The organism is Pseudomonas tolaasii NCPPB 2192, from assembly GCF_002813445.1.
GTDB classification, from domain to species: Bacteria; Pseudomonadota; Gammaproteobacteria; order Pseudomonadales; family Pseudomonadaceae; genus Aquipseudomonas; species Aquipseudomonas tolaasii.
In genome coordinates this window covers 1,890,014-1,947,684 of the sequence record NZ_PHHD01000001.1, presented here as the reverse complement: position 1 = coordinate 1,947,684, position 57,671 = coordinate 1,890,014, and the positions used below count along the sequence as shown (strand labels likewise).

General features: G+C 61.0%; 49 protein-coding genes and 2 pseudogenes (2 of these 51 running past the window's edge). 18 read left to right on the top strand and 33 right to left on the bottom strand.

The annotated features are described in order from the left end of the window. The 3 genes from ATI14_RS09105 to ATI14_RS09095 form a co-directional block, all read right to left on the bottom strand. Nucleotides 1-820 carry the 5' portion of a phasin family protein gene (locus tag ATI14_RS09105; RefSeq protein WP_016972729.1) on the bottom strand. Its footprint begins 191 nt before the window's first position, so the window shows 820 of its 1,011 coding nt (coding positions 1-820); its start codon is at nucleotides 818-820; its stop codon lies off the left edge, out of view. Between the two features lie 12 nt (nucleotides 821-832). After that, nucleotides 833-1,255 carry a phasin family protein gene (locus ATI14_RS09100; RefSeq protein WP_016972730.1) on the bottom strand — a complete coding sequence of 141 codons (423 nt, stop codon included), beginning with the start codon at nucleotides 1,253-1,255 and terminating at the stop codon, nucleotides 833-835. 105 nt (nucleotides 1,256-1,360) lie between these two features. Then, a complete protein-coding gene (locus tag ATI14_RS09095; RefSeq protein WP_016972731.1) occupies nucleotides 1,361-1,636 on the bottom strand; it encodes a polyhydroxyalkanoic acid system family protein in 276 nt (91 codons plus the stop codon). A 145-nt stretch (nucleotides 1,637-1,781) separates the two neighbouring features. Here ATI14_RS09095 and ubiE point away from each other — a divergent pair, with 145 nt between their 5' ends. The 12 genes and pseudogenes from ubiE (at nucleotide 1,782) to ATI14_RS09035 (ending at nucleotide 11,942) form a co-directional block, all read left to right on the top strand. After that, nucleotides 1,782-2,552 carry a bifunctional demethylmenaquinone methyltransferase/2-methoxy-6-polyprenyl-1,4-benzoquinol methylase UbiE gene (gene ubiE / locus ATI14_RS09090; RefSeq protein ID WP_016972732.1) on the top strand — a complete coding sequence of 257 codons (771 nt, stop codon included), beginning with the start codon at nucleotides 1,782-1,784 and terminating at the stop codon, nucleotides 2,550-2,552. After that, nucleotides 2,552-3,175, top strand: a complete 624-nt coding sequence (locus tag ATI14_RS09085) for a ubiquinone biosynthesis accessory factor UbiJ (RefSeq protein ID WP_016972733.1) — start codon at nucleotides 2,552-2,554, stop codon at nucleotides 3,173-3,175. The genes ubiE and ATI14_RS09085 overlap by 1 nt, the downstream gene beginning before the upstream one ends. After that, the gene (ubiB, locus tag ATI14_RS09080; RefSeq protein ID WP_016972734.1) at nucleotides 3,172-4,776 is read left to right on the top strand and encodes a ubiquinone biosynthesis regulatory protein kinase UbiB; all 1,605 of its coding nucleotides are present in this window, start codon (nucleotides 3,172-3,174) and stop codon (nucleotides 4,774-4,776) included. The genes ATI14_RS09085 and ubiB overlap by 4 nt, the downstream gene beginning before the upstream one ends. 41 nt (nucleotides 4,777-4,817) lie before the next feature. Next, nucleotides 4,818-5,210: a phosphoribosyl-AMP cyclohydrolase gene (gene hisI / locus ATI14_RS09075; RefSeq protein WP_016972735.1), complete on the top strand. Its 393-nt coding sequence runs from the start codon at nucleotides 4,818-4,820 to the stop codon at nucleotides 5,208-5,210. A 2-nt stretch (nucleotides 5,211-5,212) separates the two neighbouring features. Next, nucleotides 5,213-5,545 carry a phosphoribosyl-ATP diphosphatase gene (locus tag ATI14_RS09070; RefSeq protein WP_003209299.1) on the top strand — a complete coding sequence of 111 codons (333 nt, stop codon included), beginning with the start codon at nucleotides 5,213-5,215 and terminating at the stop codon, nucleotides 5,543-5,545. Nucleotides 5,546-5,570: 25 nt separating this feature from the next. Next, nucleotides 5,571-5,849 carry a twin-arginine translocase TatA/TatE family subunit gene (locus tag ATI14_RS09065; protein ID WP_080520644.1) on the top strand — a complete coding sequence of 93 codons (279 nt, stop codon included), beginning with the start codon at nucleotides 5,571-5,573 and terminating at the stop codon, nucleotides 5,847-5,849. Nucleotides 5,850-5,859: 10 nt separating this feature from the next. Continuing rightward, nucleotides 5,860-6,276, top strand: a complete 417-nt coding sequence (gene tatB / locus ATI14_RS09060) for a Sec-independent protein translocase protein TatB (protein ID WP_016972737.1) — start codon at nucleotides 5,860-5,862, stop codon at nucleotides 6,274-6,276. Next, nucleotides 6,273-7,064 (top strand): twin-arginine translocase subunit TatC, encoded by a 792-nt coding sequence (gene tatC, locus ATI14_RS09055; protein WP_016972738.1) that lies wholly within the window; start codon nucleotides 6,273-6,275, stop codon nucleotides 7,062-7,064. The genes tatB and tatC overlap by 4 nt, the downstream gene beginning before the upstream one ends. Beyond that, the gene (locus tag ATI14_RS09050; protein ID WP_016972739.1) at nucleotides 7,061-7,768 is read left to right on the top strand and encodes a 16S rRNA (uracil(1498)-N(3))-methyltransferase; all 708 of its coding nucleotides are present in this window, start codon (nucleotides 7,061-7,063) and stop codon (nucleotides 7,766-7,768) included. The genes tatC and ATI14_RS09050 overlap by 4 nt, the downstream gene beginning before the upstream one ends. 213 nt (nucleotides 7,769-7,981) lie before the next feature. Continuing rightward, nucleotides 7,982-8,992, top strand: a pseudogene (locus ATI14_RS31960) (methyl-accepting chemotaxis protein); the annotation flags it as partial. Between the two features lie 33 nt (nucleotides 8,993-9,025). Then, nucleotides 9,026-9,898, top strand: coding sequence for a methyl-accepting chemotaxis protein (locus tag ATI14_RS31955; protein WP_370589141.1), 873 nt, complete (start codon nucleotides 9,026-9,028; stop codon nucleotides 9,896-9,898). A gap of 136 nt (nucleotides 9,899-10,034) precedes the next feature. After that, entirely contained in the window at nucleotides 10,035-11,942 is a 1,908-nt protein-coding gene (locus ATI14_RS09035; RefSeq protein WP_016972741.1) for a methyl-accepting chemotaxis protein, read from the top strand. Between the two features lie 257 nt (nucleotides 11,943-12,199). On the opposite strand, the gene ATI14_RS09025 is transcribed toward ATI14_RS09035, so the two are convergent. From ATI14_RS09025 to hutC, 22 genes and pseudogenes are all read right to left on the bottom strand, one after another. Then, nucleotides 12,200-12,934, bottom strand: a complete 735-nt coding sequence (locus ATI14_RS09025) for an amino acid ABC transporter ATP-binding protein (protein WP_016973143.1) — start codon at nucleotides 12,932-12,934, stop codon at nucleotides 12,200-12,202. After that, a complete protein-coding gene (locus ATI14_RS09020) occupies nucleotides 12,927-13,886 on the bottom strand; it encodes an amino acid ABC transporter permease (protein ID WP_016973144.1) in 960 nt (319 codons plus the stop codon). Before ATI14_RS09020 ends, ATI14_RS09025 begins: the two co-directional genes overlap by 8 nt. Nucleotides 13,887-14,020: 134 nt before the next feature. After that, a complete protein-coding gene (locus ATI14_RS09015) occupies nucleotides 14,021-14,818 on the bottom strand; it encodes a transporter substrate-binding domain-containing protein (RefSeq protein WP_016973145.1) in 798 nt (265 codons plus the stop codon). Nucleotides 14,819-15,029: 211 nt separating this feature from the next. Further along, on the bottom strand, nucleotides 15,030-15,839 hold the full coding sequence (locus tag ATI14_RS09010) for a transporter substrate-binding domain-containing protein (protein WP_016973146.1): 810 nt from the start codon (nucleotides 15,837-15,839) through the stop codon (nucleotides 15,030-15,032). Between the two features lie 183 nt (nucleotides 15,840-16,022). After that, nucleotides 16,023-18,595: pseudogene (gene mdoH, locus ATI14_RS09005) on the bottom strand (glucans biosynthesis glucosyltransferase MdoH); the annotation flags it as partial. Then, nucleotides 18,588-20,315, bottom strand: a complete 1,728-nt coding sequence (locus ATI14_RS09000; RefSeq protein WP_177006766.1) for a glucan biosynthesis protein G — start codon at nucleotides 20,313-20,315, stop codon at nucleotides 18,588-18,590. The gene ATI14_RS09000 and the pseudogene mdoH, both read right to left, overlap by 8 nt. 323 nt (nucleotides 20,316-20,638) lie before the next feature. Beyond that, a complete protein-coding gene (dtd, locus tag ATI14_RS08995; protein ID WP_016973149.1) occupies nucleotides 20,639-21,076 on the bottom strand; it encodes a D-aminoacyl-tRNA deacylase in 438 nt (145 codons plus the stop codon). After that, entirely contained in the window at nucleotides 21,073-22,044 is a 972-nt protein-coding gene (pip, locus tag ATI14_RS08990) for a prolyl aminopeptidase (RefSeq protein ID WP_016973150.1), read from the bottom strand. Before pip ends, dtd begins: the two co-directional genes overlap by 4 nt. Before the next feature lie 103 nt (nucleotides 22,045-22,147). Further along, nucleotides 22,148-23,077 carry an alpha/beta hydrolase gene (locus ATI14_RS08985; protein ID WP_016973151.1) on the bottom strand — a complete coding sequence of 310 codons (930 nt, stop codon included), beginning with the start codon at nucleotides 23,075-23,077 and terminating at the stop codon, nucleotides 22,148-22,150. 137 nt (nucleotides 23,078-23,214) lie between these two features. Next, nucleotides 23,215-24,150, bottom strand: a complete 936-nt coding sequence (locus ATI14_RS08980; protein ID WP_016973152.1) for a choline ABC transporter substrate-binding protein — start codon at nucleotides 24,148-24,150, stop codon at nucleotides 23,215-23,217. A 217-nt stretch (nucleotides 24,151-24,367) separates the two neighbouring features. After that, nucleotides 24,368-25,168, bottom strand: coding sequence for an N-formylglutamate deformylase (gene hutG / locus ATI14_RS08975; protein ID WP_017254355.1), 801 nt, complete (start codon nucleotides 25,166-25,168; stop codon nucleotides 24,368-24,370). A gap of 11 nt (nucleotides 25,169-25,179) precedes the next feature. After that, entirely contained in the window at nucleotides 25,180-26,385 is a 1,206-nt protein-coding gene (hutI, locus tag ATI14_RS08970; protein ID WP_016972284.1) for an imidazolonepropionase, read from the bottom strand. A 15-nt stretch (nucleotides 26,386-26,400) separates the two neighbouring features. Then, nucleotides 26,401-27,810 carry an amino acid permease gene (locus ATI14_RS08965; protein WP_016972283.1) on the bottom strand — a complete coding sequence of 470 codons (1,410 nt, stop codon included), beginning with the start codon at nucleotides 27,808-27,810 and terminating at the stop codon, nucleotides 26,401-26,403. Between the two features lie 146 nt (nucleotides 27,811-27,956). Further along, a complete protein-coding gene (hutH, locus tag ATI14_RS08960) occupies nucleotides 27,957-29,495 on the bottom strand; it encodes a histidine ammonia-lyase (protein WP_016972282.1) in 1,539 nt (512 codons plus the stop codon). Nucleotides 29,496-29,526: 31 nt separating this feature from the next. Next, nucleotides 29,527-31,050 carry an HAL/PAL/TAL family ammonia-lyase gene (locus tag ATI14_RS08955; RefSeq protein ID WP_031320060.1) on the bottom strand — a complete coding sequence of 508 codons (1,524 nt, stop codon included), beginning with the start codon at nucleotides 31,048-31,050 and terminating at the stop codon, nucleotides 29,527-29,529. Nucleotides 31,051-31,193: 143 nt separating this feature from the next. Next, entirely contained in the window at nucleotides 31,194-32,018 is an 825-nt protein-coding gene (locus tag ATI14_RS08950; protein WP_016972280.1) for a quaternary amine ABC transporter ATP-binding protein, read from the bottom strand. Continuing rightward, nucleotides 32,015-32,866, bottom strand: coding sequence for an ABC transporter permease (locus ATI14_RS08945; RefSeq protein ID WP_012721776.1), 852 nt, complete (start codon nucleotides 32,864-32,866; stop codon nucleotides 32,015-32,017). Before ATI14_RS08945 ends, ATI14_RS08950 begins: the two co-directional genes overlap by 4 nt. Before the next feature lie 72 nt (nucleotides 32,867-32,938). Next, nucleotides 32,939-33,904 (bottom strand): ABC transporter substrate-binding protein, encoded by a 966-nt coding sequence (locus ATI14_RS08940; RefSeq protein WP_017254359.1) that lies wholly within the window; start codon nucleotides 33,902-33,904, stop codon nucleotides 32,939-32,941. Between the two features lie 69 nt (nucleotides 33,905-33,973). Next, nucleotides 33,974-35,422: a purine-cytosine permease family protein gene (locus tag ATI14_RS08935; RefSeq protein ID WP_016972278.1), complete on the bottom strand. Its 1,449-nt coding sequence runs from the start codon at nucleotides 35,420-35,422 to the stop codon at nucleotides 33,974-33,976. Between the two features lie 69 nt (nucleotides 35,423-35,491). After that, complete coding sequence (gene hutU, locus ATI14_RS08930) at nucleotides 35,492-37,162, bottom strand: urocanate hydratase (protein WP_016972277.1); 1,671 nt, start codon at nucleotides 37,160-37,162, stop codon at nucleotides 35,492-35,494. 405 nt (nucleotides 37,163-37,567) lie between these two features. Continuing rightward, complete coding sequence (locus tag ATI14_RS08925; RefSeq protein ID WP_016972276.1) at nucleotides 37,568-38,128, bottom strand: HutD/Ves family protein; 561 nt, start codon at nucleotides 38,126-38,128, stop codon at nucleotides 37,568-37,570. Beyond that, entirely contained in the window at nucleotides 38,125-38,904 is a 780-nt protein-coding gene (gene hutC / locus ATI14_RS08920) for a histidine utilization repressor (protein WP_177006741.1), read from the bottom strand. The genes ATI14_RS08925 and hutC overlap by 4 nt, the downstream gene beginning before the upstream one ends. A 78-nt stretch (nucleotides 38,905-38,982) precedes the next feature. Here hutC and ATI14_RS08915 point away from each other — a divergent pair, with 78 nt between their 5' ends. After that, nucleotides 38,983-40,347: a formimidoylglutamate deiminase gene (locus tag ATI14_RS08915; protein ID WP_080520340.1), complete on the top strand. Its 1,365-nt coding sequence runs from the start codon at nucleotides 38,983-38,985 to the stop codon at nucleotides 40,345-40,347. 113 nt (nucleotides 40,348-40,460) lie between these two features. On the opposite strand, the gene ATI14_RS08910 is transcribed toward ATI14_RS08915, so the two are convergent. The 6 genes from ATI14_RS08910 to ATI14_RS08885 all read right to left on the bottom strand — a co-directional run bounded on the left by ATI14_RS08910 (nucleotide 40,461) and on the right by ATI14_RS08885 (nucleotide 49,546). After that, nucleotides 40,461-41,030, bottom strand: a complete 570-nt coding sequence (locus ATI14_RS08910) for a lipocalin family protein (RefSeq protein ID WP_016972273.1) — start codon at nucleotides 41,028-41,030, stop codon at nucleotides 40,461-40,463. A 30-nt stretch (nucleotides 41,031-41,060) separates the two neighbouring features. Next, nucleotides 41,061-41,315: a hypothetical protein gene (locus ATI14_RS08905; protein WP_016972272.1), complete on the bottom strand. Its 255-nt coding sequence runs from the start codon at nucleotides 41,313-41,315 to the stop codon at nucleotides 41,061-41,063. A 145-nt stretch (nucleotides 41,316-41,460) separates the two neighbouring features. Beyond that, the gene (locus ATI14_RS08900) at nucleotides 41,461-42,471 is read right to left on the bottom strand and encodes a class 1 fructose-bisphosphatase (protein ID WP_003187818.1); all 1,011 of its coding nucleotides are present in this window, start codon (nucleotides 42,469-42,471) and stop codon (nucleotides 41,461-41,463) included. Nucleotides 42,472-42,567: 96 nt separating this feature from the next. Then, entirely contained in the window at nucleotides 42,568-43,914 is a 1,347-nt protein-coding gene (locus ATI14_RS08895; RefSeq protein WP_080520341.1) for a DUF3999 domain-containing protein, read from the bottom strand. Continuing rightward, nucleotides 43,914-46,997, bottom strand: coding sequence for a DUF2339 domain-containing protein (locus tag ATI14_RS08890; protein ID WP_080520342.1), 3,084 nt, complete (start codon nucleotides 46,995-46,997; stop codon nucleotides 43,914-43,916). The genes ATI14_RS08895 and ATI14_RS08890 overlap by 1 nt, the downstream gene beginning before the upstream one ends. Before the next feature lie 98 nt (nucleotides 46,998-47,095). Next, entirely contained in the window at nucleotides 47,096-49,546 is a 2,451-nt protein-coding gene (locus tag ATI14_RS08885; RefSeq protein ID WP_016972269.1) for a glycogen/starch/alpha-glucan phosphorylase, read from the bottom strand. Between the two features lie 239 nt (nucleotides 49,547-49,785). Between ATI14_RS08885 and ATI14_RS08880 the strand changes: the two genes are divergently transcribed. Continuing rightward, nucleotides 49,786-50,220 carry a YkgJ family cysteine cluster protein gene (locus ATI14_RS08880; RefSeq protein ID WP_016972268.1) on the top strand — a complete coding sequence of 145 codons (435 nt, stop codon included), beginning with the start codon at nucleotides 49,786-49,788 and terminating at the stop codon, nucleotides 50,218-50,220. A 186-nt stretch (nucleotides 50,221-50,406) separates the two neighbouring features. On the opposite strand, the gene typA is transcribed toward ATI14_RS08880, so the two are convergent. Both typA and thiI read right to left on the bottom strand, forming a co-directional pair. Continuing rightward, nucleotides 50,407-52,227 (bottom strand): translational GTPase TypA, encoded by a 1,821-nt coding sequence (gene typA / locus ATI14_RS08870; protein WP_016972267.1) that lies wholly within the window; start codon nucleotides 52,225-52,227, stop codon nucleotides 50,407-50,409. Between the two features lie 139 nt (nucleotides 52,228-52,366). Beyond that, nucleotides 52,367-53,821: a tRNA uracil 4-sulfurtransferase ThiI gene (gene thiI, locus ATI14_RS08865; protein WP_016972266.1), complete on the bottom strand. Its 1,455-nt coding sequence runs from the start codon at nucleotides 53,819-53,821 to the stop codon at nucleotides 52,367-52,369. A 334-nt stretch (nucleotides 53,822-54,155) separates the two neighbouring features. On the opposite strand from thiI, the gene glnA reads away from it, so the two are divergent. The 4 genes from glnA to glnL all read left to right on the top strand — a co-directional run. Continuing rightward, nucleotides 54,156-55,562, top strand: a complete 1,407-nt coding sequence (gene glnA / locus ATI14_RS08855; RefSeq protein WP_016972265.1) for a glutamate--ammonia ligase — start codon at nucleotides 54,156-54,158, stop codon at nucleotides 55,560-55,562. A 217-nt stretch (nucleotides 55,563-55,779) separates the two neighbouring features. Further along, nucleotides 55,780-56,316: a chorismate mutase gene (locus ATI14_RS08850; protein WP_016972264.1), complete on the top strand. Its 537-nt coding sequence runs from the start codon at nucleotides 55,780-55,782 to the stop codon at nucleotides 56,314-56,316. A 132-nt stretch (nucleotides 56,317-56,448) separates the two neighbouring features. Then, nucleotides 56,449-57,060 carry a hypothetical protein gene (locus tag ATI14_RS08845; protein WP_016972263.1) on the top strand — a complete coding sequence of 204 codons (612 nt, stop codon included), beginning with the start codon at nucleotides 56,449-56,451 and terminating at the stop codon, nucleotides 57,058-57,060. Nucleotides 57,061-57,333: 273 nt separating this feature from the next. Then, a protein-coding gene (gene glnL, locus ATI14_RS08840) for a nitrogen regulation protein NR(II) (protein ID WP_016972262.1) crosses the window boundary here: on the top strand, nucleotides 57,334-57,671 show its 5' end (the start). The gene runs 748 nt beyond the window's last position; 338 of the gene's 1,086 nt are visible here — the first part of the coding sequence; it begins with the start codon at nucleotides 57,334-57,336; the stop codon falls past the right edge of the window.

Below are 57,671 nucleotides of genomic sequence, written 5' to 3'. Positions count from 1 at the left end.
CTGGCTTGGCAGCTGCAGGTTTTGCAGCGGCAGGCTTGGCGGCAGGTTTCGCAGCAGCAGGCTTGGCAGCCGGTTTGGCGGCGGCCGTTTTAGCGGCGGGCTTGGCTGCCGGTTTTGCGGCTGGCTTGGCTGCAGCTTTTGCGGCGGGTTTTGCAGCTGGCTTGGCAGCGGCTTTAGCGGCCACGGGTTTCGCGGCTGGCTTGGCAGCTGGTTTCGCGGCGGCCGTTTTCGCAGCTGGCTTGGCGGCAGGTTTTGCCGCTGCTTTGGCCGGTGCCTTGGCAGCAGGTTTTGCGGCAGCTTTTGCAGCCGGTTTGGCGGCAGCTTTAACCAGAGGCTTGGCGGCGGTTTTGGTAGCCGGTTTGGCAGCCGCGGTTTTAGCGGCAGGCTTGGCAGCCGGTTTGGCCGCTGCAGGTTTGGCCGCAGCCACTTTGGCGCCAGTGAGTTTTTCAATTTGCCTGGTCAGGGTATCGACCTTGCTGTGCAGCGTCTTCAGCTCTGCCTTGCTCGGCACGCCCAGTCGCGAAATGGCACTGTTAAGGCGCTTGTCGAAAGTTTCTTCCAACTTGCCCCAGGTGTCAGAAATGCTCGACTTGGCGGAACCGGCAGTTGCCTTGGCCGCTTCAACTTTTTTTCCGACCGTGCTTTTAGTCAACTTCTCGGCCTTCTCGCCGTCTTTGACCAAAGTCTCGAAGTATTTGCCGCCGTCACTGCTAACCTTCGAGTACACGCCTAAACCAGCAAGCCAGATCTTACGGGAATATTTTTCAACTTCCCCGACCCACGAGCTGCCTTCTTTCTGAGTAGTCTTTTTAACAGCCATCCCGATGTCTCCTTAGTGTTTACGCGCGACACGTTCTAGCAATGTCGTCAGCTCTTCGAGCTTAGCAGAGAGTGTCTCAACGTCATGTTTAGACGCAATGCCGATCCGATTCAAGGCACTTGCAACACGCGTGTCAAAAGCTTTTTCAACTTTATCCAGTTGAACTTCTACCAAACCTTTGACGCTTGAGACATTACTCTTTACTTGGTCAATCTGACTGTTGGCGGCATCAAGTTGTTCAACCACAACTTTTTTGCCTTTACTTTCAACATGTTGACCACTCTTAACGAGCTCTTTGAAGTACTCGCTGCCTTCGCTGCCGACCTTGGCATAGGCGCCAAGTCCTGCCAGCCAGATCTTGCGGGCATAGCTTTTTACGTCACTCAGGGCAGTGGACTGAACGTCGGTTTTTTTCTTCAAAATAACTTTGGCCATGGTGCACCTCACGCAGATTAGGGTGGAGGAACGGCCCGCAGGAGTTGAGGGCTTGGGCACAAAGTAGGCAGAAAAATTAGAATCGGCACCCTAAGAACAGGCCAATCACGCCAGCGCCTTATCCAGGGCCTTCTCGATTTCGGACTTGATGGTGCCACTCATGGCCGACATCAACAGGCCCAGTTCCACATCAATGCGCAGCGAATCTTCAGCGACCAAAACGCTGCCCTTAACCCCCGACCGTTTGAGGTTCAGGGTATCGCCGGACCACGTCGGCTCCAGGCCATATTGCTCTTTGAGTTTGCTCGCCAACTTCTCGGCTTTCGCCCGTGCGCCTTCCTTGCCCAGGGTATGTGCACGTTCAACGGTAATACGCGCCATTGCAATGACTCCTCTTTATAACGACTGGGAACACCCGCCATGCGGCAAAAGGCCTCGGTGACCACCTATCTTACCGTCAGCCTTGCCAAGACAAAGCGGGTCGTGGGGATTATCATGTCCCGCATTCTCTTTTGGTGACAGCGATATGACTGATCAGCGCAAAGGCAGCGATGCCGAACCCACCACTCACTTCGGCTTCAAGAACGTTCCGGAAAGCCAGAAAGCGGAAAAAGTCGCTGAGGTGTTCCACTCGGTGGCGGCCAAGTACGACCTGATGAACGATGTGCTCTCCGGCGGCATGCACCGCCTGTGGAAGCGCTTCACCATCGAGTTGTCGGGCGTTCGCCCTGGCAACCGCGTGCTGGACATCGCCGGCGGCACGGGCGACCTCGCGGCCAAGTTCTCCAAGCTGGTGGGCCCTACCGGCCAAGTAGTACTGGCCGACATCAACAGCTCGATGCTCAAGGTCGGCCGCGACCGCCTGCTGGACAAAGGCGTGGCGGGCAATATCGAGTTCGTCCAGGCCGACGCTGAAAAGCTGCCGTTCCCGGACAACCATTTCGACTGCGTGACCATCGCCTTCGGCCTGCGCAACGTCACCCACAAGGAAGACGCGATCCGTTCGATGCTGCGCGTGCTCAAGCCGGGTGGCCGCCTGCTGGTGCTGGAGTTCTCCAAACCGACCAACGCGGTGATGTCCAAGGTCTACGACACCTACTCGTTCGCCTTCATGCCGCTGGTGGGCAAGCTGGTGCTCAACGACCCGGACAGCTACCGCTACCTGGCCGAATCGATCCGCATGCACCCTGATCAGGAAACCCTGAAGTCGATGATGGTGGAGGCCGGTTTCGACCGCGTGACCTACCACAACATGACCTCGGGCATCGTCGCCCTGCACCGCGGCATCAAGCCCTGATGCTGCTCAAGGGCCTTCTCGCCAGCGTGGAACACGGCCTCAACCGTGTGCTGCGCCTGGACAGCACCGCCTTGGCGCGGCTCGCGCACTTGAACGGCAAGGTGATTGCCGTCGACTGCCGCAGCCCCGCCTTGCAGCTGTTTATCCTGCCCGGCGATGAAGGCTTGCTGCTGGCCACCGATTGGGCGGCCGAAGCCGACTGCACCCTGCGTGCGCCGGCGTCGAGCCTGCTGCACCTGGCCGTGAGCCGCAGCAAAACCACGATCCTGCACAGCGCCGAAGTGGAACTGGAAGGCGACAGCGCGGTGCTGATGGACCTCGCCGCCGTGCTGCAAGACCTGGAGCTGGACTGGGAGTACGAGCTGTCACGCTGGATCGGCCCCGTCGCCACCCAGTTGATCAGCGGGCACCTGCGCAGTCGCACGCGCTGGTACCAGCAAGGGTTCGCCAGCCTCAACCAGAACCTCGCCGAATACCTGAGCGAAGAATCGCGCACCCTGGTCGGAGAACGTGAAGCGCAAGCGCGCTTTCGTGAACTCGACAAGGCCAAAATCGACCTGGAACGCCTTGAGGCGCGCTTCGAGCGCCTGAGCCGTTCCCTTGATCCAAGCGATAACGCATGAAGCTGCTCGCCGTCCGCCGTTTGTTTCGTATCCAGCGCGTCGTAATCCGCTACCGCCTCGATGACCTGCTGTTTGCCCTGCCCCTGCCGTGGTTTTTGCTCGCCGTGCGCTACGTGCTGCCGTGGCGCTGGTTCCCGCGCAAACCGCTCGAGCTGAGCCGTGGCGCGCGCCTGCGCCTGGCCCTGCAGGACCTGGGGCCGATCTTCATCAAGTTCGGGCAGATTCTTTCGACCCGTCGCGACCTGCTGCCCGAAGACATCGCCGACGAGCTGATGTTGCTGCAGGACCGGGTGCCGCCGTTCGACTCGCAACAGTCGATGAAGCTGATCGAAGAACAGCTGGGCAAGAAAATCAGCGACGTGTTCAGCCGCTTCGACGTCGACCCGCTGGCCTCGGCTTCGGTGGCGCAGGTTCATGCTGCACAATTGAAGACCGGCGAAGAAGTGGTGGTGAAGGTGATCCGCCCGGGCCTCAAGCCGATCATCGGCCAGGACCTGGCCTGGCTGTTCATCCTCGCCCGCGCCGCCGAGCGTTTCAGTGCCGATGCACGCCTGCTGCACCCGGTGGATGTGGTCGCCGATTACGAAAAAACCATCTACGACGAACTCGACCTGCTGCGCGAAGCCGCCAACGCCAGTCAGCTCAAGCGTAATTTCGAAGGTTCGCCCCTGCTCTACGTACCCCAGGTGTATTGGGATTGGTGCCGCCCGAAAGTGCTGGTGATGGAGCGCATCTACGGCGTGCAGGTCACCGACCTGGCCACCCTCGCCGACCAGCGCACCGACATGAAGATGCTGGCCGAACGCGGCGTGGAGATCTTCTTTACCCAGGTGTTCCGCGACAGCTTCTTCCACGCCGACATGCACCCCGGCAACATCTTCGTCAGCACCGTGAACCCGTGGAGCCCGCAGTACATCGCGATCGATTGCGGCATCGTCGGCAGCCTGACCCCGGAAGACCAGGACTACCTGGCCCGCAACCTGTTCGCCTTCTTCAAGCGCGACTACCGCCGCGTGGCGCAGTTGCACATCGATTCGGGCTGGGTGCCGGCCGAAACCAAGCTCAACGAATTCGAAGCGGCAATCCGCACCGTGTGTGAGCCGATCTTCGAAAAACCGTTAAAAGATATTTCCTTCGGCCAAGTGCTGATGCGCCTGTTCCAGACCGCGCGACGCTTCAATATGGAAGTGCAGCCGCAGCTGGTGTTGCTGCAAAAAACCTTGCTGAACATCGAGGGCCTGGGCCGCCAGCTGTACCCGGACCTGGACCTGTGGAACACCGCCCAGCCGTTCCTGGAACGCTGGATGCGCGAGCGCATGAGCCCGAAAACCGTACTGGGCAACCTGCACAGCCAAATGGAACAACTGCCGCATTTGGCCAACATGACCCGCGACCTGCTGGAGCGCATGTCCCAGCCCCACGCCAAGGACCCCGCCCCGCCGTGGAAAAAGCGCAAGGACGACTGGTTCCTGCGCCTGCTGGGCGCCGCGCACCTGGTAGGCGGCGTGATGCTCGCCATCGGCGGCCCGCTGAACGGGCTGGGCCACTGGCCGGCGGGCATTATGGTCGCCGTGGGTGTTTATCTGATCGTGCGTCGATAGCCAATCCGGTTATACACTGTCGCAAATTGCCGGAGCGGAACATGAAAGACTGGCTGGACGAGATCAAGTGGGACAGTGACGGCCTGGTGCCGGCCATTGCCCAGGACTACAAGACCGGGCGCGTGCTGATGATGGCCTGGATGAACCGTGAGGCCCTGAGCCTGACTGCCGCTGAGCAGCGCGCCATCTACTGGTCACGCTCGCGTGGCAAACTGTGGCGCAAGGGCGAAGAGTCCGGGCATGTGCAGACGTTGCACGAGATGCGCATTGACTGCGACGCCGACGTGGTGATCCTCAAGGTCGAGCAGATCGGCGACATCGCCTGCCACACAGGCCGTCACAGCTGCTTCTATCGCGTGTTCGAGGACGGCGCGTGGAAGACCGTCGAGCCGGTGCTCAAAGACCCGCACGCCATCTACTCGGCAGGACACTGAACATGAGCGATACCCTGAACCGCGTGGCCCAGGTGCTGGAAGACCGCAAGGGCGCGGACGCCGACAGCTCCTATGTCGCCAGCCTGTACCACAAGGGCTTGAACAAGATCCTGGAAAAACTCGGCGAAGAATCCGTCGAGACCATCATTGCAGCCAAGGACGCACAAATCAGCGGCGACTGCAGCGATGTCATCTACGAAACCGCTGATTTGTGGTTCCACAGTCTGGTCATGCTCGCCCAACTGGGGCAGCATCCGCAGGCAGTGCTGGATGAACTGGACCGCCGCTTCGGCCTGTCCGGGCATGCCGAAAAGGCCTCGCGCCCGTCCGCCTGAATAACTTTCACAGAGGAATTGCAGCATGGGCATTTTTGACTGGAAACACTGGATCGTCATTCTGGTAGTGGTGGTACTGGTGTTCGGCACCAAGAAACTCAAGAACCTGGGCACCGACGTGGGCGAGTCGATCAAGGGCTTTCGCAAAGCCATGAACGACGATGAGAAACCGGCTGATCCGGTTGTCACCCCAGTGCCGCCAGCCCAGCCTGTGCACCCGCAGGCCACCCAGCCGATCACCGAGCGTCGTACCTTCGACGTGCAGGCTGAAAAAATCGAAGAGCCGACCCGCAAAGACTCGTGAGCACTGACTAATGTTTGGTATCAGCTTCTCTGAACTGCTCCTCGTCGGCCTTGTTGCCTTGCTGGTACTCGGGCCGGAACGCCTGCCCGGTGCCGCACGCACGGCCGGCCTTTGGATCGGGCGCCTGAAACGCAGTTTCAACGCCATCAAACAGGAAGTTGAACGGGAAATCGGCGCCGACGAAATCCGCCGGCAACTGCACAACGAACATATTCTGTCGCTGGAGCAGGAAGCGCGGAAGATTCTGTCGCCCGTGCAGGAGCCGGCCAAACCGGCCGAGCCCGTGGCCGAAAACAGCATTGCGCCCGCGCCTGTCGTTGACGCCACCCCCGTTGCGCCGGCCCCAGCCGCGCCAACCCAGCCTGCGCCGACGCCCGTGGCGTCGCCCGCGCCCCATGACCCTACATTGCCGCCGCGAGCCCCATGAGCGCTGATAAACCGGAAAACGACCAGCACATGCCGCTGGTTTCGCACCTCACCGAGCTGCGTACCCGCCTGCTGCGTTGCGTAGCGGCCATCTTCATCATCTTTGCCGGGCTGTTTGCCTTTACCCAGCAGATTTACACCTTCGTCTCCACACCGCTGCGTCATTATTTGCCGGCGGGCGCGACGATGATCGCCACCGATGTGTCGTCGCCGTTTCTCACGCCGTTGAAGCTGACCATGATGGTCTCGCTGTTCCTGGCGATCCCGGTAATCCTGCATCAGATCTGGGGCTTTATCGCGCCAGGCCTGTACAAGCATGAGAAACGCATCGCTGTGCCGTTGCTGGTGTCGAGCATCCTGCTGTTCTACACCGGCATGGCGTTCGCTTACTTCCTGGTGTTCCCGCTGATCTTCAAGTTTTTCGCCGCCGCCACCCCGGCCGGCGTGGAAATGATGACTGACATCACCAGCTACCTCGACTTCGTGATGACGCTGTTCTTCGCCTTTGGCGTGGCCTTCGAAATCCCGGTGGCGGTGGTGTTGCTGGTGTGGATCGGTGTGGTCGACGTCAAATACCTGAAGAAAATCCGCCCGTACGTGATCATCGGCTGCTTTGTGGTCGGCATGATCCTCACACCGCCGGACATCTTCTCGCAGACGTTACTGGCCGTGCCGATGTGGATGCTGTTCGAGATCGGCATCCTCTTTGGCAGCCTGATCAGCAAGCGTGGCGAACACCCGGATGACCAACCCGCCGACGACGACCAGCCGCCAGCGACCCAGCCGTGAACCTGCTGCTGCTTGAAGAAGCCGACTTTATTGCGGCTGACCGGGTGGTGCTGCGTGACCGGCGCCTGGTGCATATGCAGGACGTCCACCGCGCTGCCGTCGGCGACAGCCTGCGTGTGGGCCGTATTGGCGGGCTGATGGGCAATGCGCAGTTGCTGCGCCTGGAGGCCCGCGAGGCCGAGTTACAGGTCAGTTTCGACCAGCCGCCCCCGGCCAAACTGCCCCTGACCCTGTTACTCGCGCTGCCTCGCCCGAAAATGCTGCGCCGCGTACTGCAAACCGTGGCCGCGATGGGCGTGCCCACAGTGGTGTTGGTCAAGAGTTACCGCGTGGAAAAGAGCTTCTGGCAAACGCCGTTCCTGGAGCCCGAGGCGGTCCGCGAGCAATTGATCCTCGGCCTGGAACAAGCCCGCGATACCGTGCTGCCGGAAATCATCATCGAAAAGCGCTTCAAGCCCTTCGTCGAAGACCGCCTGCCGGCCATGACTGCCGGCAGCCTCGGCCTGATCGGCCACCCCGGCGACTACCCGCCCTGCCCGCGCGGGCTGAATGAACCTGTCACTCTGGCCATTGGCCCGGAAGGTGGCTGGATTCCGTACGAGGTGGATTTGCTGACCAAAGCCGGTTTGCAACCGGTGCAGCTTGGCGCACGCATCCTGCGCGTCGAAACCGCCGTCACCGCCCTGCTCGCCCGCCTGTTCTGAAACAAACCTAAAGCCTGAGCTGGCTCGTGTGGGAGCTGGCTTGCCTGCGATGCAGACACCTCGGTATCTCAGACAGATCCGGTTGATGCCATCGCAGCGGTGCGGCGATCCGACAAGCCAGCTCCCACACTGGATTTGTGTTGTTACAGTTTTCTGCATGCCTGCCGATAACCTCTGAATAAGTCCAAGCCTTGTTCCAAAGGAGATCGCCGTATGTACCGTCTGCTAGCCGAAAAACTGGGGAATGTGAGCGTCAATCGCAAACTGGGCATTGGCTTTGGCCTCGTGCTGATCCTGACGTTGTTGATCACCTTCACCGGTTGGACGGGCCTGGGCGATGTGACCAGTCGCGGCGACAAGCTCGGTTTTATCTCCAGCCTCAACAGCCTGACCAAAGACCTGCGCCTGGCGCGACTGGACTTTGAAATGCGCCGCGGCGAACAAGGCACTGACGCGGTCAACAACCTGATCACCCAATTGGACGCAGGCCTGAAAACGGCCGAAAACCTGATCGAACAACCCGACGACAAGGCCTTGGTCGAGCAACAGCTGGACGCCTTGAACCAATACAAAAAAGCCTTTGGCGCCATGGTTTTTGCCGGCCTCAAGCGTGAGGGCGCCCGCAGCAAGCTCGGCGACACTGCCGACAACGCCGTGGCCAAGATCAACGAGATCGAAAAAACCCTGCTGCAAGGTGACAGCGTCACCCAGTTCAACAGCGTGGTCGACCTGAGCAAGCTGATTCAGCAAGCGCGCTTCCAGGTGCGCGGCTACACCTACAGCGGCAAGCCGGACGCCGAACAACCGGCGCTGGATGCCATCGACAATGCTCTGAAGAAAATCACCGAACTGCAGAGCCAGCTGCCGGAGCCCTTCCAGGCCAACCTGCAAGAGGCCGGCACTTCGCTGCAAGCCTATCGCGCCGCGGTCAGCCAATACCGGGATTCCCAAGTGGCAATGGCAGCGGCCCTGAAAACCACCGTCGAGCAAGGCGATATTCTGCTGGGCCACAGCGATAAACTCACCGTCTCGCAGACCGCGGTGCGCGATCACGACGCAGCGCAGGCCAAGCAACTTCTGTTGCTGGCGGCCGCGCTGGCGCTGGTCTTCGGCATCGTCGCCGCCTGGGCCATCACCCGCCAGATCGTCATCCCGCTGAACCAGACTCTCACCGTCGCCGAGCGGGTGGCCTCCGGCGATCTGAGCCACAACCTCAATTCCGGCCGCAAGGACGAACTGGGCCAGTTGCAACGTGCCATGCAAAGCATGACCGTGGGCCTGCGCGAGTTGATTGGCGGCATCAGCGACGGCGTCACCCAGATCGCCAGCGCCGCCGAGCAACTGTCGGCCGTCACCGAACAGACGAGTGCCGGGGTCAACAGCCAGAAAGTCGAAACCGACCAAGTGGCCACCGCCATGAACGAAATGGCCGCCACTGTGCAGGAAGTTGCGCGCAACGCCGAGGAGGCCTCTGAAGCCGCTGTAGCGGCGGACCAACAGGCGCGCGAGGGCGACAAGGTGGTGGGCGAGGCCATCGCCCAGATCGAGCGCCTGGCGACCGAGGTGGGCAACTCCACCGAGGCCATGGGCCACCTCCAGCGCGAGAGCGACAAGATCGGCAGCGTGCTCGACGTGATCAAGTCGGTGGCCCAGCAAACCAACCTGCTGGCACTGAACGCGGCGATTGAAGCGGCGCGCGCCGGTGAAGCCGGACGAGGCTTTGCGGTGGTCGCCGACGAGGTGCGCAGCCTGGCCCAGCGCACGCAAAAGTCCACCGAAGAGATCGAAGAACTGATCGTCGGCCTGCAAAGCGGCACCCAGCAAGTCGCAACCATCATGGACAACAGCCGTGGCCTCACCGACAGCAGCGTCGAACTGACCCGCCGCGCCGGCAACGCGCTGGGCAATATCACTCGCACGGTCTCGACCATCCAGGCGATGAACTCGCAGATCGCCACCGCCGCCGAGCAGCAAAGCGCCGTCGCCGAGGAGATCAACCGTAGCGTGCTGAACGTGCGCGACGTGTCGGAACAAACTTCATCAGCCAGCGAGGAAACCGCTGCGTCCAGCGCAGAGCTGGCGCGCCTGGGAATCTATCTGCAGACGCTGGTCGGACGGTTCCGCGTCTGATCGCTTCCCTTGCGGCGGCCGAATGAGGCCGCCGCACACAGCAACTTATGAAACGTCCTACGCTGTTATCAGCCCGCGACAACTCCAAATCGATTTAGCGTTTCAGCGCGCTTTTTTCTGATTTGGAGGTTTCACCATGTTTCCCCGGCTGACCCGCTTGCTGGTCAACACCAGCGTCCGTCTCAAGCTCGCCCTGGGCTTCGGCCAGGTGCTGATCCTCAGCTTCATCATCGCCGCCACCGGCTGGCAGGCCTTGAATGCGGCGCTGTTCCGCTCCAGCAACCTCACCACCCTCGGTCAACTCACGGCGGTGACCGAATCGATGCGCGCCGACCGTATCGTGTACCGCACACTCACTGACACGGCGAGCCTCGACAAAATGGCCGTGCAGATCGAGAAGATCGACCAGTACCTCGACTACCTGTCCACCCATGTGAAAGACCCGGTTGACCTGGAGCACCTGCTTGAGGCCAGGCAGTTGGTGAAGCGTTTCAAGGCCGCACTGGTGGAGCTGCCGCCGTTGATCGAACAACGCGAGACAATCCGCCCGGCACTGCGCAAAACCGCGCTGCAGGCCAGTGACACGCTCGCTCAACTTGCCAGCGAATTGCCCGACCAGCAGGACCGCCGAGCCCTCGACGCCATCGAAAACCTGCGCCAGACCATGGCACAGGCCGAGGTCCGCACCCAAAGCCCCGCCTGGGCGGCCGAGTCACTGCACGCCTACGCCGAGAGCGTCGCCAAATCGCTGGATGCCCTCGACCTGGCTCAAGCCGCCGTCACCCGCTTGCCGGCGGACTCCGCCTTGCTGAACACCGAACTCACACAGTATCGCAACCTGCTGATCACGCTGAAGGAGGCTCAGCTCACCACCGAAACGGCACAAAACCGTTTTGAGCAACAGATCAACCAATTGCTTGAACAAAGCGACCTGGTCAGCCAGGGCCAGACCTTCAAACGCGATCTCGAGGCCGAGAACACTCGCGCGCTGATCATCGCCGTGACAGTGGCAGCGTTGTTGCTCGGTGCGCTGTCCGCTTGGTGGATCGCGCGGCAGATCGCGCTGCCGTTACGCCACGCACTGGTTGCCGCCAACCGCATCGCCGAAGGCGATCTGAGTGAAAGCAACCCGGTGGAGCGTCGGGATGAACTTGGGCAATTGCAGCAAAGCATCGGAAAAATGACACGCAACCTGCGCGCCTTGATCAGCGGCATCGGCGACAGCGCCGGGCAAATCGCCCGTGCCGCGACGCAGTTGTCAGCCGTCACCGAGCGGACGCGCAAAGGGGTCAATAACCAGCGCGACGAAACCGACCAGGTCGCCACGGCCATGAATGAAATGCTCGCCACAGCACAGGAAGTGGCGCGCCATGCCGAGCAAGCCTCCGTCGCCGCCAACGAAGCGGACCGGCAGGCCGGCTCCGGTGAGCAGGTGGTGACACAGGCTGTTGAGCAGATTGGCCATCTGGCCCATGAGATGGCGCGATCCAGTCAGGCCATGCTGGCGCTACAGCATGAGAGCCACAAAATCGGCAGCGTGCTGGACGTGATCAAATCCGTGTCCCAGCAGACCAACCTGCTGGCACTCAACGCCGCCATCGAAGCGGCGCGGGCAGGCGATGCCGGCCGGGGCTTTGCCGTCGTCGCCGACGAGGTGCGCAGCCTGGCCCAGCGCACCCAGGAGTCCGCCGAGGAAATTGAAGGGCTGATCCTGAGTTTGAACACCGGCACTCAGCGCGTGGCGGACATCATGGACCACAGCCGCAGCCTCACCGACAACAGCGTTGGCTTGACCCGTGATGCCGGTAATGCGCTGGCGGCGATAGCCCGTACCGTGTCGGTCATCCAGGAAATGAACCCACAGATTGCTGCCGCCGCCGAGGAACAAAGCGCGGTGGCCGAAGAGATTAATCGCAGCGTATTGAACGTGCGGGATGTGTCGGAACAAACGTCGGCCGCCAGTGAAGAAACCGCGGCGGCCAGCGTTCAGTTGACGAAGCTGAGTCTGGATTTACAGGCCCTGGTCGGCAAATTCAGACTCTGAGGCTTACAGGACGTGTGGAAAACCAGGCTGTTGTGGCTGGAATTGTGGTTGTGGTTGTGGCGAGCGAGCTTGCTCGCGCTGGGCTGCGCAGCAGCCCCAACAGCCTCACTGCGATTTGCCTGAAACAACGCGTTGGCAGGTTTTAGGGCCGCTTCGCAGCCCAGCGCGAGCAAGCTCGCTCGCCACAACAAGCTCACAGGCCACAGGCCACAGGTCACAGGCCACAGGCCACAGGCCACAGTCGTACAGGGTGAGGCTTACAGAACCTGGCGCAGAAAGGCCTGGGCGCGCGGGTCTTTGGGAGCGTCGAAGAACTCGGCCGGCGAGGCATCTTCGAGCAGTTTGCCGTGATCGAAGAACAACACGCGGTCGGCCACTTCGCGGGCAAAACCCATTTCGTGGGTGACGCAGACCATGGTCATGCCTTCCAGGGCCAGGGTCTTCATCACGTCCAGCACTTCGCCGACCATTTCCGGGTCCAGGGCCGAGGTGGGCTCGTCAAACAGCATCACCTTGGGCTCCATGGCCAACGCGCGGGCAATCGCCACGCGCTGTTGCTGGCCGCCGGAAAGGCGCGACGGAAACTCGTTGGCCTTTTGCGCAATGCCGACCTTTTCCAACAGAGCCAGGGCCTTGGCCTCGCGCTCGTGTTTGCCGCGCTTGCGCACGACTTTTTGCGCCAGGCACAGGTTTTCCAACACGGTCATGTGCGGAAACAAGTTGAAGTGCTGGAACACCATGCCCACTTCGCGGCGGTAGGCATTCACATCGGTTTTCGGGTCGGCCAGTTGCAGGCCGTCGATGCTGACCGAACCCGAGTCGAACGCTTCCAGGCCATTAAGGCAGCGCAGGAAGGTGGACTTGCCGGAACCCGACGGGCCAATCACCACCAGCACTTCGCCCTTGGCGACTTGGGTGGTGACGTGGTCCACCGCGCGCACTACCTGGCCACGGGTATCGAAGACTTTTACCAGATCGCGGACTTCAATCACTTTGCGCGAGCCTCCGCTCAAGCCGGCTGGCCATTTTCGACAGCGGCAGGTTGATCAGCAGGTACAGGCCTGCCACACAGAACAGGATTTCAAACGGCGAAAACGAGGTGGTGATGACCTCGCGACCGCTTTTGAGCAACTCGGTGATGGCGATCACCGACACCAAAGAGGTGTCCTTGACCAGACTGATAAATTGCCCGGCCAACGGCGGCAGCACACGCTTGAAGGCCTGCGGCAGCACCACGTGGCGCATCGATTGGCTGGCACTCAACCCCAGGGATCGCGCGGCTTCGTTCTGGCCACGGGTGATGGACTGCACGCCGGCCCGGACGATTTCCGCCACATAGGCACCCGTGAACAGCGACAACGCGGCGACCCCGGCGAATTCCCGGGACAGATTCAACACCGTGCCGATAAAGAAATAGAAAATGAAGATCTGCACCAATAGCGGCGTACCGCGTACCAGCTCGACGTAGATCGTCGACAAATCGCGCAGGGTCGGGTTGCTCGACAGCCGGCACAGGCCGGTGGCCAAACCAATCGCCAGGCCCAAAATTCCAGACACCACCGACAGCCACAGCGTGGTCCACAAGCCCCACATCAACGGGCCCAGCGCCCAATGGCGGGTGACGCCGACCACATCGCCTTCGGCCACATCATCGCCGCGCGCCACTTGCAGGCTGTTGTCAGCAACGGTCAGCTTTTGCTCGGCACCGGCGTCGTTGCGCAGGGTGACTTCAGCTACATCGCCCTTGCGCACCAGTTCGACCACGGTGGAGATGTCAGCGGCGCGCTGGGACGTTTCGGCCTGATAGGCGAAGTACTGCGGCACACGGTTCCAGCGCCATTCGTAGGACATCAACGACGTGGCGTAGTACAGCGCACCGGCCAGGCCAACCAGCACGACCACGGTCAGCAGGTGCCAGGGCCATTGGGCTTTTTTCTGTTTCATTTCACTTTCCAGGATTTGTGTTGCTTGTCAGGCCGTCATCACAGGCAAGCCAGCTCCCACATTTGATTGTGTTCGCCGATCAAAAGGTGGGAGCTGGCTTGCCTGCGATGGGAGCGACTCGATTTCAGCCTGACTTATTCCATGTCCTTGAGCCACTCGGAGCTCTTGAACCACTTGTCATGGAGGCGATCGTAGGTGCCGTCGTTGCGGATCTGGTGCAGGAAGTTGTTGATGTAGTTGAGGCTGTCGTAATCGCCTTTTTTCAGGCCGAACGCCAAAGGCTCAAAGGTGAAGGGTTCTTCGAGGAACACCAGCTTGCCGTTGCCGACTTTTTTCTCGGCGACTACGTTGTACGGCGCGTCGTACACAAAGGCGTCGGCTTTGCCGTTGACCACGTCCAGCACGCCTTCCTGCTCGTTGTCATAGCCGTGGTACTTGGCTTTGGAGATCAGCTTCTTCGCGACCATTTCGCCGGTGGTGCCCAGCTTGGACGTCAGGCGGTATTTCTCGTCGTTCAGGTCTTTGTAAGACTTGATCGTGCCTTCCAGGTCCTTGCGGATCAGCAGGGTCTGGCCGACGACGATGAAAGGTTCGCTGAAGTTCAGGCGCAGGTTGCGTTCCTGGGTCAGGGTCATGCCGCTGCCGATCATGTCGAACTTGCCGGTCAGGAACGCCGGGATGATGCCGTCGTACCCGGTGGACACCAGCTCCAGCTTGACGCCCATGGACTTGGCCAGGGCCTTGAGGATGTCGACTTCGAAGCCGATGATTTCACCGCGCTTGTCTGTCATTTCGAACGGCATGTAGGTCGGGTCCATGCCGACTTTCAGCGAGCCGCGCTTGACCGCATCGTCGATTGCACCGGCCTGGGCCGCAGTGGCGGCGACCAGCGCCGTGACGCCGAGCAGCAGCATCGAAAGATACTTTTTCATCATCAAGTCCCCTGGACGATTCTTCTAAGGTCGGCGCGCAAAAGGGCTGCACCAATTCGGGGAGCGATCCTAACCCACTCGCCTCCTGTCACAAAGGTTTCACGGGTAAATGTTGTCGGCGTATGTCGGAAAAGCCCCACAACGGTGCAGCGAGCGCTGGCGGTAGACGCGTCAGCGTCTGTTCACTGGCAATCCGTTGATGTGTAAGCAGTTATGACTCAGCGTCAATCTCGGCCATCCAGTCGGTGTCCTTGAACCACTTGTCATGAAGGCGATCGTAGGTGCCATCCTGCGCCACCTGATTGAGGAAGTGGTTGATCCAGTTAAGGCTGTCGTAATCGCCCTTTTTCAGGCCGAAGGCCAGCGGTTCGAAGGTAAACGGTTGCTCAAGGGCCAACAGTGTCGCGTTTTCCGGACGGGTCATGGCGATCAGGTTGTAGGGCGCATCATGGATGAATGCATCGGCCTTGCCCGCCACCACTTGGCGCAAAGCTTCTTCCGAGGTGACGAAACTGCTGCGCCGGGCCGCTCCCAGAAAGCGCTGCGCTGCGGACTCCCCGGTGGTGCCTTCAGTGGTCACGATGCGGTACCCGGCTTCGTCGAGGTCTTCAATGCTGAACACCTTGCCGGCCAGGCTGGGATGCATCAGCACGGTCTGGCCCACCACGATGAAGGAGTCGCTGAAATTCAGCTTCAGGTTGCGCTCCTGAGTGACGGTCATGCCGCTGCCGATCAAGTCGAATTTCTTCGCCATCAACCCCGGCAGCAAGTCGGTATAAGGCACCGAGACCAGCTCCAGCTCAACGCCCAGGGCGCGGCTCATCGCCTGCAGCAGGTCGATTTCGAAGCCGACGATACGGCCGTGCTTGTCAGTCATTTCGAAAGGCACGTACGTGGGCGTGGTGCCGACTTTAAGCACGCCGCGGCGCACGGCATCGTCGAGCACGCCTGCACTCACCACGCCTGCGCCTAGAAACAAGACAACGCCGATCAGGCATATCGAACAGCACTTTTTGAACATGAACGCCCCCGTGGCAAACCGAATTGGGGGGCGATGCTACCCCAGCCACAGGCACGGCAAAACGCCTCGAACAAAGGTCTTTTGTTTCGAAATAACAAGGAGTTAGGAGAAATCGGAAGCGGCGCACAACGCTGTAGGACCAGCGCTTGAAGCACCCCCGAGGTGAGCCCTCGGGGGTGTCTGAATCAGGCCGGTTGGGCCTGGGACGACAGTGGTTTGAGTGGTAGTAATGGCGCGTGCGGATCAGCCTTGATCGAGGCACGCCAAGCGCCGAGCCAATCCGCATGGCCTTCGCTCCAGACCTGCTCGTGCAGGCGGGCCAGGGCAACCGGGTCGCTGAGCAAGGCCACGCGCTCGCCGTTGTTGAGGCCGGCCGGGCCGACTTTCAACGCATGACGAACACGCTCAAGGCGCAGGTACTCGATCGGTTCGGCTTCACGGTGACGCGAAGTCGCCAAGGCGCAGGCCAGGGCGTTCTGCTGCGGATCGACCACCGAACGCACAAACCCGTCATTCAGGGCGTGCCAACGGTTTTCGTGGGTGTACTTCTCGGTCGACAGCAGCGCTTGCGGCGGATTGTATTCCTCAGGGATCAGGAACAGGCTCTCGTCGCGGGACTTGAGGCCCAGTTTCACCCGGCTGGAAATCACCGATACCGGAATCGACAGCATCAACGAGCCGACAATCGGGGTCAGCCACCACAGGAAACTCGGGTTCAGCCACACCACCAACAACGCCCACAGGAAGCCGAGCACAGTCTGCGGACCATGGCGCTTGACCGCCTCGCTCCAGGGCGTGGAGTCGTCGTCACGTTGCGGCGAGTTCCAGGTTGCGGCCCAACCGAGGAACGCGGCGAGCACGAAACGGGTGTGGAAGATCATCCGCACCGGCGCCAGCAACATGGAGAACAACATCTCCAGCAGCATCGACAGGGTCACCTTGAACTTTCCGCCGAACTCTTTCGCGCCCTTGGCCCAGATCAAAATGATGCTCAGCAGTTTCGGCAGGAACAGCAGCACGATGGTGGTGGAGAACAGCGCCACCGCCTTGTCCGGGTGCCATTGCGGCCACAGCGGGTACAACTGGCGAGGCGCCATGAAGTACTGCGGCTCCATCAGTGTGTTCACCGCCAGCAAGGCTGTGGACAACACCAGGAAGAAGAACCACAACGGTGCCGACAGGTAAGACATCACGCCGGTCAGGAAGACCGCGCGGTGCACCGGGTGCATGCCTTTTACCAGGAACAGGCGGAAGTTCATCAGGTTACCGTGGCACCAGCGACGGTCACGCTTGAGTTCGTCCAGCAGGTTCGGCGGCAGTTCTTCATAGCTGCCCGGCAAGTCGTAGGCAATCCACACGCCCCAGCCAGCACGGCGCATCAGCGCTGCTTCAACGAAGTCGTGGGAGAGGATCGCACCGGCGAACGCACCTTTACCCGGCAACGGCGCCAGGGCGCAGTGCTCGATAAAAGGCTTCATTCGGATGATTGCGTTGTGGCCCCAGTAGTGGGATTCACCCAGTTGCCAGAAGTGAAGGCCAGCGGTAAACAGCGGGCCGTACACACGGGTGGCGAACTGCTGCATGCGCGCATACAGGGTGTCCATGCCCGACGCACGCGGCGCGGTCTGGATAATCCCGGCATCCGGCGTGGCTTCCATCAGGCGCACCAGGCTGGTGAGGCATTCGCCGCTCATCACGCTGTCGGCGTCGAGCACCACCATGTACTTGTAGTCACCGCCCCAACGACGGCAGAAGTCATCGAGGTTGCCGCTTTTACGTTTTACGCGACGGCGACGACGGCGATAGAAGATCTTGCCGAAACCACCGGCTTCGCGGCACACATCGAGCCAGGCTTGCTGTTCGGCGACGCAGATGTCGGCTTCGTTACTGTCGCTGAGCACGAAGAAATCGAAGCGATCCAGGTCACCGGTGGCAGCCACCGATTCGAACGTCGCACGCAAACCGGCGAAAACCCGGGGCACGTCTTCGTTGCAGATCGGCATCACCAGCGCAGTGCGGGCGTCCTTCGGAATCGGCTCGTCACCGGCACTTTTACCGGAGATCCGGTATTTATCGTGGCCGGTCAGCAGTTCCAGGAAGCCCATCAGCGCAGTCCAGAAACCGGCCGACACCCAGCAGAACAGAATCCCGAACATGATCAGGATGCTGGTTTGCAGGGCGTAAGGCAGTACCTGGGTGGCGGTTTGCAGCAGGGTCTGGTTGCGGATTTCGTCGAACGAAACCAGCGACCAGCCCTGGTACGGCATGATGCCTTTCATGTACCAGCCGGCAACGATGGTCTGGCCGAGCATCAGGATCAGCAGGATGTAGCGACGGATCGAACCGACGGTACGCCAGCGCGCCGCCGGCAGTACGCGCTCGTCTTTCGGCGGTTTCGGCGGGTTGGTACGGCCGGTCATGCGGCGCCAGCCACGCACCAGAATGTTGGTGCGCCAAGGCTCGGGCACCACTTTGGTACGGCGGATCGGCGGCGTGGCCTTCAGGCAAACCCGGCCACTGGCATCCAGTGCCAGCATTTCGGCGTCTTGCAGCTCTTCGGCCGTGCTGAGGGTCAGCCGGCGACCGACCGAGGCCTGGGCAGCGTCGGTCGGCGCGTCGAAGGCCTTGGACGACAGGCGCTCGTGCAGCTCGCTGAAGGATGAGCAGCCCGCCAGTTCGGCGCGCTGCTCAGCGGTCATCGGAAGGTGCGCCAGGTACTCGGAGAGCGTCTCTGGCTGGGCTTGGGAATTACTCATCGGCAGGCAACTGGTAGCTCCAGGTTTCGGTCAGGACTTGTTCGGTCTTGGCCGGTTCCGGGGTGGAAAGTGGCGTGGCCGGGGCGGCTTCAGGCTGCTTGGCGTCCTTGTCCTTGGCGTCTTTGGTGTCTTTAGCCTCTTTCGCTTCCTTGGCTTCTTTCTTCGCCTGTTTCTCGTGTTGCTTGGCCAGCAGTTTGTCGGCCTTGATCACTTGGGTCGACGCCTTCTCCGGCTCCGGCTGCGGAATGTCCTGGACCAGGGCAGCACGCATTTCGGTCGGTTTGCCTGCGTCCTTGATCTTCATGCGCAGGGTCAGACGCCAGCCTTTGGTGTGCTCGTTGTAGCGCACGCTGTTTTCAACCACTTCGGCGTTGTCGCCCACACTGACCTGGCTGCGAACCGGGGCGTCCGGCGGCAGTTTCTTCAGGGACGGGCCCTCGAAGTCCACCAGGTAAGCCACGCTGCCGTCCGGCTGACGGATCAGGTTGGACTGTTTCACGTCACCGGTGGAACGCAGGGTCTGCTTGACCCAGGCGCTGTCGGCCGGATGCAGATCCTTCTCGTCCATGGTCCAGTGCAGGCGGTAGGCGACGTCCAGCGGCTCGCCGACTTTCGGCAGCTCGGCCGGGCTCCAGAAGGCAACGATGTTGTCGTTGGTTTCGTCGGCGGTCGGGATTTCCACGAGATCGACAGAACCCTTGCCCCAGTCGCCCTCAGGTTCGATCCAGGCGCTTGGGCGCTTGTCGTAGTTGTCGTCCAGGTCTTCATAGTGGCTGAAGTCGCGGCCACGTTGCAGCAGGCCGAAACCACGCGGGTTTTCCACGCTGAAGTTGCTGACCGACAGGTGTTTGGGGTTGTTCAGCGGGCGCCAGATCCACTCGCCGTTACCGGCATGAATCGACAGGCCGCTGGAATCATGCAGTTCGCGACGGTAGTTGAGCACCTTGGACGGCTGGTTTGCGCCGAACAGGAACATGCTGGTCAACGGGGCAACCCCCAGTTTGCTGACCTTGTCGCGCAGGAACATCTGGGATTTGACGTCGACGATGGTGTCGGTGCCCGGGCGCAGCGTCAGGCGGTAAGCACCGGTGGCACGCGGGGAGTCCAGCAGGGCGAAGATCACCAGCTGTTTTTCACCCGGTTTCGGGCGCTCGATCCAGAACTCGGTAAAACGCGGGAATTCTTCGCCGGACGGCAAGGCGGTGTCGATGGCCATGCCACGGGCGGACAAGCCGTAAGCCTGACCCTTGCCCACAACGCGGAAGTAGCTCGCGCCGAGCATGGTCATGATTTCGTCTTGCTTGTCGTCCTTGTTGATCGGGTACAGCACACGGAAACCGGCATAACCCAGCTGTTCGGTGGCTTTGGGATCAAACTTTACGTCGCCGAAATCGAAACGGGTGGGGTCGTACTTGATTTCGTGCACGCTGTCGGCGGTCACTTCGTTGATTTTCACCGGCGTGTCGAAGTGCATGCCCTGGTGATAGAAGGACAGCTTGAATGGGGTGTTTTGATCGGCCCACTCGGCTTTTTCGTTGCGGAAACGAATTTTCTGGTAGTCAGCGAATTTCATTTCGCGGAATTCGTTCGGCAGATTGCTGCGCGGAGCTTCGTATTTCTGCCCGGCCAGCTCTTTTGCCTTGGCCGACACATCATCCAGACTGAATGCCCACAGTTGACCCGCGCCGAACAGGCAAAACAGGGCGGAGCCCGTTACCAGTGCGTTTCGTAACCGTTTGGCAGACAATTTTGGTGCATTACTGGGACTAACAATCACGAGCAACCCTCGCCGAAAACAGATCAAAAAACCAACGGCCAGCTATCTATATGCCAGGTTGGCGAGCATTGTTCCGACTCCCCTGGGTCAAAATGATTCCCCAAAGTGCGCCGGACAAGTCTCTACCTAAGTCAAAAATGGACCAAACGACGCTGATCCCCATAGCGCGCGATTATCTAGTAGCCCGCGAAACAACGCATCAGGGGCAGCGAAGTATTTGTAGCGAAACCCTGCGTTTTTAGGCATTAAAGTCGTTTTTAATACATTCATGTCTGTAAGAGGAATGTCACAGGGCCATCATTGACCAAATGCACCTGCATATCAGCGCCAAAACGCCCTGATGCCACCTTGTCATGCAATTGTTGCGCTTGTAACAGCAAGTGATCAAAAAGTGCCGCTCCCAGGGCCGGAGGCGCCGCCGTGGAGAAGCTTGGGCGCAGCCCGCTTTTGGTATCCGCCGCCAGGGTGAACTGCGACACCAGCAGCAAACCGCCGCCGATGTCCTTCAAGGACAGGTTCATCTTGCCCTCGTCGTCGCTGAACACCCGATAGTTAAGCAGCTTGTGCAGCAGTTTGTCGGCGCTCTCGGGCGTGTCCGAGGGTTCGACGGCCACCAGCACCAGCAAACCCTGGTCGATGGCCCCGACCACTTGGCCTTCCACTTCTACCCGGGCGCCTCGCACCCGTTGCAACAGGCCCTTCATGCTTCTTCTGGCGGCAGATCAAGCAGGCGCCGTGCCATCTCGCCGGTCGCACGTACCAAGGCATCGGTAATGCCCGGCTCGGACGCGGCATGGCCGGCTTCGCGAATCACTTGCAGCTCGCTGTTGGGCCACGCCTGATGCAGCTCCCAGGCATTGTCCAGCGTGCAGATCATATCGTAGCGGCCATGGATGATTACGCCAGGCAGATGGGCGATCTTGTGCATGTCGCGAATCAGCTGGTTGGGCTCCAGGAAGGAGTCATTGGTGAAGTAATGGCATTCGATACGGGCGATGGACAACGCACGCTGCGGTTCGGAAAACCGCTCGACATGCTGCGGGCTCGGGCACAGGCCGAGCATGCGCCCTTCCCAGCCGGACCAGGCTTTGGCCGCGTGCATCTGGGCGATCTGGTCGTTGCCGGTCAGGCGCTTGTGGTAGGCCGCGATCATGTCATGGCGCTCATCCACAGGAATCGGCGCGAGGTAATCCTGCCAGTAATCCGGGAACAGACGGCTCGCGCCCTCTTGGTAGAACCAGTGAATATCCTGCGGGCGGGCCAGGAAAATGCCGCGCACGATCAGGCCAAGCACACGCTCGGGGTGGGTTTGCGCATAGGCCAGAGAGAGGGTCGAGCCCCAGGAACCGCCAAACAGCACCCATTTGTCGATGCCAAGGTGTTCGCGGATACGCTCAAGGTCAGCGACCAGGTCCCAGGTGGTGTTGTTCTCAAGGCTGGCGCGAGGGGTTGAACGCCCGCAGCCGCGCTGATCAAAAGTTACGATTCGGTACAGGTTCGGGTCGAAATAGCAGCGGCTCTGGGCATCGCATCCGGAGCCGGGGCCACCGTGGATGAAGACGACAGGCAAGCCTTCGGGTGAGCCACTTTCATCGACGTACAGCGTGTGGGTGTCATCGACTGCCAGATCGTGCCGGGCGTAGGGTTTGATCTGCGGGTACCAAGTCTGCATTGCGCGCTCCGTAGGGTGTCGGGTTCATCCCTGAGGGGACGTCTATTATTCTGCCGTCTGGCATCATAAACCCGAATTGTGCAATGAGCATGTCCTTGAGCGCTTAGACCTGTGTCAGCCCTTCGCTCCCCAGGTAATGCAGCAGATAGTCGTACAACTGATCCACCTCCCGCACCTGGCCGCGCGCGCGCAAACAGCCGTGCACCAAACCTTTGCCCGGATACAAAACGGCTTCAGCACCCGCCGCGCGCAGGCGCTCGGCATAGAGCATGCCGTCGTCACGCAGCGGGTCGAATTGCGCCACGGCGATCAGCGCCTTGGGCAACCCGGCAAAACTCTGCGCCAGCAGCGGCATTGCGTAGGCTGATGGTTGGCGGGTACCGCGCAGGTACAACGCCAGGTAGCAGTCGGTGTCGGCGGTGCTGAGCAGCGGCGCGTCCATGCAATCGCGACGCGACGGCAAATCGGCAGGGCCGCCGAGGCCCGGGTAAATCAATACCTGGGCTCGGGGCAGCGGTTGCCCGTCATCGCGCAGGCCAAGGCACAATGCTGCCGCCAGGTTGCCGCCAGCGCTGTCACCCATTACGGCCAAACGCTGCAGGTTGATGGCGTGCGGCCCCTCTCCCTGCTGGATCGCCCTCCAGACGGCGCGGCAATCGTCGTAAGCCGCCGGGAATGGAAACTCAGGCGCCAGGCGGTAATCGATGGCGATCACCAACACTTGCAACGCCGTGGCCAATTCGAAACAGATGAAATCGTGGGAGTCCAGGCCGCCGACTGCCCAACCGCCACCGTGCATATACAGGACACATGGCCAGCCACCCGCCGGAGTGTGCACCTCGGGCAAGTAACTGCGCACGCCGACGCCGCCCAAGGCAAAATCCGAGACTTGCAGCCCCTCAGGCTTCGGCGGGGTGAAGGCCTGGCACATGCGGTCGTAGTTCTGACGCAGGCCGGTCAGGGAGGTATCGTCGCTGGTGAAGGCTTCGGTTTTGGCGATGAAGGCAGCAAGCTGTGGAGAAACCGGATACATGCGCAAATATCCCTTTCAATGGAGATCGACTGTGGGAGCTGGCTTGCCTGCGATGGCAATCTGTCAGTTGATGCATCTTTGGCCGATAGACCGCTATCGCAGGCAAGCCAGCTCCCACATTTGGATTCACATCAGGCTCAGGGTTGGAGACTGGCCAGCACTGTCGCCACGCCATCACTGCCGTCAAACGCGGTAACCCCCGCCAGCCAGCGCTGCAAATCCTCTGGATGATCACGCAACCATTGTTTCGCCACATCCTGCGGGGACTTACGGTCCATGATCGGCACCATCAACTGGCTTTCCTGGGCGGCGGTGAAGGTGAGGTTTTCCAGCAGGCGATTGGCGTTCGGGCAGCGCTCGGCGAAATCCGGTGCGGTGACGGTGGACACCGTCGCGCGGCCTTCGTCGGGGCCGAACACGTCTTCACTGCCGGTGAGGTAAGCCATCTTCATGTTGATGTTCATCGGGTGCGGGGTCCAGCCGACGAACACCACGAACTCCTTGCGGTTCACCGCACGTTGCACCGCCGCCAACATGCCGGCTTCACCGGAAGCCACCAGCTTGAAGCCGCCGAGGCCAAAGCGGTTGGTGTCGATCATTTTCTGGATATCGGTGTTGGCGCCGCTGCCGGGTTCGATGCCGTAGATCTTGCCGCCCAGCTTGTCTTTGAAACGAGCGATGTCGGCGAAGGTTTTCAGGCCCGCGTCCGCCACGTACTGCGGCACCGCGAGGGTGGCCTGGGCGTCGGCCAGGCTCGGCTTGTCGAAGACCTTGACCTGTTTGGCGGCGAGGAACGGCGCGATGTTGTTGTCCATGGCCGGTTTCCAGTAGCCGAGGAAGATGTCCAGGCGCTTGTCGCGAATGCCGGCGAAGATAATCTGCTGCACGGCGCTGGTCTGCTTGCTGTCGTAGCCGAGGCCATTGAGCAACACGTCGGCCATGCCGGACGTGGCGATGACGTCGGTCCAGCTGACCACGCCCATGCGAATGCTTTTGCAGGAGGCCGGTTCGGCGGCCATGGCGTTGGCGCTGATCAGCGCAATGCAGGTGAGGGTCAACAACAGTTTTTTCATGGATGAGGGCTCACTCGGCAGTTTTTATTGTGGGGAGTGGCGTCTGACGCGCCGTATTCACAACCTTACCGAGCGGGAATCGGGTTAACACGAACTGTGGCGACGGGCAGTTGCACTGGGGCGACTGTGCGGGCCTCATCGCAGGCAAGCCAGCTCCCACACTTTTGATTTATGAATACCGTCAAAGGTGGGAGCTGGCTTGCCTGCGATAGCGATCTCAGCCGTAACGCTTGCGCCCCCAGGCCAACAACCCTTCCAGCAATTGCTTCAACACCACCCGCGTCGGTTCTGCCAGGTCCGGCCGATACCGGAACGGCTCAACCTCTTCCATATACGTGCTCTGGCACAACTCCAACTGCACCGCATGAATATCCTGCGCCGGGTCGCCGTAATGGCGGGTGATATGCCCGCCCTTGAAGCGCCCGTTGAGCACATGGGTGTACTGCGGGTGCCGGGCGCAGATGGCTTCCAATTGGCTGGCCAGTTCCGGGTCGCAGGCGGCGCCGTTGAAGGTGCCAAGGTTGAAGTCCGGCAACTTGCCTTCAAACAGGTGCGGGATCACCGAGCGGATCGAGTGCGCGTCAAACAGCAGTGCGTAGCCGAACTCGGCTTTCAGGCGCGCCAGCTCTTCCTGCAGCACGCGGTGGTAAGGGCCCCAGACCTTTTGCAGGTAAATCGCGCGCTCTTCCTCGGACGGCACCTGGCTTTCACGGAACAAGGGCACACCGTCGAACAGTGTCGCCGGGTACAGCCCGGTGGTGGCGCCTGCATACAAGGGCTTGTCGTCCGACGGCCGGTTCAGGTCGATCACAAACCGCGAATACTCGGCGGCCAGGGTGCTGGCGCCGAGTTCTTCGGCAAAGTCATACAGCGCGGGGATGTGCCAGTCGGTGTCCGGCAGGCTTTGCGCCTCGGGGATCAACCCGGCTTCGACCGCAGGCGTCAGGCGCAGGCCGGCGTGGGGCATGCTGATCAGCAGCGGCACGCGGCCTTGTTTGAACGTCAGAACCTTATCCACAACAACACTCCTCAGACGGTGACATCGACGCCGTGGCGCACGACGCGTTTATCCAGCTCGCCACCCAGCCAGTAGGCCAGGTCGGCGGGGCGATCAATCTGCCAGGCGACAAAATCGGCGACCTTGCCCGCTTCCAGCGAACCATGGGTATCGCCCATGCCCAGCGCGGTAGCGGCGTGTTGCGTAGCGCCGGCCAGGGCTTCTTCCGGGGTCATGCGGAACAGGGTGCAAGCCATGTTCAGCATCAGGCGTACCGACAACGCCGGCGAGGTGCCGGGGTTGAGGTCGCTGGCGATGGCGATTTTCACGCCGTGTTTGCGCAGCGCCTCCATCGGCGGCAACTGGGTTTCACGCAGGAAGTAGAACGCGCCCGGCAGCAACACCGCGACAGTGCCGGAGGCGGCCATGGCGATGGCGTCCTCTTCGGTCATGAATTCCAGGTGATCCGCCGACAGCGCGTGGTAGCGCGCGGCGAGGCTGGAACCGTGCAGCGACGACAGCTGTTCGGCGTGCAACTTCACCGGCAGGCCAAGAGACTGCGCGACGTTGAACACGCGCTCCACCTGCTCGGTGGAAAATGCCAGGTATTCACAGAAGGCATCCACCGCATCCACCAGCCCTTCCGCCGCCAGGGCGGGCAGCATGTCGGTACAGATGTGCTCGATGTAGTCGTCGGCGCGATCCTTGTACTCCGGCGGCAACGCGTGGGCCGCCAGGCACGTGGCGCGCACGCTGACCGGCAGCGCTTCGCCGAGGCGACGCGCGACTCGCAGCATCTTGCGTTCGTTGGCCAGATCCAGGCCGTAGCCGGACTTGATCTCCACCGTGGTCACGCCGTCACGCAGCAAGCTGCGCAGGCGCTTTTGGGCACTGTCGAACAGCTCATCTTCGGTAGCCGCACGGGTGGCGCGCACGGTGCTGGCAATACCGCCCCCTTTGGCAGCGATTTCGGCGTAGCTCACGCCTTCCAGGCGCTGCTCGAATTCGCCGCTGCGATTGCCGCCGAACACCGTGTGGGTGTGGCAGTCGATCAGCCCGGGGGTGACCCACGCGCCTTGCAGGTCGTGAACCTGCGCATAGTCACCCGGCGGCAGGTCGGCCTGGGGGCCGATCCACTCGATGAGCGAACCTGCGGTGACCATGGCGGCGTTCTCGATGATCGAGTATTTGCCGCTTGCCATGGTTGCGACGTGGCAGTGTTGCCAAAGCGTTTTCATCAACGCCTCCCTAAGTTATCGATGAGACAAAGCCGGGTCGTAATGGACTTTGGCCGCTTGCCCGGCAGCAGGTTTGACCCACAGCAGATAGGCGATGACCAGCAATACGATCCACACGGCACCGACCAGCAAGGCCGCCTGGGTGTCCGGGAAATAACCCAGCACGCCAAACACGAACAGCATGAACACAATGGCCGCCGCCGGCGCATAGGGCCAGAACGGCACCGGGAATTTCAGTTCGGCCACCTGCTCTTTGGTCATGGAGCGGCGCATGGCGACCTGGGTAAACAAAATCATCAGCCACACCCACACGGTGGCGAAGGTGGCGATCGAGGCGATCAGCAGGAACACGTTTTCCGGGATCAGGTAGTTGAGCACCACGCCGCCGAGCAACGCTGCGCCCATCACCACCACGGTCATCCATGGCACGCCGTGTTTCGACAGCTGCGCAAACCCCTTGGGCGCCTGCCCTTGCTGGGCCAGGCCGTACATCATGCGGCCGGCGCCGAAGATGTCGCTGTTGATGGCCGATACCGCCGCCGAGATCACCACGATATTGAGGATGGTCGCCGCCGAGCCGATGCCCAGGTTGCTGAAGATCTGCACGAATGGACTGCCCTGGCTGCCGATCTGCGGCCATGGGTAGATGGCCATCAGCACAAACAGGGTCAGCACGTAGAACAACAGGATACGCAGCGGCACGGCGTTGATCGCCTTGGGGATCACGCGTTGCGGGTCTTTGGCTTCACCGGCGGTGATGCCGATGATTTCGATGCCGCCGAAGGCAAACATCACCACCGCGAACGAGGCGATCAGGCCGCCGACGCCGTTGGGCAGGAAGCCGCCGTGGGCCCACAGGTTGCTGATACCGCTGGCCTGGGTCTCGCCCGCCGAGTGAATGCCGAACAGCATGATGCCGAAGCCACCGAGGATCATCGCGACGATGGCGCCCACCTTGAGCAGCGACAGCCAGAACTCCATTTCGCCAAACACTTTGACGTTGCACAGGTTCAGGCCGCCGATCAAAAACACGATGCCGAGCACCCAGACCCAGCGGGCGACTTCGGGAAACCAGAAGCCCATGTAGATGCCAAACGCCGTCACGTCGGCCAGGCAGACAATGATCATTTCAAACGCGTAGGTCCAGCCGAGGATAAAACCGGCCATGGGGCCCAGGTAGGTGCTGGCGTACTGGCCGAAAGAGCCGGCCACCGGGTTGTGCACAGCCATCTCGCCCAGGGCGCGCATCACCATGAACACGGCGGCGCCGCCGATCAGGTAGGCCAGCAGCACGGCGGGGCCGGCCATCTGGATGGCCGAGGCGGAGCCATAAAACAGCCCGGTGCCGATCGCGGAACCGAGTGCCATGAAGCGAATATGTCGGGCGCTTAGCCCGCGTTTCAAACCCTTTTCTTGCGTGTGCATTTCTCTTCCCTAATTATTTTTATCCCGAGAAACTCAGTACTGTGGGAGCTGGCTTGCCTGCGATAGCTATCTGTCAGTTGATACATCTTTAACTGATACACCGCTATCGCAGGCAAGCCAGCTCCCACACTGGATCTGCGTCAGTCTTAAAGGCTTGGCAGCAACTTGGCCGGCACCAACTCATTCAGGCAGCGGCTGGCGAGCAGTTCGCTGGCGGCGTTGATGTCGGGGGCAAAGAAACGGTCTTTCTCATAGAACGCCACTTTGTCACGCAAGATGCCGCGCGCCTTTTCCAGCTTGGTCGAAGTTTTCAGGCCGTCGCGCAGGTCCAGGCCCTGGCACGCCGCCAGCCACTCGACCGCCAGCACGCCACGGGTGTTTTCAGCCATTTCCCACAGGCGCTTGCCTGCGGCCGGGGCCATGGAAACGTGGTCTTCCTGGTTGGCCGACGTCGGCAGGCTGTCCACGCTGTGTGGGTGGGCCAGTGCCTTGTTCTCGCTGGCGAGCGCGGCAGCGGTCACCTGGGCGATCATGAAACCGGAGTTCACCCCGCCATTGCCCACCAGAAACGGCGGCAGTTGCGACATATGCTTGTCCATCATCAACGAGATACGGCGCTCGCTGAGGGAACCGATTTCCGCGATGGCCAGGGCCATGTTGTCGGCAGCCATGGCCACCGGCTCAGCGTGGAAGTTGCCCCCGGAGATCACGTCGCCTTCGGCGGCAAACACCAGCGGGTTATCCGACACGGCGTTGGCTTCCACCACCAGCACTTCAGCGGCCTGGCGGAACTGGGTCAGGCAGGCGCCCATGACCTGTGGCTGGCAACGCAGGGAATACGGGTCTTGCACCTTGTCGCAGTTCTGGTGCGACTGGGACACCTGGCTGCTTTCGCCGAGCAGGTCACGGTAGGCTGCTGCCGCATCGATCTGCCCACGCTGGCCGCGCGCAGCATGAATGCGAGCGTCGAACGGCGAGCGCGAACCCAGCACCGCTTCCACGGTGAGTGCGCCGCACGCCAGGGCGCCGGCGAACAGGTCTTCGCCTTCGAACAGGCCACGCAATGCGTAAGCGGTGGACACCTGGGTGCCGTTGAGCAGCGCCAGGCCTTCCTTGGCGGCGAGGGTCAGCGGCGTGAGCCCGGCGATTTTCAGTGCTTCGGTGGCTTGCAGCCATTGCCCCTTGTAGCGCGCCTTGCCTTCGCCCAGCAGCACCAGGGACATGTGCGCCAAGGGCGCCAGGTCACCGGAGGCACCGACCGAACCTTTCAGAGGAATGTGTGGGTACACCTCAGCGTTGATCAGTGCGATCAGCGCGTCGATCACCTGGCGGCGGATCCCGGAGAACCCGCGGCTGAGGCTGTTGACCTTGAGCACCATGACCAGCCGCACCAGCGCGTCGCTGATCGGCTCACCGACGCCGGCGGCGTGGGACAGCACCAGGGAACGCTGGAGGTTTTCCAGGTCTTCACTGGCAATGCGGGTCGAGGCCAGCAGGCCGAAACCGGTGTTGATGCCGTAGGCGGTGCGGTTCTCGGCGAGAATCTGCTCCACGCAGGCCACACTGGCGTCGATCTGCGCCGTGGCGCTGTCATCCAGACTGAGGGTTACCGGCTGCTGGTAGATGGCCCGCAGTTGGGCGAGGCTCAGTTGGCCTGGAATCAAATTTAGCGCAGTCACATTCATGCTCCTTTGAATTGTTCTTTTGAAAAAGTAGTCAGTGCAAATGGGGGATTGTCTGGCATAGCAAAGCGGTGTCTTTGAGCAACGCGGCGGTGGTCGCGATGTCCGGCGCCAACCAGCGATCCTGCTCGTAGGCCGGGACTTTTTCACGCAGCAAACGCCAGGCGCTGTCGGTGCCTGCGCCGAAGCGCTGGTCCTTGAGAAATTCGAACGCCTGGGCCGCCAACAGGTACTCGATGGCAAGGATTTGGCTCACGTTGCCCAACAGTTGGTGCAGCTTGAGCGCGGAGTTGGTGCCCATGCTCAGGTGGTCTTCCTGCAGGCCCGAGGTGACGAAGTTGTCGAGCACCGCCGGTTGTGCCAGCTGGCGGTTTTGCCCACACAGCGAGGCGGCGACGTACTGCACGATCATCATCCCGGAGTTGACCCCCGGGTTGCTGACCAGGAACGCCGGCAAGCCGCTGACGTGCGGGTTGATCAGCCGATCCAGGCGGCGTTCGGCGACGGAACCGATTTCGGCCATGGCAATCGCCAGCATGTCCGCCGCCAGTGCTACCGACTGGCCGTGCGGGTTGGCCTGGGACACCACGCGGTAGTGGTCCGGCGTGCCGAGGACCAGCGGGTTGTCGGTGGCGCTGTTGAGTTCGGTCTCGATCTGGCGGGTGGCGTGCTCCACTTGATCACGCGCGGCGCCGTGAATCTGCGGGATCGAACGGATGCTCAAGGCGTCCTGGGTGCGGATGCCTTTGCTGCTGGCGATCACCTCGCTGCCGTCGAGCAAGGCGCGCAGGTTGATGCCCACTTGCTGCATGCCAGGGTGTGGCTTGAGCGCGATGATTTCTTCATCGAAGGCATCGATCTGCCCGCGCAGGGCTTCAAAGCTCATTGCGCCGATCACGTCGGCCCATTGCAGCAGATGGTGAGCGTCGGCGAGCGCCAGGCAGCTCAGGCCGGTCATGCATGGCGTGCCGTTGACCAGGCAAAGGCCGTCCTTGGCGCCGAGGACGACAGGCTGCAGACCTTCAGCGCTCAGGGCCTGTTGCGCCGCAACGATCTGGCCTTTGTAGCTCACATTGCCGACCCCCAACAGTGCCACGCCGACGTGGGCCATGTGGGTCAGGTAACCCACCGAACCCTGAGACGGAACCTGCGGTGTGATGCCGTGGTTGAGCAGCGCCAGCAGCGAATGCACCACCTGCGGGTGCAGGCCGGATTTGCCGTGGCTGTAGTTGATGATGGCGGCGCAGATGATCGCGCGGGTTTGTTCATCGCTGAGCACCGGGCCGACGCCGCAGGCATGGCTCAGCAGCGTGTTGCGCGACAGTTGGCTGAGTTGCTCGCCCTTGAGCGACACGTTGCACAGCGCGCCGAGGCCGGTGTTCACGCCATAGGCGCGTTCGCCGCTGGTGACGATGCGTTGCACGATGGCCTGGGCATTGTCGATGCGCGCCCAGGCCTGGCCCGAGAGTTCGAGCACGGCGCCGTGACGGGCGACGGCGACCACGTCCTGCCAGCGCAACGGGGCGTCGGCGATGATGATTTTTGCTGCCTGGGACATCTTCATACCTTCTTCAATTCTTGTGCAGCTTCACTGGCCTCATCGCAGGCAAGCCAGCTCCCACATTTTGAACTGTGAATACTTTCAAAGGTGGGAGCTGGCTTGCCTGCGATGGCGCCAGCCGGCTCACCACACAATCGGGATCAGACCACCGCCGCACGCCGCTGCACGAACCGGTCCACATACTCATCCGCCGGCGAATGCAGGATCTCCCGGGGCGTGCCGACCTGGATCAGCTTGCCGTCCTTGAGGATCGCAATGCGGTTGCCGATGCGCACGGCCTCGTCGAGGTCGTGGGTGATGAACACGATGGTTTTGTGCAGGGTCTTTTGCAGTTCCAGCAACTGGTCCTGCATCTCGGCGCGGATCAACGGGTCGAGGGCGCTGAAGGCTTCGTCCATCAGGATGATGTCGGTATCAGCCGCCAGTGCACGAGCCAGGCCCACACGCTGGCGCATGCCGCCGGAGAGCTGGTGCGGGTATTTGTTTTCGTAGCCTTTGAGGCCCACGGTTTCGATCCAGTGCAGGGCGCGCTCGGCGCAGACCTGCTTGGTTTCGCCACGCACTTTCAAGCCGTAGGCGACGTTGTCGAGCACGCTCTTGTGGGGCAGCAGGCCGAAGCTCTGGAACACCATGCTGATCTTGTGCCGACGGAATTGGCGCAGGGCGTCCATGTCCAGTTGCAGGATGTCTTCGCCGTCCACCAAAATCGCGCCGCTGGTGGGGTCGATCAGGCGGTTGAAGTGGCGCACCAGGGTGGACTTGCCGGAACCCGACAGGCCCATGATCACGAAGATCTCGCCGGTGCCGATACTCAGCGACAGGTCGTTCACGCCGACCACGCAGCCGGTCTCGGCCAGCACCTGGTCCTTGGTCTTGCCCTGGCCAACCATCGCCAGCGCGTCCTTGGAACGGGCGCCGAAGATCTTGAAGACGTTTTTAACTTCGATTTTGCTGACAGTAGTCATTTGCTCGCCTCATGCCGTGGACGACCATAGGCCTGGGTAATGCGGTCGATGACCACTGCGAGAATCACGATCGCCAGGCCCGCTTCGAGGCCGCGACCGACGTTGAGGGTCTGGATGCCGACGAGTACGTCTTCACCCAGGCCACGGGCACCGATCATCGAGGCGATTACCACCATCGACAGCGCCATCATGGTGGTCTGGTTGATACCGGCCATGATGCTCGGCAACGCCAGCGGCAGTTGCACGCCGAACAGTTGCTGCCAGCGGTTGGCACCGAAGGCATTGATGGCTTCCATGACTTCGCCGTCAACCTGGCGAATGCCCAGGTCGGTCAGGCGAATCAGTGGCGGGGCGGCGTAGATCACCGTGGCGAAAATCGCCGGGACCTTGCCCAGGCCGAACAGCATCAGCACCGGGATCAGGTACACGAAGCTCGGCATGGTTTGCATGATGTCGAGCAACGGCATCAACACCGAGCGCAGGCGATTGCTGCGTGCCGACAGAATGCCCAGCGGGATGCCGATCAGCACCGATATCACCGTGGCGACCATCATCAAGGCCAGGGTTTGCATCAGCTTGTCCCACAGGCCAACGGCACCTACCAGAAACAGCAAACCGACGATCACCGCCGTGGTCACCACCTTGCGGGTGGCGTGCCAGGCGACAGCACCGACAATGGCCAGCATCAGCCACCACGGCGCTGCGCGCAGCAAGCCTTCCAGGTTGACGATGGCCCACAACAGCGTGTCGGAAATATGCCGGAACACATCGCCGTAGTTGGTGACCAATGAGTCCACCCAACCGTTGACCCAGTCGGCGATGGAAAACGTAAAACTCTCAGGAAACATATCGTGCTCTCGATCCAGTGGGTTGTGGCCAAGTGCCCGGCCAGCCCCTGAGGGTAGCCGGGCACGCTTGACCTACAAGGCCGCGTCGATTTTCTTGGCTGCGTCGTCGCTCACCCATGCGTGCCAGACTTCAGGATGTTCCTTGAGGAAAATTTTCGCCAGTTTTGGCGACTCAATTCGCTCTTTGGCCATGCGACCGAGGTTCTGGTTCAGCAAATCGATTGGCAGGTTGACCTTCTCCAGCACGGCCACCAGTTCCGGGGCCTGCTCATGGAAGGTTTTGGACAGGCCGACCTTGATGCTCACGCTTTTATCCACGCCGGGCTTTTCTTCCAGCTTGACCAGGTCAACCTGGCCCATCAGCGGCGTGGGCGACCAGTAGTAGAACAGGATCGGCTCGCCACGCTTGTAGCTCGACAGCACGGCGGCATCCAGCGCCGGGCCGGTGCCTGGGCGGAAGTTGGTGTAGGAATTTTCCAGGCCATAGCTTTTCAGCATTTCGCTGTTGTCCAGCTCGCAGGTCCAGCCGGCCGGGCAGTTGTAGAAACGGCCCTTGGACGGCTCTTCCTGGTCCTTGAACACCGAGGCGTACTTGGCCAGGTCGGCAATGTTTTTCAGGTCCGGCGCCTTGGGTTCCAGCTTGCGCTTGGCATCGCCTTCGATCACGTAGCGCGGCACGTACCAGCCTTCAATCGCGCCAACCACCGGAGCGCCGACGCCAACGACTTTGCCGGCCTTCTCGGCCTTGTTCCACACTTCGCTGCGGCCTACCCACTCCTCGGCGAAGATCTGAATGTCGTTGCTGCTCAGGGCGTTTTCCATGGTGATGGAGTTGCCCGGCAGACTGTCGGTTTTGCAGTCGTAACCTTTTTCCAGCACGGTTTGCAGGATGTCGGTGAGCAACATGCCGCTTTCCCAGTTCAGGCCGGCGAACTTCACCGGCTTGCCGGATTCGCACCAGCCGGCCGCCTGGGCACCAGCGCTGGCCAGCAAGCCCGCAGACATCAATGCAGCCATCAGGGTCTTATTCATTTTCATTGTTGTGACGCTCCCAATCTTGAAATGGATTACGGCAGTCAGTAGGCATCCTGCCCTGTCCACGTCCCATCAGGCTTGTGCAGCCAGCCTGTTTGTCGTTGTTGGTGTAGCGCCCTGCTCTACCGGCAGGATCAGTTGATCGGGCACCGTGCCGTGCCATTTTTTCGCACACAGGTAATACAGCGCTGCGGGCAGGACCAGACCGATGACCCAGGAAATGTCCACATCACCCAGCGCGGCCACCAGAGGGCCGGTGTAGAACTTGGTGGAGATGAACGGCAACTGCACCAGCACGCCAAACACATACACGCTGATACCCAGCAGGTTCCAACGCCCATAACGACCGTTCGGGTCGGCCAGCGCCGGCACGTCGTAGCGTTCACGGGTGATGCAGTAGTAATCCACCAGGTTGATCGCGCTCCACGGCGTGAAGAACGCCAGCAGAAACAGGATGAAAGACTTGAACGCCCCGAGGAACGAATGCTGGCCGAGCAAGGCGATCAAGGTCGCGGTGCCGACAATCACCAGCACGAACACCAGGCGCTGCAAGCGCGTGACCTCAAGGCGGCCACGAAAACCGCTGATGATGGTGGCGATGCACATGAAGCTGCCGTAGGAGTTGAGCGTGGAGATGGTGACCTTGCCGAACGCGATGCTGAAGTACAGCAGCGCAGCCGTGGCACCCGTACCACTCAAGCCCACGATGTAGGCCACTTCATGACCGGCGAATTGCCCGTTGGACATGGCCGCGGCAAACACGCCGAGGACCATGGCCACCTGCGCGCCAATCACCGAGCCGGCGCCCGCGGCGAGAAAGGTTTTCACCGAAGACGTATTGCTCGGCAAATAGCGTGAGTAGTCCGCCACGTAAGGGCCGAACGCGATCTGCCAGGACGCCGCGAGCGACACCGCCAGCAGAAAGCTGCTCCAGCTGAAGTGGCGGATCTGCAAGAGAGCGCCCACATCGGTCTGGCTCATCAGTCGGCTGAACAGGTAGACAAAGGCGATCACGCCAATGACGCTGGCGACACGACCAATGAAATGGATCACCCGATAACCGAGTACTGTCACCAGCACGATGACACTGGCAAAGATCAGTATGCCGGCACTGTCACTGACCCCGAACAACTGGCCCAGCGCCTGGCCGGACAACACTGTCCCGGTGGCGGTGAAACCCAGGTACATCAGGCACACCAGCACGATCGGAATCGCCGCGCCATACACGCCGAACTGCACCCGACTGGAGATCATCTGCGGCAGGCCCAGCTTGGGCCCTTGCGCCGCATGCAACGCCATCACGCCGCCGCCGATCAATTGGCCGATCAGCAAGCCGATCAACGACCAGAACACGTCACCGCCCAGCACCACGGCCAGGGCCCCGGTGACAATCGCGGTGATTTGCAGGTTGGCACCCATCCACAGGGTGAACTGGCTCAATAGACGACCGTGTCTTTCCGCTTCCGGGATGTAGTCGATCGAACGCCTTTCGATCAACGGGGTGGTGTCATTTGCAGCCATGTTGTTCAACCTCTGATGGATTGTTATGTGCACAGATTGCTCTTCTGTGGGAGCCAGCTCCCACAGGGGTTACTTGATCATCGGGAGGTTGAGGCCCTGCTCTTTGGCACAGTCGATGGCGATTTGGTAGCCGGCGTCCGCGTGGCGCATCACCCCGGTGGCCGGGTCGTTGTGCAGTACGCGAGCAATGCGCTCGGCCGCTTCGTCGGTACCGTCACACACGATCACCATGCCGGAGTGCTGGGAGAAGCCCATGCCGACGCCGCCACCGTGGTGCAGCGACACCCAGGTCGCGCCGCTCGCGGTGTTGAGCAAGGCGTTGAGCAGTGGCCAGTCGGACACGGCATCGGAGCCGTCCTGCATGGCTTCGGTTTCGCGGTTCGGGCTGGAAACCGAGCCGGAGTCCAGGTGGTCACGGCCGATCACCACCGGCGCCGACAGCTCCCCGCTGCGCACCATTTCGTTGAACGCCAGGCCCAGCTTGGCGCGCTGGCCCAGGCCAACCCAGCAAATACGCGCCGGCAGGCCCTGAAAGCTGATGCGCTCGCGCGCCATGTCCAGCCAGTTGTGCAGGTGGGCGTCGTCCGGGATCAGCTCTTTGACTTTGGCGTCGGTCTTGTAGATGTCTTGTGGGTCGCCCGACAGCGCAGCCCAACGGAACGGGCCGATGCCACGGCAGAACAGTGGGCGGATATACGCCGGTACAAAACCCGGGAAGTCGAAAGCGTTTTCCACGCCTTCTTCCTGAGCCATCTGACGGATGTTGTTGCCGTAGTCGAAGGTCGGGATGCCTTGTTTCTGGAATTCCAGCATGGCTTTGACGTGCACGGCCATCGACTGCTTGGCAGCCTTGATCACGGCAGCCGGTTCGGTCTTGGCGCGGGCGCGGTACTCGTCCCAGGTCCAGCCGGCCGGCAAGTAGCCGTTGAGTGGATCGTGGGCGCTGGTCTGGTCGGTGACCATGTCCGGGCGCACGCCGCGCTTGACCAGTTCCGGCAGAATCTCGGCCGCGTTACCCAGCAGGGCGATGGAGATGGCCTTGCCTTCCTTGGTGTATTTGGCGATGCGCGCCAGGGCGTCGTCGAGGTCGGTGGCTTGCTCGTCGACGTAGCGGCTGTTCAGGCGGAAGTCGATGCTGACCTGCTGGCATTCAATGTTCAGCGAGCACGCGCCGGCCAGGGTTGCAGCCAGCGGCTGCGCGCCGCCCATGCCGCCGAGACCGGCGGTGAGCACCCAACGGCCAGTCAGGTCGCTGTTGTAATGCTGGCGGCCGGCTTCGACGAAGGTTTCGTAGGTGCCTTGGACGATGCCCTGGCTGCCGATGTAGATCCAGCTGCCGGCAGTCATCTGGCCGTACATGGCCAGGCCCTTGGCATCCAGTTCGTTGAAATGTTCCCAGCTGGCCCAGTGCGGTACCAGGTTGGAGTTGGCGATGAGCACACGCGGAGCGTTGCTGTGGGTCTTGAACACGCCGACCGGTTTGCCGGATTGCACCAGCAGGGTTTCGTCGTCATTCAGGTTGGTGAGGCTCTCGACGATCTGGTCGTAGCACTCCCAGTTGCGCGCGGCACGGCCGATACCGCCGTACACCACCAATTCTTTCGGGTTCTCGGCCACTTGCGGGTCGAGGTTGTTCATCAGCATGCGCAGCGGCGCTTCAGTCAGCCAGCTTTTGGCGGTGAGCTTGTTACCGCGCGCGGCACGGATTTCGACGTCACGGTATTTTGTAGGCTTGGTCACAGCTAGGACTCCTCGGCGATCAATGCGCGAACATGGATGGTGCGAAGGAGAGTCTTACGCACACATCTTTACTTGTACATACAAGCATATGCAATCAAGCGGCCAACTTTCTGAGGAAGCTGTCGAGATTTTTTTGGAATGCGTGCGCGGGCCTTGGAAATTAAGGCTTGGAGGCTTGATGAAATTTCTTTCGCAGGAGGATTACGGCGAGGGAGGGTTGTCTCAATAACGTGCTTTTGCGCCACGCTGGGGCGTTCGGTAACAAATTGGTGCGGGGCTGGAAACAGATTTTATGATCACTACAAAACAAATGTGGGAGCTGGCTTGCCTGCGATGGCGGTGTGTCAGCCAGCACATCCGCTGTTGATACACCGCCATCGCAGGCAAGCCAGCTCCCACAGATTTTTAACCGCGTGCGGTCAGTTCGATGATGCAGCAGCGGCCCGTGACGCCGATGTCCAGCAAGCCAGTGTTACCGTCGATTTGCAGGCAGTCATGGTGGCCGAGCTTTTGATCCAGCACCTTCACCTCATCCGCCACACTGAACACCACCACCGTGTGCGCCGTGCTGAAAAACTGCTGCACGCCATCCACCCACTGCAAACGCGCGTGGTAGCGCTCGGGCGAATAGATCAGGTTGAAGTCGCGGATCGGCCCGGTAATCAAACGGCAAGACACCTCACTTTCACCGCTGAACGCAAACGGCTGCAACGGTAGCAACCCACGCTGCTCCTTGCCGTCCACGGTCAGCACCATGCCCGCGCCCTTGATCACGGTGATCACGCGCTGGTAACCGGCGAAGGTGGAGAACCCGCCCGACTCGGCGATATCGGCAATCGACAGCCGCCAGCCAAAGCCCTCCAGGCCCTGGCCTGCGTCGCGGGTGATTTCTTCGGTGCTGCCGCCACCATTTTTCCACGGCATGCGGATGTAATCGGCGGCGCGCCAGACTTTCACGCTACTCATTTGCTGAAACGTCCTTCCAGGCTATGACGGGAACCGGGGTGGATCAAACGCGCGGCCGTCACCGGCTGACGGCCGGACCAGGTGCGGCGGCGAATCAACAGGCACGGCTCGCTCGGCTCGATCTGCAACAGCTTGCACTCGGCGGCGTCGGCGAGGATCGCCTCGACCACGTGCTCGCCTTCGGTCAATGGCGCTACCTGGTTCAGGTACGCGTAAGGGGTTTGCTGGGTGAAGTCCTGCTGCAGGTATTCCGGCGCGACCAGGGCGTTGACGAAACGGTCTTCAATTTGCACAGGAATATCGTTTTCGAAATGCACGATCAGCGAGTGGAACACCCGCCCGCCTTCACGCATTTCCAGGGCCACGGCGCGCTCGGAACCGGCGGCTTCTTCGCCCAAATGGATGACCTGGCAGGTATGGCGATGGCCGCGCGAGGCGATCTCGTCGGCAATGTTATGCACTTCAAACAGCGCCGACTGGCTCTTGGGCTCGGCAACGAACGTGCCGACGCCCTGCATGCGCACCAGCAACCCTTCAGCGGTGAGTTCGCGCAGGGCACGGTTGATGGTCATGCGGCTGAAACCCAATTGACTGACCAGCTCGCTCTCGGACGGCACACGGTAATGGGGCGGCCAGTTGCCGTTGAGGATCTGCTGGCTGATCATCTGTTTGACGCGGGCATACAAGGGCGCCGGACTTTCGTCCATGTGGGCAGCCAGCGGGGACTTGGCAGGCGGAGTCGGCACAGGGAATCCTTGCAGGGGGAAAAGATGCATAGATTGCCGGAGTTTACCGAGCAGGCAAACGTCTGTATATGTATATACAAATAAACACACGACCGGGGTGCCTTGAACATGTCCGCTTTCTTCGCCGAACGCGCGCTGCTGCCTAATGGATGGGCCAACGATGTACGCTTTGAAGTCAACCCCGAAGGGGTGCTGACAAAGGTTGAGGCCAATGCCAATGCAGAGGGTGCCGAGCGGCTGAAAGGCCCGGTTTTGGCGGGTATGCCGAACTTGCACTCCCATGCATTCCAGCGCGCCATGGCGGGTTTGGCGGAAGTGGCCGGCAACCCCAATGACAGTTTCTGGACCTGGCGCGACCTGATGTACCGCATGGTCGGCAAGATCAACCCGGAGCAATTGCAGGTCATCGCGCGCCAGCTGTACATCGAAATGCTCAAGGCCGGTTACACCTCGGTGGCCGAATTTCACTATGTGCATCACGACGTCAGCGGCCAGCCGTATGCCGACCGCACCGAGTTGTCGCGCCAGATCAGCCAGGCTGCGGCCAGCAGCGGGATTGGCCTTACGCTGGTGCCAGTGCTTTACACCCATTCAGGGTTTGGCGGCCAGACGCCGAATGAAGGCCAGCGGCGGTTTATCAACAGCACCGAGAATTACCTGGACTTGCAGACACAGCTCAAACCGATTCTCGCCGCACAGCCAGCACAGCAGTTGGGGTTGTGCTTCCACTCGTTGCGCGCGGTCACGCCGCAACAAATCCATGAGGTATTGGCCGCCAGCGACAAGGCGTGCCCGGTGCATATCCACATTGCGGAGCAGCAAAAGGAAGTCGACGACTGCCTGGCCTGGAGCGGCAAGCGTCCGCTGCAATGGCTGTACGACAATGTCGACGTCGATGAGCGTTGGTGCCTGGTGCACGCCACGCATGCCGATGCCAATGAAGTGACGCGCATGGCCAAGAGCCGCGCGATTGCCGGCTTGTGCCTGACCACTGAAGCTAACCTGGGCGACGGGATTTTCCCGGCGGTGGATTTCCTCGCCCAGGGCGGACGCATGGGCATCGGCTCCGACAGCCATGTGTCGCTGAGCGTGGTGGAAGAATTGCGCTGGCTCGAATACGGCCAGCGTTTACGTGATCAACGGCGTAACCGGTTGTATCGCAATGACCAGCCGATGGTGGGCCGTACGTTGTTTGATGCCGCGCTGGACGGCGGCGCACAAGCATTGGGGCAGCCGATTGGTCGCCTGGAAGTGGGCAAGCGTGCGGACTGGATTGTGCTGGACGGCAACGATCCATATCTGGCGACGGCCAGTGAAGACGGGATTCTGAATCGCTGGTTGTTCGCCGGCGGTGATCGCCAGGTGCGTGATGTGCTGGTGAACGGCAAGTGGGTGGTGCGCGATGGGCGTCATGCCGGCGAAGCAGACAGCAGCCGGGCGTTTACCCAGGTATTGAAGGACCTGCTCGATTAAAACTGTGGGAGCTGGCTTGCCTGCGATGCAGGCACCTCGGTGTATCAGTTAAACCGAGGTGATGCTATCGCAGGCAAGCCAGCTCCCACAGTTGATTGATGGCATGTTCAGACTTATTGCGAAGTCTTCGCCATCTGCTTGTCCGACGTGCGCCAGATCAGCCGCGTGGTGTCATACCCCTGCTGCCGCGCCCTGCTCAGCAGGTCTTCGCGGGTGTCGGCATTCACCGTCTGGGTGCGTGACAGAATCCACATGTAGCGCCGGCTCGGGCTGCCGACGATGGCAGTCTTGTAGTCATCGCTCACGTACAGCACCCAGTAATCGCCCTTGGCGACGCCCGGCAGCAGCGACGTGAACCAGTTATTGAATTCGACCCAGAGCTTGTCGGTCTTGCCCGGCACTTGCGGCGTGGCCGTGCCTTTGGCTTCTTCCCACTTCCACTCGGTCGTCAGGCAGCGGTTGAACACCGACATGTCGCCATCAGGCAGCAGTGTGTAGCGGGCTTCGGACTGCGCGCAGTTGCGCTGGAAGTACATCGGCAATCGGGCCAACTCATACCAGGTGCCCTGGTAACGCTTGAGGTTGACGTTGCTCGCGGTCTTGGGTTGCAGATCATCGCCAGAATGGCTGGCACAGCCCGCCAAGAACAGGCTGGCGCAAAGGAACACAACAAAACGCATCATTCTTCTTCTCCCGCAGGCTCGCGCCCCGGTTTACTTCAGGCCTTGCCCGGAAAACATCAGAACTTTGTCACCGGCGTATTGCACGCTGATAAAGCTGTTTTTATCGCCCCAGGTGCAGCTGGACATGCCCAGTGCGCCGGAACAATCGGTCGGCTTACCCAGCAACGACTCCACCTCGGCCTTGGCCATGCCAGCCGACAGCTTCGAGTAATTTTCTTGATTGACCTTGCTGCAGGCGGCCAAGAGCACGCAAAAAGCCAGCAGGGCGAGACGGCGTAACGACATGGAAAAACTCCTGGAGAGACGAAGCAGTTGGGGTATCTGCCAGAAGCTTAGAAGGGAAAAGAGGTGTCTGGTTCCCGAGGTGCAAAAACAAAAAAAGCCCCGCAAACGCTGAAACGTTTCGGGGCTTTTTCAGTGACAGCCTGGCTTACTTCTTGTGGTAAGCCGTCACACGCTCAACTTCTTCCTTCGAACCCAGGAACACCGCCACACGCTGGTGCAGGCCTTCAGGCTGGATGTCGAGGATGCGCTGGTGGCCGTCGGTGGACGCACCGCCCGCCTGCTCAACCAGGAACGACATCGGGTTGGCTTCGTACATCAAGCGCAGCTTGCCCGGCTTGGACGGCTCGCGGCTGTCACGTGGGTACATGAACAGGCCACCACGGGTCAGGATGCGGTGCACGTCGGCAACCATCGCGGCCACCCAGCGCATGTTGAAGTTCTTCTTCAACGGGCCTTCTTCGCCTTCCATCAGTTCGTTGACGTAGCGTTTCACCGGTTCTTCCCAGTGGCGCTGGTTGGACATGTTGATCGCAAATTCCTGGGTGGAAGCAGGAATGGAAATGTCTTCGTGAGTCAGCACGAAGCTGCCCATTTCGCGGTCCAGGGTGAAGCCTTTAACGCCGTCGCCCAGGGTCAGCACCAGCATGGTCTGCGGGCCGTAGATGGCGTAACCGGCAGCGACCTGCTCGGTGCCTGGCTGCAGGAAGGCCTTTTCGTTCAGGGCTTCGTTCTGGCTCAGGTATTCGTTCGGGCAACGCAGTACGGAGAAGATGGTGCCGACTGGAGCGTTGATGTCGATGTTGGACGAGCCGTCCAGTGGGTCGAACACCAGCAGGTAGGCGCCTTTCGGGTATTTACCCGGGATCTGGTAGGCATTGTCCATTTCTTCGGACGCCATGCCGGCCAGGTGTCCACCCCATTCGTTGGCTTCGAGCAGGATCTCGTTGGAGAGCACGTCGAGTTTTTTCTGCACTTCGCCTTGGACGTTTTCAGTGCCCATGCTGCCCAGAACACCACCCAGTGCGCCTTTGGACACGGCGTGGCTGATTTCCTTGCAAGCACGCGCCACCACTTCGATAAGGAAGCGCAGATCGGCAGGCGTGTTGTTGCTGCGGGTCTGCTCGATCAAATAGCGACTCAGGGTAACGCGGGACATGTAAGGCTCCGGAGAATGGGGGGCTGAAAAACCCGCGCAGTTTAACGCGAGTCGAGGGTTATTTCCTCTCATCAGAGGATTTAACCCCAATAGAGTTCACGGTTTGGCTGCAGGCGCACGCAACAGACTGTAGGCCATCGCCCCCAGCGCCGCCACACCGAGCAAGAGCACGGCCCATAAGCCGAGCTTATTCCAGTTGCCACCGACTGCAGGCGACGCGGCACCGGCAGGTTGTTTGACCACCACCTCCCCCGCTACCTCAGCCTTGCCAAGGCTCTTGAGCCGCTCGGCGCTGTAGTCGGGAATCAATGTGGATAAAGGCAAGTGGGCCGCCTTCACCGCCCCATTGCCCAGTGCCAGGGTAAACGGCGGTTCGCCCCGCGCCAGAAACACCAACTGCGTGGCACGCACGGCAAATCTCAGGGCCGGCGCGTCAACGCCCAGGCCGCCGCCGCGCTCATCCACCTGCAATTTGAGCTCGGCAACGGTCTGGCCCGACAACTGCAACTCATCCTGCACCACGTCCTGGCCGTTTTGAGTCAGGCGGTACAACACCCCACTGTTCAGCGGCTGCCAGGGCTGATTGGCTTCGCGGCGGCCAGACAAGATGACCGGCGCCAGCGTGTTGGGCTGCTCCAGTTCCACACGCAGACGCTCGACGTTCAACCCCGCGGGCAACTGCCAACGGTATTCCCCCGCCTTGAGCCGCGAACCCGCCAACGGCTGCGACCACACCAGCGGCGCCGGCAAGTTGCTGCTGGTCGCGCCTGTCAGTTTGGCCGAGGTCAGCGGCGGTGCTTCCTGGCCTTGCCACACCAGACGCAGGTAGCGGGCACTTTGCCCCGGCAGACTCACATCATGTTGCTCGACCCGCTCATCGGCGAATGAAAGCCGCGCCACCTGGCCATCACCCCAGGGTTGCCAGTGCTGCAGATCATCACTGGCTTCGATGCTGAAACGCTGGAAACCGTCGCGCTCGGGGCTCCAATCCAAACTCAATTGTTGCAACGGCGCCTTGATCGCACTCGCGTCCAGCACCCAGCCGCGCAGCACGTGTTGGCCCGACTTGGGCGGGCGTACTTCCACCAGCGTGCCGTCGGTGGTGGTTTTCATCACCACATCCGGCAACGCCTCGCGGGTGTCGTCGGCGTACAACGGGAACCACTTCACCTGCACCACGTTGCGACTCTCAGAGCGTTGTGCCGGTTGGCGCGACAACGCATAGGCCTGCGGTTCGCCCGCGGCGTTGAACACGCGAACGTCACTGAGATCCGCCTGACGCGCGTCCAACTGCACCGCCAGCGGCAGCTCCAGGCGATACCACGGGCCATTGCCGCTGACGGCCAGCGGGACCTGCGTGGTGAAGTCCGTTGGACTCTCCTGGGCGACTGCCGCCGAACACACCAGCCATACCGCCCACCCGATCAGACTCAGCTTGCCCATCAAGACGACGCTCCTTCGGCTTCAACCACAGGTTCGGCCCGCTTGGGCGGCAGCGGCGCAAAGTAGCCGACCACCAGCAACAGCCCGCCCACCCCAATAAACGACACGATCCGCGCCAGCCCGCCACGGTTGCTCAGCTCGACAAAAAACAGCTTGGCGACCACCACCGCAATCAGCGCTGCGCCGATGAGCCACACTTCGCGACGATGGCGCAGATGGCCGCCGATCATCAGACCCAGGGCGATCAGGGTCCACACAATCGACAGGCCGGCCTGCACCAGCATGGACGCCAGCAAGGCGTCCGGATGGAACGGCACGCCGCCCCAATGGTGCGCCGTGCGCATGACCAGCGCGGTAAAGAACGCAAACAGCGAAACGCCCGCCACACCTTGGGCCAGCCACTCGACACGCGGCCCGCGCTGCGGCGCCACGCTGCGCGACCACAGGTAAACCCCGAGCAAGGCGAACAACAGGCCCAGATCCAGCGGGCTCAGCAGCGGCACGTAAGGCAAGGGGTCGGCCGTACCATCGCTGAACATATTCGCCAGCCAGAACCAACCGAGCATCAACGCCGCCAGCGGCAATGCCGCCAGGACCCGGTATTCATGCGGATACGCCGCCACCGGCCACGGCCAATTGCGCGGCGCAGCCGCCAGCACCAGGTACAGGCTCGGCAGCATCGCCCAGCCCAGCCAGCGCCAGGCGTTGTACTCGCTGGACAGCATCATCAGGCCATAACGCAACTCCAGCGCCAGCACGCCAATCAGCATCCAGCAGCCCAATACGTGCGCCACGCTCAACACTCTGGCTGGCACCAGCGCCGCCAAACGGCGTAGCGAAATGAAATGCACCGCGAACACTGCCAGCCACGCCAGCCAGCCGAACTGCGCCGCCGGGTGGTAAAACTCAGTCCACGCGCCCCACAACACCAGACCCGCCGCAGGCATCAGTAACGTGCTGGCGATACCCAATGCCACCCAGCGCAAACGCAGCGCCAGTGTCGTCCAGATCACCACGCTCAGCGCGGCCGCCAGCACTAATAACTGAGCGTGCAAGGCCGCAGGCACCAGGTGCCACACTTCAATGATCACTGCCAACGCCCACCAGGCCACGCCCCAGGCCAGCAAACCTGCGGACAAACGGCTACGGGGCAAGCGCCACGCGCCGAGCATGGCCGCCAGGGCGATGATCAGCGGCGTCCACGCGTTGGCCACGGGGTCGAGCGCAAACAGCACGCCGCCTAGCGCCTGCCCGACCACGCCACAACGCACCACCATTGACGAGCCGATACGCTGCCCCGCCCACAGGGTCGCCAGGCCGGCAATGGCCCAACTGACGATGCAGCCCTGGGTCGAAAATAACAGCGGCGCCAGCAGGTAAACGCAGCCCAGGCCAAGTACGGCGAGCCACGGCGCACCCAGTCGCTCCCAACGCCGGGCATGTTCCGGTGCAGCGGTGTGGAGTTGGTAAAAGCTGAACAACAGCGCCGCGCCCAGCAACAACGCCCCCAATGGCGGCCCTTGCAGCAACGTGTCCTGGCTGTTGCGCAGTTCGCCGAGGAAGGCGAGCAACGAACCGAGTTGCAACAACAAGGCGAATGCCCGCGCCACAGGCCGCTGCTGGCGCATCCCGAGCCAGAATATGCCGGCGCCCTCGACCGCCCACGCGGCAGCCGTCCAGCGCGCATCAAGGCCCAAGGGAATGGCCAGGCTGGCAAAGATCACGCCCAGCGCCAGGCAGGTTTCGGCCAGTAACACGGCACGCCCGCCACTGAGCAGCCGCGCCAGCACCATGTAGAGAATGCCCAGGCCCAAGGCGCTGAACGCGGCGGCGAATTCCAGGTGCTGTACCAATGCGAACTGCAGGCCAAAGCCCACCAGCGGCGGCCCGAACAGCAGGCTGCCGTCGACATAATCACCCTTGCCCGCCGACCAGCGCAGCAATGCGTCGCGATCTTCAGGTGGCTCGCCCAGATCCAGTAACTTGCGCCGGGCGAACAGCAAGCCGATGGCCAGGTACATCAGGAAAAACAACACAAGAAATGGCTCGGTGCTCCACAGCAGTTCCGGCGTATAGGAACGCATGCCCCAGGCGAAGCCGATGCCGAAGGTGCCGACGAATCCGATCAGGTTAAGCAAGCGCCAGGCCTTGAACCAGGCAATCGCAAGAATGCCCGCATTGAGCAATGCGAAGTAACTGAACAGCGCGACGTGGTTGCCGGCGCCGCTGGACGCCAGGATCGGCGCGGCGAACCCGCCGAGAGCCGCCGCGCAGGCCAGGCCGAGCGCATCCTGGGTAACCGCCAGAATTGCCGAGAACACGGTGACCGCCACCAGCAAGCCAAACGCCGCCCCCGGGTCGATCAGCGGGTGCAAACGCATCGCCGCGAACACCGTGAGGTACAACACGGCAATGCCGGCGCCTTGCAGCATCAGGCCGTAATTGCTGTTGCGCAGCCGCAACCACCAGCCCAGGCCCAGCAGACCGACAGCGGCGGCAGCAACCCCGGCATAACGCAGTTCGATCGGCACCACCATGCCTTCGGTGGCGTAGCGCAGCAGGAAAGCCAGGCCGAGGAACAGCAGCACCACGCCGACACGCAATACGGTGTTGCCGCCAAACAGCCAGTTGCGCGCGGCATTGATGGCGCGCTCGATCAGGCTCGGAGCACGCGGAGTAACAGGTTCGGCAGGGCGCGGCGTTGGCGAAGGTGCCCAGGCATCCGTCGGCAACGGCTGAATGGGCGCGGGCTGCAGGGCGACCGGCTCAAGGTCGGCGGGCAGCTCCCAAACCAGTTCGGGTGCCTTGGCGGCAGGTGTTTGTTCGGGGGCAGGCGGTTCGACGTTGGCAGGGTTTGTCGGCGCAGGCACTTCGAGTTGTCGCAGGCGCTCGCCCAGGGCAATCAGCGCCTTCTGCGTGGTTTCCAGTTGACCGGCTTGCCTGTGCGCCTGGGCGGCGAGTTGCGACAGGCGAATCGCCTGGCCGATGCCCAACCCCAGCAGCGCGCCGAAACCGGCATCGGTGAACGACTCATCGAGTGCCCAGCCGAGCACCAGGCCCATCAGCATGAAAATCCATTGCATGGTCGATATCCCCAACCTTGCCCGAAGCGGGCACACAGGCAGTGAGTATATCGACAAGGCCCAACAGACGTCGGGCCTTGGGCACCGTTTAGGAAAAGTCAGTCCAAAGCTTTCCAGATTTCCGTCGCATACTCCCGGATCGTCCGGTCAGACGAGAACCAGCCCATCCGCGCGGTATTCAACACCGCCGAACGCCACCAGGCCTTGGAATCATGCCAATGCGCTTCGACCCGTGCCTGGGCGTCCCAGTAGGAATCGAAGTCGGCACACACCAGGAAACGGTCGTAGTCGATCAACCCGTCGATCAGGCCCACATAGCGCCCCGGATCATCCGGCGAGAACACCCCGCCGCGAATCGCTTGCAGCACGTCATTGAGGCGATGGGAGGCGGCGATGTCCGGCCCGGCATTGAACTCGCCGGCGTGTTTGCGGGCTTCCACCTGCTGCGCACTGAGGCCGAAGATGAACATGTGCTCGGCACCGACGCGCTCGTGCATTTCCACGTTGGCGCCGTCCATGGTGCCGATGGTCAGCGCACCGTTGAGGCCGAACTTCATGTTGCTGGTGCCCGAGGCTTCAAAGCCGGCGGTGGAGATCTGCTCCGACAAGTCAGCCGCCGGAATGATGCTTTCCGCCAGGCTCACGTTGTAGTTGGGCAGGAACACCACCTTGAGCAAACCGCGCACGGTCGGGTCGTTATTGACGGTGCGGGCGATGTCGTTGGTCAGCTTGATGATCAACTTGGCCTGATGATAACTGGCCGCCGCCTTGCCGGAGAAGATTTTCACTCGCGGCACCCAGTTGGTGCCCGGCTCGGCACGGATCGCCTGGTACAGCGCCACGGTGTGCAGCAGGTTCAGCAACTGGCGCTTGTACTCGTGGATGCGTTTGACCTGCACGTCGAACATCGCCGCCGGGTTGACCGCAATGCCCAGGCGTTCATGGATGATCTCGGCCAGTGCACGCTTACTGTGCAGACGCTGCTCGGCAAATGCCTTGCGGAACGTCTGTTTTTCCGCGAAGGGTTCAAGCTCCACCAGCCGCTCTTCGGGCTTGTCGAGAATGTCCGGCCCCAGGGCTTCCACCAGCATTTCAGTGAGTTTGGGGTTGGCCTGGTACAGCCAGCGACGGAAGGTGATGCCGTTGGTTTTGTTGTTGATGCGCTCCGGGTAGAGCTTGTGCAGTTCGGAAAACACTGTGCTGCGCATCAATTGGGTATGCAGGCCGGACACGCCGTTGACGCTGTGGGAGCCCAGAAACGCCAGGTTACCCATGCGCACGCGGCGGCCGTTGTCTTCTTCGATCAGCGACACGGCGCGCAGCACGTCGAAATCGTGGATGCCTTTGGCGCGCAGCGAGTCGATGTGCTGGGCGTTGATCAGGTAGATGATCTGCATGTGCCGGGGCAGCATGCGTTCCATCAGGCCTACGGGCCAGGTTTCCAGGGCTTCGGGCAACAGGGTGTGGTTGGTGTAGGACAAGGTTTCGACGGTGACGTCCCACGCCGCTTCCCACGGAATGTCGTGCAAATCCACCAACTGGCGCATCAATTCGGCCACGGCGATGGACGGGTGCGTGTCGTTGAGCTGGATGGCGGCATGTTCGCCCAGGCTCAGCACCGAACCGTGCATGTTTTTGTGGCGACGCAGCAAATCCTGCAGCGAGGCGGACACGAAGAAGTATTCCTGGCGCAGGCGCAGTTCCTGCCCCGCTTCAGTGCTGTCGGCCGGGTAAAGCACCCGGGAAATGCTTTCGGCGCGGGCCACTTCGGCGACGGCGCCCAAGTGGTCACCGGCGTTGAAACGCTCCAGGTGCAAATCTTCCACGGCACGGGCACGCCACAGGCGCAGGGTGTTGACGCTGGCACCGCGCCAGCCGACCACCGGGGTGTCATAGGCAACCGCCCGTACGGTTTCGTTGGGCGACCACACCTGGATCATCTTGCCGGAGGCGTCCGCCAGGGTTTCCACGCTGCCGCCAAAGCCGATCGGGTAGATCACCTCGGCGCGCTCGAACTCCCACGGGTTGCCGAAATCCAGCCAGCGCTCGGTTTGTTCCTGTTGCCAGCCATCGACAATCGCCTGGCGGAACAGGCCGTGTTCATACCGGATGCCATAACCATGGCCGGCAACGCCCAGGGTCGACATGCTTTCCATAAAGCACGCGGCCAAGCGACCCAGGCCACCGTTGCCGAGCGCCGCGTCGGGCTCCAGCAGGCGGATGCGCTCCAGGTCCACGCCCAGCTCCACCAGCGCTTCACGGGCGATTTCCAGGATGCCGAGGTTGCTCAGGCTGTCGTAGAGCAGGCGGCCGATGAGGAATTCCAGGGAAAGGTAATAAACCCGCTTCTGACCTTTGCGGTAGATGCGCCGCGTGTGGTCCATCCAGTGATCGACCATCTGGTCGCGCGCGGCCAGGGCGATGGCTTCGAACCAGTCATGGTCGAAGGCGTGGTCGGGGTCCTTGCCCACCGCGTAGGTGAGTTTGGTCAAGACAGCCTCGCGAAATGCGGCTACCTCTGCTTCTCGTGCAAGCGGTTCCTGAGACATCGATGCGACCTCGGGCGAGATTGAAGGAGTTGCTAGAGCCTAGTCGGTCTGACAGACGGTAGACGCTCTGGTTCGGCAGTTTTTTAACTCATTCACGTTTACCGGTTTTAGATGCAGGGGCCGTGCCCGATCTCGCATTCACTCAACCTTTGGGCCGAAACCCGCAAAATATTGTTCAAAAAACCACCAATCCCGGTATGATCGCGCGCCCGGATACCGCCCCACCTTTTGGAACCCTGATGAAGCCTCAACTGATCGCCGCCGCGGAACTCGACCGTCTTGAAACGTGGCAGAAATATTCCGCGCACATGTGCGGCGGCTGCGTGTCCAGCTGCTGCACGCTGCCGGTCGAAGTGAAGATCAAGGACCTGATCCGCATCGGCATCGTCGATGAATTCGAGCGCGGTGACCCGCCGAAGAACATCGCCAAGCGGTTGCAGAAAGAAGGCATCGTGGAGCGTTTCAATTCCAAATCCGAAATTTTTACCCTGCAGCGCATGAGCAACAACGATTGCCTGTACCTGGATCGTAAGACGCGCTTCTGCACTATTTATGACAAGCGCCCGGACACTTGCCGCAACCACCCGAAAATCGGTCCGCGGCCGGGGTATTGCGCGTACAAGCCAAAGGAAGTGGTGCGCGAGACCAAGTTCCGGACCCTCGACAAATTCTGATCCGGATATTGCGGGGCTTTTGAGGGCCTCATCGCGGGCAAGCCCGCTCCCACAGGGAAACGCACTCCAAGTGTGGGAGCGGGCTTGCCCGCGATGAGGCCAATACAAACACTCCACAAACCGCAGGCACAAAAAAACGCCCCCGGCCTTTCGACCGGGGGCGTTTTTCATTCAGCCTGAGTTAACTCAGTTCTTGGCTTTCTTGGCAGCGCGGGTACGCTCGCCTTCGTCCAGGATCTTCTTGCGCAGGCGGATCGACTTAGGCGTGACTTCGCACAGCTCGTCGTCCTGGATGAATTCCAGAGCCTGTTCCAGGGTGAAGCGAACAGGTGGAACCAGAGCGATGGTTTCGTCTTTGCCCGAAGCACGCATGTTGTCGAGCTTCTTGCCTTTGGTTGGGTTGACGCCCATGTCGTTGTCACGGCTGTTCAGACCAACGATCTGACCGTTGTAGATCTCTTGACCGTGTTCAACGAACAGCTTGCCACGCGCCTGGAGGGTTTCCAGGGAGTAGGTCAGCGCCTTGCCGGTTTCTACCGAGACCAGAACACCGTTCTGACGGCCGGACATGTCGCCGGACTTCATGGTGTCGTAGCGATCGAAGATCGAGGTCAGGATGCCAGCGCCGTTGGTCAGGGTCAGGAACTGGTTACGGAAACCGATCAGACCACGAGCAGGGATGTTGTATTCCAGACGCACACGGCCTTTGCCATCCGGCACCATGTTGGTCAGGTCGCCTTTACGCAGACCCATCTCTTCCATCACCTTGCCCTGGGATTCTTCCGGGGTGTCGATGGTGACGTTTTCGAACGGTTCCTGCTTCACGCCGTCAACCTGACGGATGATCACTTCCGGACGACCTACGCCCATTTCGAAGCCTTCGCGACGCATGGTTTCGATCAGTACCGAGAGGTGCAGCTCACCACGGCCGGAAACCTTGAACTTGTCAGCCGAGTCGCCTTCTTCAACGCGCAGAGCAACGTTGTACAGCAGCTCTTTGTCCAGACGCTCCTTGATGTTACGGGAGGTCACGAACTTGCCTTCTTTACCGCAGAAAGGCGAGTCGTTTACCTGGAAGGTCATGGAAACGGTTGGCTCGTCAACGGTCAGAGGCTTCATCGCCTCGACGGTGTCCGGGTGGCACAGGGTGTCGGAGATGAACAGCGAGTCCATACCGCTGATGCACACGATGTCGCCGGCAGCCGCTTCTTCAACGTCGATGCGGTGCAGACCGTGGTGACCCATCAGCTTCAGGATACGACCGTTGCGCTTCTTGCCGTCGGCGCCGATAGCGACAACCGGAGTGTTCGGCTTGACGCGACCACGAGCAATACGGCCAACGCCGATAACACCCAGGAAGCTGTTGTAGTCCAGAGCGGAGATCTGCATCTGGAACGCGCCGTCACGGTCAACAGCCGGTGCTGGTACGTTGTCGACGATCGACTGGTACAGCGGGGTCATGTCTTCAGCCATGTCGTTGTGGTCCAGACCGGCAATGCCGTTCAGGGCCGAGGCGTAGACGACTTTGAAGTCCAGCTGTTCTTCGGTGGCACCCAGGTTGTCGAACAGGTCGAAGATCTGGTCCAGAACCCAGTCCGGACGCGCGCCTGGACGGTCAACCTTGTTGATGCACACGATCGGACGCAGGCCGGCTTCGAATGCCTTCTTGGTCACGAAACGGGTTTGCGGCATAGGGCCGTCTTGAGCGTCAACCAGCAGCAGAACGGAGTCAACCATCGACATTACGCGTTCTACTTCGCCGCCGAAGTCGGCGTGGCCCGGGGTGTCCACGATGTTGATGTGGTAGCCGTTCCAGTTGATGGCGGTGTTTTTGGCCAGGATGGTAATGCCGCGCTCTTTTTCCTGGTCGTTGGAGTCCATCACGCGCTCGTCGTTGAGCTCGTTGCGCTCCAGGGTGCCGGATTGACGCAGGAGTTTGTCTACCAGGGTGGTTTTACCATGGTCAACGTGAGCAATGATGGCGATGTTACGTAGATTTTCGATCACTTGTGTATCTCGATCAGAGGATTCGGTGTGCTGACAGGTCGTGGCAGCGATTAACAGTAGAGTCAGGCCTTGCCGTTACAGCTTGACGGCAGAGTCGGGGGGCCGGTGACGCAGGCCACAGGCAAACAGCCCCGGGCTCTTAGCTCGGTCGATAAACGCGCACATTGGCATGCCCCTCACTGAGCAAATGGTGGGCATGCAGGCGACTCATCACGCCTTTGTCGCAATACAGCAGGTACTGACGGCTGTTATCCAGTTCCTTGAAACGCGCGTTCAGTGCGTAGAACGGCAGCGTTTGCACGTCGATGCCAGGAATCTCCAGCGGCTCATCCTCGGCGGCATCCGGGTGACGGATGTCGACGACGATCTGGCCGGCCAGGGCTTCGCTGACTTCTTCGATTTTCACGTCCTGGCCCAATTCGTCGATCACGCGGTCGATTGGCACCATTTTGGCGTTCTCGAGCGCACGCTCCAGAACCGCCATGTCGAATTCTTTCTCTTCATGCTCCACGCGGTGACGCTTGGCGTGGGTCTTGGGATTCACCGAGATGACCCCGCAGTACTCAGGCATGTGCTTGGCAAAGTCGGCGGTGCCGATTTCTTCTGCCAGGTCGATGATGTCCTGCTTGTGGCTGGCGATCAGCGGGCGCAGCACCAGCTTCTCGGTCACGCAGTCGATCAGCGACAGGTTCGGCAGGGTCTGGCTGGACACCTGGGAAATCGCTTCACCGGTCACCAGCGCATCGATGTGCAACTGGTCGGCGATCCGGGACGCGGCGCGCAACATCATACGCTTCAATACCACGCCCATATGACTGTTATCGACTTTGCCGAGAATTTCGCCGAGCACTTCTTCAAACGGTACGCTGACAAATAGCACGCGTTGGGAGCTGCCGTATTTCTTCCAGATGAAGTGCGCAACTTCCATCACGCCCAATTCGTGTGCACGTCCGCCCAGGTTAAAGAAGCAGAAGTGGCTCATCAGGCCGCGGCGCATGATCTGGTAGGCCGCAACGGTGGAATCGAAACCGCCGGACATCAATACCAGGGTCTGTTCCAGTGCACCCAACGGGTAGCCGCCGATGCTGTTGTGCTGGCTGTGGATCACAAACAACCGTTGGTCGCGAATTTCGATCCGAACTTCAATTTCCGGCGTTTTCAACGAAATTCCGGCGGCGCCGCACTCGCGACGCAGCTTGCTGCCGACGTATTTTTCGACATCCATGGAGCTGAACGGGTGCTTGCCGGCGCGCTTGCAGCGCACCGAAAAAATCTTGCCGGTGAGCGAATCACCGTAGTGCTGCTTGCACTTCTCGGTGATGTCGTCGAAGTCGCCCAGCGGGTACTCATCCACCTGCAGGAAATGCGCGATGCCCGGCATGCAGCTCAGGCGCTCGGTCATGTCCTTCAAGGCTTTGGCGTCGGTAATACGGGTTTCCAGCTCGAGGTTGTCCCACACGCCGTTCACCACCACAGCCGGGTCCAGGTCACGGAGCACGGCACGGATGTTCTTGGCCAATTGACGGATGAAACGCGTCCGTACCGGTCGGCTTTTGATGGTGATCTCGGGGAAGACTTTTACGATTAATTTCATGGAAACAGCGCGCGCCGGGCCTGCTGAAAAAGGGGGGCGCGGATTATAGCGGAAATCGCTCAAGGTTTAACCAGTTAATATGCACCAAGCTTTCGACGCACCAAAACGGGTCATTTGCGCAAATAAACGCTACATTGCAGTGCGCTTTTTATTCCGCTTCAGCGGATTGCACCTTTATAGGGGCCATTTTGAGGCAAAAAGGCCATGTTGGCGCACTGGCATGCAATTTGCTCTCTTGTGAGGCAGGTTGCCTTGGTCGAGTATTCGCGCCGGCATCACCCACATTCTAAGGGCTAACTCCACTACCCCAGCCCGAAGCCACCCGGAGGACACCATGTCGAAGTCGGTTCAACTCATCAAAGATCATGACGTTAAATGGATTGATCTGCGCTTCACGGACACTAAAGGTACTCAGCACCACGTGACCATGCCGGCTCGCGACGCGCTGGAAGACGACTTCTTCGAAGTCGGCAAGATGTTCGACGGTTCCTCCATCTCTGGCTGGAAAGGCATCGAAGCCTCCGACATGATCCTGCTGCCGGACGACGACTCTGCCGTTCTGGACCCGTTCACCGAAGAGCCGACCCTGATTCTGGTCTGCGACATCATCGAACCTTCGACCATGCAAGGCTACGATCGCGACCCGCGCGCCATCGCCCACCGTGCCGAGGAATACCTGAAGACCACCGGTATCGGTGACACCGTTTTCTGCGGTCCTGAGCCTGAGTTCTTCATCTTCGACGAAGTGAAGTTCAAGTCCGACATCTCCGGCTCGATGTTCAAGATCTTCTCCGAGCAAGGCTCATGGATGTCCGACCAAGACATCGAAGGCGGCAACAAAGGCCACCGTCCAGGCGTCAAAGGCGGCTACTTCCCAGTACCTCCGTTCGACCACGACCACGAAATCCGTACCTCCATGTGCAACGCGCTGGAAGAAATGGGCCAGGTCGTTGAAGTTCACCACCACGAAGTGGCAACTGCTGGCCAGAACGAAATCGGCGTCAAGTTCAACACCCTGGTGAAGAAAGCTGACGAAGTTCAAACCCTGAAATACGTTGTCCACAACGTTGCTGACGCCTACGGCCGCACCGCGACCTTCATGCCGAAGCCACTGTACGGCGATAACGGTTCGGGTATGCACGTTCACATGTCCATCGCCAAAGATGGCAAGAACACCTTCGCCGGCGAAGGTTATGCCGGCCTGTCGGAAACTGCCCTGTTCTTCATCGGCGGTATCATCAAGCACGGTAAGGCCCTGAACGGCTTCACCAACCCGGCAACCAACTCCTACAAGCGTCTGGTACCAGGCTTCGAAGCACCGGTCATGCTGGCCTACTCGGCTCGTAACCGTTCCGCTTCGATCCGCATTCCTTACGTCAACAGCCCACGCGGCCGTCGTATCGAAGCACGTTTCCCGGACCCGGCTGCCAACCCATACCTGGCTTTCGCAGCACTGCTGATGGCGGGTCTGGACGGTATTCAGAACAAGATCCACCCTGGCGACGCCGCCGACAAAAACTTGTACGACCTGCCGCCTGAAGAGGCCAAAGAGATCCCACAAGTGTGCGGCAGCCTGAAAGAAGCCCTGGAAGAGCTGGACAAGGGCCGTGCGTTCCTGACCAAAGGCGGCGTATTCAGCGACGACTTCATCGATGCCTACATCGAGCTGAAAAGCGAAGAAGAAATCAAGGTTCGCACCTTCGTACACCCACTGGAATACGAGCTGTACTACAGCTGCTGATCCGGTAGCGCTGCTTAACGTAGCGTGATGAAAAAGACCGCCTTCGGGCGGTCTTTTTTTGCCCGAAATTTAGGCTGGCCGGGGCCTGATACGAATGAAAATTGTGGGAGCCGGCTTGCCTGCGATAGCTTACTGCCCGCCACCTGTTGTATGACTGACACGCCGCCATCGCGGGCAAGTCGAATCGTCGCACCGCCGCCCCCACAGGAGATCAGCCTTGAAGTACCAACTTGTGTTCGCTCTGTTATTTTTTAGTGCCACAGCAAACGCCGCACCCGCCACCCTCGAACCCCTGCTCAATAGCATTGCCGAACGCCTGACCATCGCCGATCAAGTGGCCCTGAGCAAATGGGACAGTCACAAGGCCGTGGAAGACCGCCCGCGCGAGCAAGCTGTGCTCGCCAGCGTAAAAACGCAGGCGCCAACTTACAAACTGGCCCCCGAAGCCGCCGAGCAGTTTTTCGCGGCGCAGATCGAGGCCAATAAACTGGTGCAATACACTCGCCTTTCCGATTGGCACTTCAAGGGCAAGGCACCCGACACTCCGCGCCCGGACCTGGTCGGGAAAATCCGCCCGGTACTCGACCAACTGCAAAAGAACCTGCTGCAGCAACTGGCTGATTTCAGCCCCGAACGCACCAACCCGCAGTGCCCGCAATGGCTTGCACAAGCCGTGCACCAACCGCTTTACGACCCGCTGCAACAAATTGCCATGACCCGCGCCACTGCCGAGCTCTGCATTTACCAACCGTGAAGTGAGCAGGGCCTGCGTCATTCAAGGCCCTTTCTCTCGTCACAACTGGAAACACGGATTTATCTGATTCCTCTTCGATCATCACTTCCCTACGATGCGGCCCCCAATCGCCAACCGTCGACGGATTTTGTGATGAGTCTGAGCCACAAAGCCTTATGTTCGCTGTTGCTGGTGTTCAGCCCGCCAAGCGCAACGCAACCCGTCAGCCCGCCTGAGCCCGACGCATGGACCGTGGAAGCGCCCTACCCCGGCAGCACCATCATCAATGCCCGCATTATCGGCACCGCTGCCCATGCAGAAAAAACCAGCATCGCGATTTTGCACGTGGCCTGCTACAGCTCGCCGGCGCGACCCGTGATCGCGCTACTGACCCACACCGACGAGCTGCACTTCAAGCCAGATATTTACGAGGGCCCGGACGCCCGCTCCACCGGCCCGCTGAGCCTCACGACCGGCGCATTGCCGACACGTACCTATCGCGTCAACGGTTACTACAGCGCAGAGCCGAGCCAGCAACACGGCGTGCTGTTCAAACTCACCATGCCCGCCAACCGCCAGGAGCTGCGCGAATGGATCACCGGTGACCTGCGCGGCCAACCCATCCGCATGACATTACCTTCCGCCATCCCCGGCGACGCCCCGCTGACCGCCGAGTTTGTCCTGCCCCAGGACAACGAGGACCTTCACGACGTCGTCAAGCCCTGCCTGAACAACCGCAAGAACACCCCGAAAAAACCATCCTGAAGCCAAACACACCTCCAGCGCACCGCGCTCTCCATTCCTGAACGAACTTTGCAAATCTGCACTATATTGGTGCGATACGTTGCACCCTTCTCACCTGACCTACCCATTTTGGTTCGAAACTTCCCGAACAAGCTGGCATAACGCCACAGTTTCGCGCCGCAAACGCCCATTTCAGGGGTTTCGCGCTTCTTTTCGGAGCCTTGGTTTGGTTTTTGCATTTTCCTCGTATCAGCGTGTGCCCGAAGCCCGCGCCTTGCTCCAAAAGAGGTCCCGATGACCATCAGCGATGCACTGCACCGTTTGTTACTCGACAACCTGACCACCGCGACCATTCTGCTCAACGACGACCTGCGTCTTGAGTACATGAACCCGGCGGCAGAGATGCTCCTGGCCATCAGTGGCCAGCGCAGCCATGGGCAGTTCATCAGCGAATTGTTCACCGAGTCGGCCGAGGCCTTGAGCTCGTTGCGCCAGGCCGTCGAGCAGGCTCACCCGTTCACCAAGCGCGAGGCGATGCTCACTGCCCTCACCGGCCAGACGCTGACGGTCGATTACGCCGTGACCCCAATCCTGAACAATGGCGCCACCCTGCTGCTGCTCGAAGTGCACCC

Excerpts from the sequence above, each read along its gene's own strand:
- ATI14_RS08900 (WP_003187818.1), bottom strand. The coding sequence starts at position 42,471 with ATGTCCCGCGTTACCCTGAGTCGCTATTTGATCGAGCAGACCCGCAGC.
- ATI14_RS08915 (WP_080520340.1), top strand. The coding sequence starts at position 38,983 with ATGTCCGCTTTCTTCGCCGAACGCGCGCTGCTGCCTAATGGATGGGCC.
- pip (WP_016973150.1), bottom strand. The coding sequence starts at position 22,044 with ATGCAGACTTGGTACCCGCAGATCAAACCCTACGCCCGGCACGATCTG.
- ATI14_RS09015 (WP_016973145.1), bottom strand. The coding sequence starts at position 14,818 with ATGAAAAAGTATCTTTCGATGCTGCTGCTCGGCGTCACGGCGCTGGTC.
- ATI14_RS08955 (WP_031320060.1), bottom strand. The coding sequence starts at position 31,050 with ATGTCCCAGGCAGCAAAAATCATCATCGCCGACGCCCCGTTGCGCTGG.
- tatC (WP_016972738.1), top strand. The coding sequence starts at position 6,273 with ATGAGCGCTGATAAACCGGAAAACGACCAGCACATGCCGCTGGTTTCG.
- tatB (WP_016972737.1), top strand. The coding sequence starts at position 5,860 with ATGTTTGGTATCAGCTTCTCTGAACTGCTCCTCGTCGGCCTTGTTGCC.
- ATI14_RS09065 (WP_080520644.1), top strand. The coding sequence starts at position 5,571 with ATGGGCATTTTTGACTGGAAACACTGGATCGTCATTCTGGTAGTGGTG.
- thiI (WP_016972266.1), bottom strand. The coding sequence starts at position 53,821 with ATGAAATTAATCGTAAAAGTCTTCCCCGAGATCACCATCAAAAGCCGA.
- dtd (WP_016973149.1), bottom strand. The coding sequence starts at position 21,076 with ATGAAGGGCCTGTTGCAACGGGTGCGAGGCGCCCGGGTAGAAGTGGAA.
- ATI14_RS08910 (WP_016972273.1), bottom strand. The coding sequence starts at position 41,030 with ATGATGCGTTTTGTTGTGTTCCTTTGCGCCAGCCTGTTCTTGGCGGGC.
- ATI14_RS08925 (WP_016972276.1), bottom strand. The coding sequence starts at position 38,128 with ATGAGTAGCGTGAAAGTCTGGCGCGCCGCCGATTACATCCGCATGCCG.
- ATI14_RS08950 (WP_016972280.1), bottom strand. The coding sequence starts at position 32,018 with ATGACTACTGTCAGCAAAATCGAAGTTAAAAACGTCTTCAAGATCTTC.
- ATI14_RS09010 (WP_016973146.1), bottom strand. The coding sequence starts at position 15,839 with ATGTTCAAAAAGTGCTGTTCGATATGCCTGATCGGCGTTGTCTTGTTT.
- hisI (WP_016972735.1), top strand. The coding sequence starts at position 4,818 with ATGAAAGACTGGCTGGACGAGATCAAGTGGGACAGTGACGGCCTGGTG.
- ubiB (WP_016972734.1), top strand. The coding sequence starts at position 3,172 with ATGAAGCTGCTCGCCGTCCGCCGTTTGTTTCGTATCCAGCGCGTCGTA.
- ATI14_RS08965 (WP_016972283.1), bottom strand. The coding sequence starts at position 27,810 with ATGCACACGCAAGAAAAGGGTTTGAAACGCGGGCTAAGCGCCCGACAT.
- ATI14_RS08845 (WP_016972263.1), top strand. The coding sequence starts at position 56,449 with ATGAGTCTGAGCCACAAAGCCTTATGTTCGCTGTTGCTGGTGTTCAGC.
- ubiE (WP_016972732.1), top strand. The coding sequence starts at position 1,782 with ATGACTGATCAGCGCAAAGGCAGCGATGCCGAACCCACCACTCACTTC.
- ATI14_RS08945 (WP_012721776.1), bottom strand. The coding sequence starts at position 32,866 with ATGTTTCCTGAGAGTTTTACGTTTTCCATCGCCGACTGGGTCAACGGT.
- ATI14_RS09095 (WP_016972731.1), bottom strand. The coding sequence starts at position 1,636 with ATGGCGCGTATTACCGTTGAACGTGCACATACCCTGGGCAAGGAAGGC.
- ATI14_RS08890 (WP_080520342.1), bottom strand. The coding sequence starts at position 46,997 with ATGCAATGGATTTTCATGCTGATGGGCCTGGTGCTCGGCTGGGCACTC.
- hutC (WP_177006741.1), bottom strand. The coding sequence starts at position 38,904 with ATGCATCTTTTCCCCCTGCAAGGATTCCCTGTGCCGACTCCGCCTGCC.
- ATI14_RS08895 (WP_080520341.1), bottom strand. The coding sequence starts at position 43,914 with ATGGGCAAGCTGAGTCTGATCGGGTGGGCGGTATGGCTGGTGTGTTCG.
- hutI (WP_016972284.1), bottom strand. The coding sequence starts at position 26,385 with ATGAAAACGCTTTGGCAACACTGCCACGTCGCAACCATGGCAAGCGGC.
- ATI14_RS09085 (WP_016972733.1), top strand. The coding sequence starts at position 2,552 with ATGCTGCTCAAGGGCCTTCTCGCCAGCGTGGAACACGGCCTCAACCGT.
- ATI14_RS09100 (WP_016972730.1), bottom strand. The coding sequence starts at position 1,255 with ATGGCCAAAGTTATTTTGAAGAAAAAAACCGACGTTCAGTCCACTGCC.
- ATI14_RS09070 (WP_003209299.1), top strand. The coding sequence starts at position 5,213 with ATGAGCGATACCCTGAACCGCGTGGCCCAGGTGCTGGAAGACCGCAAG.
- ATI14_RS08885 (WP_016972269.1), bottom strand. The coding sequence starts at position 49,546 with ATGTCTCAGGAACCGCTTGCACGAGAAGCAGAGGTAGCCGCATTTCGC.
- ATI14_RS08985 (WP_016973151.1), bottom strand. The coding sequence starts at position 23,077 with ATGTATCCGGTTTCTCCACAGCTTGCTGCCTTCATCGCCAAAACCGAA.
- ATI14_RS09020 (WP_016973144.1), bottom strand. The coding sequence starts at position 13,886 with ATGAAACAGAAAAAAGCCCAATGGCCCTGGCACCTGCTGACCGTGGTC.
- ATI14_RS08940 (WP_017254359.1), bottom strand. The coding sequence starts at position 33,904 with ATGAAAATGAATAAGACCCTGATGGCTGCATTGATGTCTGCGGGCTTG.
- ATI14_RS08905 (WP_016972272.1), bottom strand. The coding sequence starts at position 41,315 with ATGTCGTTACGCCGTCTCGCCCTGCTGGCTTTTTGCGTGCTCTTGGCC.
- ATI14_RS08880 (WP_016972268.1), top strand. The coding sequence starts at position 49,786 with ATGAAGCCTCAACTGATCGCCGCCGCGGAACTCGACCGTCTTGAAACG.
- ATI14_RS08935 (WP_016972278.1), bottom strand. The coding sequence starts at position 35,422 with ATGGCTGCAAATGACACCACCCCGTTGATCGAAAGGCGTTCGATCGAC.
- ATI14_RS09035 (WP_016972741.1), top strand. The coding sequence starts at position 10,035 with ATGTTTCCCCGGCTGACCCGCTTGCTGGTCAACACCAGCGTCCGTCTC.
- hutH (WP_016972282.1), bottom strand. The coding sequence starts at position 29,495 with ATGAATGTGACTGCGCTAAATTTGATTCCAGGCCAACTGAGCCTCGCC.
- glnA (WP_016972265.1), top strand. The coding sequence starts at position 54,156 with ATGTCGAAGTCGGTTCAACTCATCAAAGATCATGACGTTAAATGGATT.
- ATI14_RS08980 (WP_016973152.1), bottom strand. The coding sequence starts at position 24,150 with ATGAAAAAACTGTTGTTGACCCTCACCTGCATTGCGCTGATCAGCGCC.
- ATI14_RS31955 (WP_370589141.1), top strand. The coding sequence starts at position 9,026 with ATGCAAAGCATGACCGTGGGCCTGCGCGAGTTGATTGGCGGCATCAGC.